General features: G+C 34.3%; 63 protein-coding genes, 2 pseudogenes and 2 CRISPR repeat arrays (1 of these 67 only partly in view). Of the genes and pseudogenes, 27 read left to right on the top strand and 38 right to left on the bottom strand.

Annotated features, from left to right (window positions below):
* Window positions 1–1,242: a CRISPR direct-repeat array (repeat unit 33 nt; unit sequence GTTTCAATCCCCTAGATCGGGGAAATTTGTATC) (it extends 97 nt beyond the left edge of the window).
* Window positions 1,243–1,373: 131 nt separating this feature from the next.
* The 3 genes and pseudogenes from G6W42_RS07040 to cas6 (G6W42_RS07030) form a co-directional block, all read right to left on the bottom strand.
* Window positions 1,374–2,018 (bottom strand): annotated as a pseudogene (locus G6W42_RS07040) (reverse transcriptase domain-containing protein); the annotation flags it as partial.
* A 126-nt stretch (window positions 2,019–2,144) separates the two neighbouring features.
* Window positions 2,145–2,330, bottom strand: a complete 186-nt coding sequence (locus G6W42_RS07035) for a hypothetical protein (protein ID WP_194173470.1) — start codon at window positions 2,328–2,330, stop codon at window positions 2,145–2,147.
* A 62-nt stretch (window positions 2,331–2,392) separates the two neighbouring features.
* Window positions 2,393–3,205 carry a CRISPR system precrRNA processing endoribonuclease RAMP protein Cas6 gene (cas6, locus tag G6W42_RS07030; RefSeq protein ID WP_194173469.1) on the bottom strand — a complete coding sequence of 271 codons (813 nt, stop codon included), beginning with the start codon at window positions 3,203–3,205 and terminating at the stop codon, window positions 2,393–2,395.
* Between the two features lie 151 nt (window positions 3,206–3,356).
* On the opposite strand from cas6 (G6W42_RS07030), the gene G6W42_RS10675 reads away from it, so the two are divergent.
* The 10 genes from G6W42_RS10675 to G6W42_RS06985 all read left to right on the top strand — a co-directional run bounded on the left by G6W42_RS10675 (window position 3,357) and on the right by G6W42_RS06985 (window position 14,147).
* A complete protein-coding gene (locus G6W42_RS10675; RefSeq protein ID WP_275944654.1) occupies window positions 3,357–3,485 on the top strand; it encodes a hypothetical protein in 129 nt (42 codons plus the stop codon).
* Window positions 3,486–3,559: 74 nt separating this feature from the next.
* Entirely contained in the window at window positions 3,560–4,159 is a 600-nt protein-coding gene (locus G6W42_RS07025) for a hypothetical protein (RefSeq protein WP_194173468.1), read from the top strand.
* Between the two features lie 94 nt (window positions 4,160–4,253).
* Window positions 4,254–4,640, top strand: a complete 387-nt coding sequence (locus tag G6W42_RS07020; RefSeq protein ID WP_194173467.1) for a hypothetical protein — start codon at window positions 4,254–4,256, stop codon at window positions 4,638–4,640.
* A gap of 122 nt (window positions 4,641–4,762) precedes the next feature.
* Complete coding sequence (locus tag G6W42_RS10750; protein WP_194173466.1) at window positions 4,763–6,211, top strand: dynamin family protein; 1,449 nt, start codon at window positions 4,763–4,765, stop codon at window positions 6,209–6,211.
* Between the two features lies 1 nt (window position 6,212).
* Complete coding sequence (locus G6W42_RS07010) at window positions 6,213–8,513, top strand: dynamin family protein (RefSeq protein WP_194173465.1); 2,301 nt, start codon at window positions 6,213–6,215, stop codon at window positions 8,511–8,513.
* A 10-nt stretch (window positions 8,514–8,523) separates the two neighbouring features.
* Complete coding sequence (locus G6W42_RS07005) at window positions 8,524–8,937, top strand: hypothetical protein (RefSeq protein WP_194173464.1); 414 nt, start codon at window positions 8,524–8,526, stop codon at window positions 8,935–8,937.
* A gap of 15 nt (window positions 8,938–8,952) precedes the next feature.
* Complete coding sequence (locus G6W42_RS07000; protein WP_194173463.1) at window positions 8,953–12,027, top strand: ATP-binding protein; 3,075 nt, start codon at window positions 8,953–8,955, stop codon at window positions 12,025–12,027.
* Window positions 12,027–12,590, top strand: a complete 564-nt coding sequence (locus G6W42_RS06995; protein ID WP_103575581.1) for an HNH/ENDO VII family nuclease — start codon at window positions 12,027–12,029, stop codon at window positions 12,588–12,590. Before G6W42_RS07000 ends, G6W42_RS06995 begins: the two co-directional genes overlap by 1 nt.
* 12 nt (window positions 12,591–12,602) lie before the next feature.
* A complete protein-coding gene (locus G6W42_RS06990) occupies window positions 12,603–12,992 on the top strand; it encodes an SMI1/KNR4 family protein (RefSeq protein WP_103575582.1) in 390 nt (129 codons plus the stop codon).
* 63 nt (window positions 12,993–13,055) lie between these two features.
* Window positions 13,056–14,147: an HP0729 family protein gene (locus tag G6W42_RS06985; protein WP_194173462.1), complete on the top strand. Its 1,092-nt coding sequence runs from the start codon at window positions 13,056–13,058 to the stop codon at window positions 14,145–14,147.
* Here the strand turns inward: G6W42_RS06985 and G6W42_RS06980 are convergent.
* Window positions 14,144–14,746: a hypothetical protein gene (locus G6W42_RS06980; RefSeq protein ID WP_194173461.1), complete on the bottom strand. Its 603-nt coding sequence runs from the start codon at window positions 14,744–14,746 to the stop codon at window positions 14,144–14,146. The genes G6W42_RS06985 and G6W42_RS06980 overlap by 4 nt on opposite strands.
* A 105-nt stretch (window positions 14,747–14,851) precedes the next feature.
* On the opposite strand from G6W42_RS06980, the gene G6W42_RS06975 reads away from it, so the two are divergent.
* From G6W42_RS06975 to G6W42_RS06955, 6 genes are all read left to right on the top strand, one after another.
* Window positions 14,852–15,724 carry a WYL domain-containing protein gene (locus tag G6W42_RS06975; RefSeq protein WP_194173460.1) on the top strand — a complete coding sequence of 291 codons (873 nt, stop codon included), beginning with the start codon at window positions 14,852–14,854 and terminating at the stop codon, window positions 15,722–15,724.
* A gap of 537 nt (window positions 15,725–16,261) precedes the next feature.
* On the top strand, window positions 16,262–16,564 hold the full coding sequence (locus G6W42_RS06970; protein WP_194173459.1) for a hypothetical protein: 303 nt from the start codon (window positions 16,262–16,264) through the stop codon (window positions 16,562–16,564).
* On the top strand, window positions 16,542–17,087 hold the full coding sequence (locus G6W42_RS06965) for a hypothetical protein (protein ID WP_194173458.1): 546 nt from the start codon (window positions 16,542–16,544) through the stop codon (window positions 17,085–17,087). Before G6W42_RS06970 ends, G6W42_RS06965 begins: the two co-directional genes overlap by 23 nt.
* A gap of 152 nt (window positions 17,088–17,239) precedes the next feature.
* On the top strand, window positions 17,240–17,602 hold the full coding sequence (gene mobC, locus G6W42_RS06960; protein ID WP_194173457.1) for a plasmid mobilization relaxosome protein MobC: 363 nt from the start codon (window positions 17,240–17,242) through the stop codon (window positions 17,600–17,602).
* Window positions 17,592–17,912 (top strand): hypothetical protein, encoded by a 321-nt coding sequence (locus tag G6W42_RS10560; protein ID WP_242042714.1) that lies wholly within the window; start codon window positions 17,592–17,594, stop codon window positions 17,910–17,912. Before mobC ends, G6W42_RS10560 begins: the two co-directional genes overlap by 11 nt.
* Before the next feature lie 309 nt (window positions 17,913–18,221).
* Window positions 18,222–20,042 carry an aminotransferase gene (locus G6W42_RS06955; RefSeq protein ID WP_242042713.1) on the top strand — a complete coding sequence of 607 codons (1,821 nt, stop codon included), beginning with the start codon at window positions 18,222–18,224 and terminating at the stop codon, window positions 20,040–20,042.
* Between the two features lie 436 nt (window positions 20,043–20,478).
* Here G6W42_RS06955 and G6W42_RS06950 read toward each other — a convergent pair whose 3' ends face one another.
* From G6W42_RS06950 to G6W42_RS06920, 7 genes are read right to left on the bottom strand one after another with little or no spacing between them, the layout of a single operon-like run.
* Entirely contained in the window at window positions 20,479–21,516 is a 1,038-nt protein-coding gene (locus tag G6W42_RS06950) for an RAMP superfamily CRISPR-associated protein (RefSeq protein WP_194173456.1), read from the bottom strand.
* On the bottom strand, window positions 21,506–22,393 hold the full coding sequence (csm4, locus tag G6W42_RS06945) for a type III-A CRISPR-associated RAMP protein Csm4 (protein ID WP_194173455.1): 888 nt from the start codon (window positions 22,391–22,393) through the stop codon (window positions 21,506–21,508). The genes G6W42_RS06950 and csm4 overlap by 11 nt, the downstream gene beginning before the upstream one ends.
* Window positions 22,393–23,031, bottom strand: coding sequence for a type III-A CRISPR-associated RAMP protein Csm3 (gene csm3 / locus G6W42_RS06940; protein WP_103588909.1), 639 nt, complete (start codon window positions 23,029–23,031; stop codon window positions 22,393–22,395). Before csm3 ends, csm4 begins: the two co-directional genes overlap by 1 nt.
* A 9-nt stretch (window positions 23,032–23,040) precedes the next feature.
* Window positions 23,041–23,451: a type III-A CRISPR-associated protein Csm2 gene (gene csm2, locus G6W42_RS06935; protein ID WP_103641905.1), complete on the bottom strand. Its 411-nt coding sequence runs from the start codon at window positions 23,449–23,451 to the stop codon at window positions 23,041–23,043.
* On the bottom strand, window positions 23,448–24,956 hold the full coding sequence (cas10, locus tag G6W42_RS06930) for a type III-A CRISPR-associated protein Cas10/Csm1 (RefSeq protein ID WP_194173454.1): 1,509 nt from the start codon (window positions 24,954–24,956) through the stop codon (window positions 23,448–23,450). The genes csm2 and cas10 overlap by 4 nt, the downstream gene beginning before the upstream one ends.
* Window positions 24,943–25,779 (bottom strand): CRISPR system precrRNA processing endoribonuclease RAMP protein Cas6, encoded by an 837-nt coding sequence (cas6, locus tag G6W42_RS06925; RefSeq protein ID WP_194173453.1) that lies wholly within the window; start codon window positions 25,777–25,779, stop codon window positions 24,943–24,945. Before cas6 (G6W42_RS06925) ends, cas10 begins: the two co-directional genes overlap by 14 nt.
* Window positions 25,760–25,969 carry a hypothetical protein gene (locus tag G6W42_RS06920; protein WP_149718925.1) on the bottom strand — a complete coding sequence of 70 codons (210 nt, stop codon included), beginning with the start codon at window positions 25,967–25,969 and terminating at the stop codon, window positions 25,760–25,762. The genes cas6 (G6W42_RS06925) and G6W42_RS06920 overlap by 20 nt, the downstream gene beginning before the upstream one ends.
* 421 nt (window positions 25,970–26,390) lie before the next feature.
* Here G6W42_RS06920 and cas1 point away from each other — a divergent pair, with 421 nt between their 5' ends.
* From cas1 to G6W42_RS06905, 3 genes are all read left to right on the top strand, one after another.
* Entirely contained in the window at window positions 26,391–28,625 is a 2,235-nt protein-coding gene (cas1, locus tag G6W42_RS06915) for a CRISPR-associated endonuclease Cas1 (protein WP_194173452.1), read from the top strand.
* Window positions 28,625–28,900: a CRISPR-associated endonuclease Cas2 gene (gene cas2 / locus G6W42_RS06910; protein ID WP_087578414.1), complete on the top strand. Its 276-nt coding sequence runs from the start codon at window positions 28,625–28,627 to the stop codon at window positions 28,898–28,900. Before cas1 ends, cas2 begins: the two co-directional genes overlap by 1 nt.
* A 444-nt stretch (window positions 28,901–29,344) precedes the next feature.
* Window positions 29,345–30,806: a CRISPR direct-repeat array (repeat unit 37 nt; unit sequence ATTTAAACAAATTTGACCCGATCAAGGGGATTGAAAC).
* A 729-nt stretch (window positions 30,807–31,535) separates the two neighbouring features.
* Window positions 31,536–32,495, top strand: coding sequence for a helix-turn-helix transcriptional regulator (locus G6W42_RS06905; protein ID WP_194173451.1), 960 nt, complete (start codon window positions 31,536–31,538; stop codon window positions 32,493–32,495).
* On the opposite strand, the gene G6W42_RS06900 is transcribed toward G6W42_RS06905, so the two are convergent.
* The 5 genes from G6W42_RS06900 to csx20 all read right to left on the bottom strand — a co-directional run bounded on the left by G6W42_RS06900 (window position 32,492) and on the right by csx20 (window position 35,670).
* Entirely contained in the window at window positions 32,492–33,175 is a 684-nt protein-coding gene (locus G6W42_RS06900; protein WP_194173450.1) for a macro domain-containing protein, read from the bottom strand. The genes G6W42_RS06905 and G6W42_RS06900 overlap by 4 nt on opposite strands.
* Before the next feature lie 9 nt (window positions 33,176–33,184).
* On the bottom strand, window positions 33,185–33,805 hold the full coding sequence (locus G6W42_RS06895) for a DUF4433 domain-containing protein (protein ID WP_194173449.1): 621 nt from the start codon (window positions 33,803–33,805) through the stop codon (window positions 33,185–33,187).
* Between the two features lie 75 nt (window positions 33,806–33,880).
* Window positions 33,881–34,213 (bottom strand): hypothetical protein, encoded by a 333-nt coding sequence (locus G6W42_RS06890; protein WP_194173448.1) that lies wholly within the window; start codon window positions 34,211–34,213, stop codon window positions 33,881–33,883.
* On the bottom strand, window positions 34,189–35,202 hold the full coding sequence (locus G6W42_RS06885; protein ID WP_194173447.1) for a CRISPR-associated DxTHG motif protein: 1,014 nt from the start codon (window positions 35,200–35,202) through the stop codon (window positions 34,189–34,191). Before G6W42_RS06885 ends, G6W42_RS06890 begins: the two co-directional genes overlap by 25 nt.
* Before the next feature lie 93 nt (window positions 35,203–35,295).
* Window positions 35,296–35,670, bottom strand: a complete 375-nt coding sequence (csx20, locus tag G6W42_RS06880) for a CRISPR-associated protein Csx20 (protein WP_194173446.1) — start codon at window positions 35,668–35,670, stop codon at window positions 35,296–35,298.
* Window positions 35,671–35,836: 166 nt separating this feature from the next.
* Between csx20 and G6W42_RS06875 the strand changes: the two genes are divergently transcribed.
* Window positions 35,837–35,974 carry a hypothetical protein gene (locus tag G6W42_RS06875; RefSeq protein WP_194173445.1) on the top strand — a complete coding sequence of 46 codons (138 nt, stop codon included), beginning with the start codon at window positions 35,837–35,839 and terminating at the stop codon, window positions 35,972–35,974.
* Between the two features lie 241 nt (window positions 35,975–36,215).
* Here the strand turns inward: G6W42_RS06875 and G6W42_RS06870 are convergent, their stop codons facing one another.
* The 6 genes and pseudogenes from G6W42_RS06870 to G6W42_RS10660 all read right to left on the bottom strand — a co-directional run bounded on the left by G6W42_RS06870 (window position 36,216) and on the right by G6W42_RS10660 (window position 40,112).
* On the bottom strand, window positions 36,216–37,415 hold the full coding sequence (locus G6W42_RS06870) for an ATP-binding protein (protein WP_194173444.1): 1,200 nt from the start codon (window positions 37,413–37,415) through the stop codon (window positions 36,216–36,218).
* A 138-nt stretch (window positions 37,416–37,553) separates the two neighbouring features.
* Window positions 37,554–38,369: a tyrosine-type recombinase/integrase gene (locus G6W42_RS06865; RefSeq protein ID WP_242042712.1), complete on the bottom strand. Its 816-nt coding sequence runs from the start codon at window positions 38,367–38,369 to the stop codon at window positions 37,554–37,556.
* Between the two features lie 8 nt (window positions 38,370–38,377).
* A complete protein-coding gene (locus G6W42_RS06860; protein ID WP_242042711.1) occupies window positions 38,378–38,737 on the bottom strand; it encodes a cysteine peptidase family C39 domain-containing protein in 360 nt (119 codons plus the stop codon).
* Window positions 38,722–39,156: pseudogene (locus G6W42_RS10555) on the bottom strand (TolC family protein); the annotation flags it as partial. The pseudogene G6W42_RS10555 and the gene G6W42_RS06860, both read right to left, overlap by 16 nt.
* Before the next feature lie 60 nt (window positions 39,157–39,216).
* The gene (locus tag G6W42_RS10665; protein ID WP_346010467.1) at window positions 39,217–39,873 is read right to left on the bottom strand and encodes a TolC family protein; all 657 of its coding nucleotides are present in this window, start codon (window positions 39,871–39,873) and stop codon (window positions 39,217–39,219) included.
* Between the two features lie 17 nt (window positions 39,874–39,890).
* Complete coding sequence (locus G6W42_RS10660; RefSeq protein WP_275944655.1) at window positions 39,891–40,112, bottom strand: TolC family protein; 222 nt, start codon at window positions 40,110–40,112, stop codon at window positions 39,891–39,893.
* 996 nt (window positions 40,113–41,108) lie between these two features.
* Between G6W42_RS10660 and G6W42_RS06850 the strand changes: the two genes are divergently transcribed.
* From G6W42_RS06850 to G6W42_RS06825, 6 genes are all read left to right on the top strand, one after another.
* Window positions 41,109–41,507 carry a hypothetical protein gene (locus tag G6W42_RS06850; protein ID WP_103558703.1) on the top strand — a complete coding sequence of 133 codons (399 nt, stop codon included), beginning with the start codon at window positions 41,109–41,111 and terminating at the stop codon, window positions 41,505–41,507.
* Window positions 41,508–41,526: 19 nt separating this feature from the next.
* Window positions 41,527–42,492 (top strand): hypothetical protein, encoded by a 966-nt coding sequence (locus G6W42_RS06845; RefSeq protein WP_194173443.1) that lies wholly within the window; start codon window positions 41,527–41,529, stop codon window positions 42,490–42,492.
* A 667-nt stretch (window positions 42,493–43,159) separates the two neighbouring features.
* Entirely contained in the window at window positions 43,160–43,597 is a 438-nt protein-coding gene (locus tag G6W42_RS06840) for a hypothetical protein (RefSeq protein WP_194173442.1), read from the top strand.
* Window positions 43,590–43,739 (top strand): hypothetical protein, encoded by a 150-nt coding sequence (locus G6W42_RS06835; protein ID WP_194173441.1) that lies wholly within the window; start codon window positions 43,590–43,592, stop codon window positions 43,737–43,739. The genes G6W42_RS06840 and G6W42_RS06835 overlap by 8 nt, the downstream gene beginning before the upstream one ends.
* Window positions 43,732–44,013, top strand: a complete 282-nt coding sequence (locus G6W42_RS06830) for a hypothetical protein (protein ID WP_194173440.1) — start codon at window positions 43,732–43,734, stop codon at window positions 44,011–44,013. Before G6W42_RS06835 ends, G6W42_RS06830 begins: the two co-directional genes overlap by 8 nt.
* Window positions 44,014–44,021: 8 nt before the next feature.
* Window positions 44,022–44,582 carry a hypothetical protein gene (locus tag G6W42_RS06825; protein WP_194173439.1) on the top strand — a complete coding sequence of 187 codons (561 nt, stop codon included), beginning with the start codon at window positions 44,022–44,024 and terminating at the stop codon, window positions 44,580–44,582.
* A gap of 224 nt (window positions 44,583–44,806) precedes the next feature.
* Here G6W42_RS06825 and G6W42_RS10845 read toward each other — a convergent pair whose 3' ends face one another.
* The 3 genes from G6W42_RS10845 to G6W42_RS06815 form a co-directional block, all read right to left on the bottom strand.
* Window positions 44,807–44,917, bottom strand: coding sequence for a type II toxin-antitoxin system RelE family toxin (locus tag G6W42_RS10845; RefSeq protein ID WP_430640613.1), 111 nt, complete (start codon window positions 44,915–44,917; stop codon window positions 44,807–44,809).
* Entirely contained in the window at window positions 44,907–45,158 is a 252-nt protein-coding gene (locus G6W42_RS06820; protein WP_194173438.1) for a type II toxin-antitoxin system Phd/YefM family antitoxin, read from the bottom strand. Before G6W42_RS06820 ends, G6W42_RS10845 begins: the two co-directional genes overlap by 11 nt.
* A 306-nt stretch (window positions 45,159–45,464) precedes the next feature.
* A complete protein-coding gene (locus G6W42_RS06815; RefSeq protein ID WP_194173437.1) occupies window positions 45,465–46,229 on the bottom strand; it encodes a DUF996 domain-containing protein in 765 nt (254 codons plus the stop codon).
* Window positions 46,230–46,568: 339 nt separating this feature from the next.
* On the opposite strand from G6W42_RS06815, the gene G6W42_RS06810 reads away from it, so the two are divergent.
* On the top strand, window positions 46,569–47,006 hold the full coding sequence (locus G6W42_RS06810) for a hypothetical protein (protein WP_194173436.1): 438 nt from the start codon (window positions 46,569–46,571) through the stop codon (window positions 47,004–47,006).
* Window positions 47,007–47,198: 192 nt separating this feature from the next.
* Here the strand turns inward: G6W42_RS06810 and G6W42_RS06805 are convergent, their stop codons facing one another.
* The 13 genes from G6W42_RS06805 to G6W42_RS06745 form a co-directional block, all read right to left on the bottom strand.
* A complete protein-coding gene (locus tag G6W42_RS06805) occupies window positions 47,199–47,657 on the bottom strand; it encodes a hypothetical protein (RefSeq protein ID WP_194173435.1) in 459 nt (152 codons plus the stop codon).
* A gap of 115 nt (window positions 47,658–47,772) precedes the next feature.
* Entirely contained in the window at window positions 47,773–47,991 is a 219-nt protein-coding gene (locus G6W42_RS06800; protein WP_194173434.1) for a hypothetical protein, read from the bottom strand.
* Window positions 47,992–47,993: 2 nt separating this feature from the next.
* Window positions 47,994–48,284, bottom strand: coding sequence for a hypothetical protein (locus G6W42_RS06795; protein ID WP_194173433.1), 291 nt, complete (start codon window positions 48,282–48,284; stop codon window positions 47,994–47,996).
* Entirely contained in the window at window positions 48,281–48,601 is a 321-nt protein-coding gene (locus tag G6W42_RS06790) for a hypothetical protein (protein WP_194173432.1), read from the bottom strand. The genes G6W42_RS06795 and G6W42_RS06790 overlap by 4 nt, the downstream gene beginning before the upstream one ends.
* Window positions 48,598–48,942 (bottom strand): hypothetical protein, encoded by a 345-nt coding sequence (locus tag G6W42_RS06785; protein ID WP_194173431.1) that lies wholly within the window; start codon window positions 48,940–48,942, stop codon window positions 48,598–48,600. The genes G6W42_RS06790 and G6W42_RS06785 overlap by 4 nt, the downstream gene beginning before the upstream one ends.
* 58 nt (window positions 48,943–49,000) lie before the next feature.
* Entirely contained in the window at window positions 49,001–49,372 is a 372-nt protein-coding gene (locus G6W42_RS06780; protein ID WP_194173430.1) for a hypothetical protein, read from the bottom strand.
* A gap of 15 nt (window positions 49,373–49,387) precedes the next feature.
* Window positions 49,388–49,651, bottom strand: coding sequence for a hypothetical protein (locus G6W42_RS06775; protein WP_194173429.1), 264 nt, complete (start codon window positions 49,649–49,651; stop codon window positions 49,388–49,390).
* Between the two features lie 98 nt (window positions 49,652–49,749).
* Window positions 49,750–50,211 carry a hypothetical protein gene (locus G6W42_RS06770; RefSeq protein WP_242042710.1) on the bottom strand — a complete coding sequence of 154 codons (462 nt, stop codon included), beginning with the start codon at window positions 50,209–50,211 and terminating at the stop codon, window positions 49,750–49,752.
* Window positions 50,212–50,254: 43 nt separating this feature from the next.
* Entirely contained in the window at window positions 50,255–50,776 is a 522-nt protein-coding gene (locus tag G6W42_RS06765; RefSeq protein WP_194173428.1) for a hypothetical protein, read from the bottom strand.
* 82 nt (window positions 50,777–50,858) lie between these two features.
* Window positions 50,859–53,078 (bottom strand): hypothetical protein, encoded by a 2,220-nt coding sequence (locus G6W42_RS06760; protein WP_194173427.1) that lies wholly within the window; start codon window positions 53,076–53,078, stop codon window positions 50,859–50,861.
* A complete protein-coding gene (locus G6W42_RS06755; protein ID WP_194173426.1) occupies window positions 53,075–54,334 on the bottom strand; it encodes a hypothetical protein in 1,260 nt (419 codons plus the stop codon). The genes G6W42_RS06760 and G6W42_RS06755 overlap by 4 nt, the downstream gene beginning before the upstream one ends.
* 4 nt (window positions 54,335–54,338) lie before the next feature.
* The gene (locus G6W42_RS06750) at window positions 54,339–56,177 is read right to left on the bottom strand and encodes a type IV secretory system conjugative DNA transfer family protein (protein WP_194173425.1); all 1,839 of its coding nucleotides are present in this window, start codon (window positions 56,175–56,177) and stop codon (window positions 54,339–54,341) included.
* A gap of 57 nt (window positions 56,178–56,234) precedes the next feature.
* On the bottom strand, window positions 56,235–57,018 hold a 784-nt coding region (locus tag G6W42_RS06745), incomplete at its 5' end, for a hypothetical protein (protein ID WP_194173424.1).

Below are 57,018 nucleotides of genomic sequence, written 5' to 3'. Positions count from 1 at the left end.
GGAAATTTGTATCAGATTTGTTCACTGCGGTGACCCTGACGAAGAGGGACAAATGTTTCAATCCCCTAGATCGGGGAAATTTGTATCTAATAAACCATGGGAACAGAGCTATGGATGGGCGTTGAAGGAGCTGGCTTGTTTCAATCCCCTAGATCGGGGAAATTTGTATCAGATTTGTTCACTGCGGTGACCCTGACGAAGAGGGACAAATGTTTCAATCCCCTAGATCGGGGAAATTTATATCTAATAAACCATGGGAACAGAGCTATGGATGGGCGTTGAAGGAGCTGGCTTGTTTCAATCCCCTAGATCGGGGAAATTTGTATCAGATAGGGAAAAAGATTGGAAAGGAGCTGGTGTGCGCCACTTAAGTTTCAATCCCCTAGATCGGGGAAATTTGTATCTAATATTTTTTTAAAAGGATTAAAAATGAGAACTAGAGCTAAATTGTTTCAATCCCCTAGATCGGGGAAATTTGTATCAGATGTCCCAAAAAGATGCCTTCAGCAGAGCAAACGATATAATGTTTCAATCCCCTAGATCGGGGAAATTTGTATCTAATTGATGAGAATTGGCAACGTTTCGGCGATTGTTAAAGTTTCAATCCCCTAGATCGGGGAAATTTGTATCAGATCTCGTGCTAGTTGATTATTTCTATTTTTTTCCTGCTTTTAGGCTTCAATCCCTTAGACCGGGGAAATTTGTATCAGATTAGAGAGTTTCTTTGATAAACAATCTGAAGAGATAAATACGTTTCAATCCCCTAGATCGGGGAAATTTGTATCAGATCTTTAGGACGCTCAATCAACGGCTTAACCTTCTTTGTGGTTTCAATCCCCTAGATCGGGGAAATTTGTATCGGATTTTTATAAATGCTCCACTAGCACTTATTCAAACGGAGATGTTTCAATCCCCTAGATCAGGGAAATTTGTATCTAATATGAAAACAACTCTTTAACAATTACGACATCAGCTTTGTTTCAATCCCCTAGATCGGGGAAATTTGTATCTAATAAGCTTGCAAGAGCTTGCTTCTTATTTAGTTGCAGAGTCAGCGTTTCAATCCCCTAGATCGGGGAAATTTGTATCTAATCTGATTATTACAGCATGGCTCTCATTGATGAAGAATACTGTTTCAATCCCCTAGATCGGGGAAATTTGTATCTAATAGAAATAGCTTCATCATTACTTGCAGATATTTGTGAGGATGTTTCAATCCCCTAGATCGGGGAAATTTGTATCTAATAGCCCAAAAAACGATTGTAAATTAACAATGAGTTTTAAAAGAACTACTCTTTGCCGGCATTATATCACAAATGGCAAAATGTTCGAAAATGTGGCTAAAAAAATTTTTCAAATTCGCACTCTTTTGCTTATAGATAGCTTAAGATAGCGAATTTAAGGGCATTTATGTTCTCTACGCTTTGGGTGATCTCTGGCTTTTTGGACGAGGCTGTGAGTTTTGCTAAAATGCGTGCAAATTTATCCTCGCCTATGCTTATCTCGTGAGCTTTGAAATTTACGCCAAGAAAGGTGAATTCGCTATCTTTGTCGTGTAAAGACGTTTTGGCTTCGTTTAGGGATAAATTTATGGTCGCTAGAAAGTCTTTTAGTCTGGCAAGCCCTTGCTCACAGGCTTCACGTGAGCCAAAAAAGAGCACAAAATCATCTGCGTATCTTACAAACTCTATACTGCTATGCTCGAGAAATTTATCCATTTGATCAAGGTAGATGTTTGAAAGAAGTGGGCTTAAAACGTCGCCTTGATGGACGCCTTTTGTGTGAGAAGTATAGTCAAAATGCTCGAAGATGCCATTTTTTATCCAAAGCTCGATGAGCCTAATGATGCGTGTGTCTTTGATATTAGAGCGTAGAATTTCAAGCAGTTTTTCGTGGTTTATATTTTCAAAAAAGTCTTTTATGTCGGTTTTTAAGACAAAGTCGTGCGTCAAGCAAAAATCTCTGGCTCGAAAGATGGCGTTTGAGTATGATTTGCCACTTCGGTAGGCGTAGGAGCGGTTTGAAAAGCCCTTGTCAAAATAGCCTTAAAGCTCGCTAATAAGGATATTTTGTGCAAATTTATCTTTTAAAGATGGGATGGCTAGTTTGCGAAGCTCGTCTTTGTTCTCTTTGGGGATGAAAGCTCATTTTAAGGGCTGGGGCGAATAAGAGAGGTTTAAAATTTCATCCTTTAGCTCGGCGTAAAATGCCTCTGAGCAGAGATCATCTATGCTAAGTCCGTCAAGCCCTAAGGCTGTGTGCTTGAGCCTTTTTAATGCGTACTCAAATGAGCTTTTTGTAAAAATATCCTCTAAATTTAGATCAAACATAGGCTATACTTTTAGTGCTTTAGTGCTTGGTGCAAAAGCTAGCCAGTGCCACTTATGAAAGGCTAGATCTGCGTCACATCTATCTTGCCTAGTCCAAAAACGGTGCTTTTGCCAACGCCTGTGATAGTGGCTAGCTGTAAAAGCCCTGCTGAGCGCTCATCAAGGCCATAAACTCGCATCTTGCCTATAACGCCACCAAATTGCATCTTGGTGTGCTGGCGGTTTGAGTAGCGCTCAAGGTCGTAAAAGCTAAGCTCTTGCTCGAAACGCTCAAATTTAACTTCAAATTTATCCATCTGTGTGCCTGAAATGCCATCAAATCGCATGGCGATCTGGCGGATAAATAACCTAAAATCTATCTCACTTTTAACAAGGGTGTTCTTTTGTTTTATGCGAAGTGGGGTTTGAAGGCGGATCTCGTAGTCGCCTGCGGTGAAATTTGGCGTGAAATTTAGAGTTTCTGGCTCGGAGTTTAGTAAAAATTTAGTTTCAACCATTTTGCCATTTAGCGCGAAGTGGCTGAGCTTAAATTTATCTCTACTTGCGCCAAGGCCGATATCTTGCATATTTTTAACCGCTATAACTACATGAGGCAAGTAGCTAGTGGCATGCTCGAAAAGCAGAATTTTAAAGTCAAAGCTCGTTTGGCCAAGCTCGATATCTAGCCTGAAATTTGGCGTATCAGAGATGTTTTCAAAAAATTCATCATAAATACAGCTACCAGAAATGTCGCATGTACCGCACTCTTGACTGACAAAAGGGCAGCTGGCGTACCTTAGTGCGTGTCCGAAGGTGCCTCTAATAGTAGAGCCTATAAATGGGTAGGTGGGCTTTAAATTTGTACCGCAAACGGCTAACTCTAAATACTTTAGCATGGTTGCCTTTGAGATATTTTTTAAAATTATACTCTAAAAGAAGTTTTAGCTAGCTGGGGCACGCAAAATGGGCACTTAAGTGTCAGCATTTGACGCTGCAAATTTGTAGAATTTCGCCTATTTGTTAAAAAATAAATTTAAAGGATAAAAAATGCAAAAGCGAGATCAAAATATATTGTCTCATATAAGGCGAGAAATTTCTCTTTCAACAAGGGTCAAAAAAGATAAAAGTAGGTATAGCAGGAAGCTAAAGCATAAGTGCGCAGTGGGTTTAGGGTAAATTTATCATCTGCGACACAACCTGTCACGCCACTAGGTTAAATTTTCATCATAAATTAAATCAAAGGAGCGTAAATGTTAAGATACATCATAGGCGGCGTGGCGCTTGGGGCTATTGGTTTTGGGCTTGGTAAATATTTTAGTGAGAGTGAGCATTATTGCGATTATTTAAATAAATCCGCACAAAATCCAAATGGTGAGATAGATAAAAGCACCTTGCAAGATAAATTTTTAGAAATTTATGCAGGTATAGAAAATTTACAAAGAGCACTGCCTGCTATACTTGAAGAAAGTGGTCTTAGAAAATTTATAGGTGCTGAAAATGCTAAAGTCATAGAATTTAGCCAAGATGATGAAAAGTATAAATTTGCCCTAATCTGCTTAGTAAATAACAGCAAAAGAGATACTAGCTTTTTAGATAGCCTAAGCAACGTCTTAAGCAATATCTTGCTAAAGATAACGCAAAAAAGGGATGATAAAAAAGATGAGGATAGCTTTTTAAAAGTAGATGCACATCAAGCGGGACTTATATACGCGTTAGTCGAAGCTAATAATAAATTTGTAACCATGCTTCGCCAGATAAATGAGATGAAAGATATTGATGTGGTTTTGGACATTTTGCATGAGTGGATAGAAATTTATGAGAATGACTACTTTAAAAAGGCCTTTGCATGATCGGTTTTAATATCGAGCTCTTTTTTCGCATTTTGCAAGAAATGGCTCAAATCCTTTTAAAAATATCAATAAAAAAGAGGCTAGGGCCTGCAAGATGAGTACTAATGATAAATTTTTAAGAGCAAAAGCTTTTGGTAAGTCTTATGAGCTAGATCAAGCTATAAATGAACTTTCTCTTGTACTTTTTAAAGATGAGTTTATCACAAGAAATATCATTAAATTTAGCGCTCAAGGATTGGATGTTTATAGGTTTGTAAAAACAGATGATGATTTACAAATTTTAAGCGATCTTTCGTTTATGCTTAGATATATGCTCACAAATATGGTTGGAGAGCAGGCCAAAGATAAAGAGGAGCTTAAAGATTTATTTTTTACAGCTAGTATTTTGTTAAAAGGTGCCAGCTCTATACAAGAGCTAGCCTTCACTTTTAAAGATGTAGCTAGGTTTTATAAAAACTACTATGGTGGAAAGAGTGCATAGTGGCAAAAGAGGAAGTCTGGTTGTTTATGAATTTATTACTATTTAATTTTTATTAAACTTTTTGAGTGGTTTGACGATATAGAGAAATATATTTTTAATAAATATATAAACAAGGGGATATAGTGAGTAAAAGATCTTTATGTGATACAGCAAATAGATTAAGTAGTCTTAATTCTTATAAGGATTGTAATCTCTATATAGCCATCACACTTTACAGATTCGCCAAGATTAGAGATATAGCTAATTTTTCCTCATTACCATATAAATATAAAAGCCTTTATTTCAATATGCTTTGTGAATTAACAAAAGAATTTAGTAATACCACTGGGTTTAATGAATATCTATTGGATATAAAATCAAAACTTAAACTTGATAAGGTTAATAGGTCAATAAAAGGCGATAAAACAACCGATAAATTTTGCACAGTGATTGAAAATTTGATGCCTTTATATACTTTAATTTTAGAAAGTGGCTATATTTTATCTCTTACGTATAATTTTAATATATCTAAATGGATAAACTTTACTAGAAAAAAATTTACTTTAGACTTAGAAATTGCCAATCATTTAGAAAAAATATTGTTTTCAATAAAAAATAAAAAAATTGATATATTGCTTGATCTTTATAATTCTGCTGGTAGTTTTAAGTATCTGCAAGAAAGCATAAAATTTGAAGTAATGGCTATTATAAAAATATTAAAACATGAGCTTTTAGGCATAAGACATGTTGCAGTTATATCTACAATGAGTTCTGGCAAATCAACCTTTATAAACGCACTTTTAGGAAATGAAATCCTTCCTGAAACTCAGGCTGCCTGCACGGCGAAGATAACTTCCATATATGACAATGATGATTTTAATGACATTAGTGGAGTTGCATTGTATAAAAATAAAGTCGCAAAGACTAAAATCTCAAGTGATAGAAATACGGCTAAAATATGGAATGATGATAATAATATAGACAGAATAGTTTTTGAAGGAAATTTAAAAAATATTTTTAATCATAATCAAGTTGTAGCTATTCATGATACTCCTGGTACAAATTTTTCATCTGATGAAGAGCACAAAAAAATAACTCTAAATTTTTTAAAAGATACTAAGCTTGATGTAGTTATTTTTCTTATCAATGCTATGTATGCTGAAACCAATGATTTGCTTGATCTTTTAAAACAAATATTTGAAATAACAAAAAACAAAAATATTCAAATACTATTCGTACTAAACAAGATAGATGCCATTGATACACAAAGAGAAAGCCTTGACGAGATTATAAAAAATGCAAAAAAATTTATACAAAACATAGGTTTTGTAGATCCGATATTGATAGCAACATCTACAAAAGCTGCAAGACTATTTAAAATGGCTTTGGACAATACGGCATATAAATTTAGCGAAAATGAAGTTGATGATTTTCTGATATTCCTAAGAAAATTTGCAGAAGAAAAAAATACCCATCTAAAAAATTTCAAAATAAAAATTGATGCAAAGGAATATTTTAAAGAAGAAATATCCAGTGCTTTAAAAAATACAGATTTTCATAGTATAGAAAAAATTATAAATGGAGGTTACTGAAGTGGCAAAAGTATATTTGGAGCATAATCCTTTTTCTGGATGCACAAAATGTGAAATTGACGGAAAGGATGTAAGCAAGAAGGATGATTTTTTAAGGTGTTGGGGTGATCCTGATAAGTCATTTTTACAAGATTGGGTTGGTGACTTTTTCCAAAAATTACATAATGTAGAAAATGACGATGAATATGAAGTCGAGTTTTTTGGTTTACCTTCCGACTATAGAGATCTTGAAAATGTAAAGGATAAATTTTGTGAAGAAAATTCTAGTATTAAGATCAACCTTGTTCAAAAAGATGTCAACGTAAAGTCGTCAGAAGAAAGAGTTAGACAGCTAAGAGCTCTTTTTGACGAAATGCAGAAAAACTCACCATATGAGGAACTAAAAACAAAAGAGCTAAAAGAAAATTTTAGTAATGCACTAGGAGATGAAGAAGAGATAGGCGTGGTAGCCACTATGAGCTCAGGTAAATCAACCTTATTAAACGCCATACTTCACCAAGATCTATTACCTGCCAGAAATGCTGCCACTACCGCAGTAGTAGCCAAAATTTACAACGATAAAACTAAACACGAGTTTAGAGTAAGCGCCTACAATAAAAATGGAAAATTCATATGCAATGATAAAGTTGCTAGTCCTAAAATATTAGATGAGCTAAATAGCAATAGTGATGTAAGTGATCTAAGACTATTTGGCAATATACCAAATATAAAAGAGTATGGTTTAAGAGTGGTTTTAAGTGATACTCCAGGACCAAATAACAGTGCTAATGAGACTCACAAACAACACACTTACAAGCTAATAGGGAAAATTTATAAACCTATGATACTTTACGTGCTAAATGCTACTCAACTTCAAGTAAATGATGATAAAAATTTACTGAGTGACATAGCACAAGAGATGAAAAAATCAGGAATTCAATCAAAAGATAGATTTATATTCGTTTTAAATAGAGTTGATGCTCTGGACACCCAAAAAGGCGAAAATGCATATACGGCTGTTAAAACACTGAGAGAGTATTTGAAAAATTTTGGTATAGACAATCCTAAGATTTTTCCTATATCTGCTTATCTTTCAAGAATCGTTAGATTAAAGAAAGACAGTAATTTTTCGCTTAGCGATGATGAAAATGACTTTTTGGATACAAAAGGAAGACGTTTTATTCAAAATGAAGAAAGGCACCTATACCAATTTGCCCCATTATCAAACGAAGGGAGAAAAATATTAGATACCCTTATAAAAGCCGCTAAAGATAAAAATGATAATTTGACTTTTGCTGATATATGTAGTGGTGTACCAGCTCTTGAGATAGCTATAAATGAATATGTAGAAAAATATGCTATTAGACAAAAGATAAAGTTATCTATCAATACTTTTAAAAATTTTATAGAAGCCAAAGCGATTAAGGCAAAGAGTATAAAAAATATCAGCAAAAACGAAAAAAACAGAGATGAAGTTATAAAAACATTAGAGTTTATCGAACAAAAATTAGAAGACGGGCATAGAGCCAAGGCCATAGAGCAAAATATAAATAAATTTAACTTCACAAAAAGTGCAAATAAATTTTTAGATAAAGAAAGGAAAGACTTTAGTAAAATTATAGGTGAGCTATCTTCTGCGGGAAATGATATGGAGGAAACTGAAGCAAAACTATATCTTAATGCCGTTAAAGATCAGCTTGAACATTTTAGAACGAAATTTATAGCCCAGATAAACGACAATATCAATCTTGGTCTTTTAAAAGATATAGATGAGATGTATGAAGAGTATAAAAATTATGCAAATTCCATTATTTCAGAAAGTTCAAATTTTGGTAAAGCATTTGTGAATGAAATCTCGGTTGAGTCTATAGTAGACATAAACTTAGATATAAACAACACATTTGAATCGCTTAAAAAAACAATCAAAGAAGAGCATACTTATCATACTGGTAATAAAAATAAATCATTGTTTAAACCTTGGACATGGTTTGACGATGAATATAAAATTCATACATATACAACAGAAAAAGATACTTTTAACCCAGAAATTTTTGCAGATGAAGTACTTCAAGATATCTATAAAAACTTTTCTGCGGATATAGATGGTGTTAAAAATACAATCTCAGAAAGTGCAAAAATATTTAAAGATAAATTTCTTGATGACATCAAAAAACTTAAAAAAGCCATAAGAAACAACACCAGAAAGCAAATACATCTTCTAAAAAATAAAGACAAGCTAGAAGAGGCTGTAGTGCTAGAGAATAAAAACATTAAGTGGTTAGATGATTTTAACCGCAAATTAGATCGAATTTTAGAAATTTAAGGAGCACAAAATGGTTTCAAATAGTTTTAAAGAAAGTGTAAAAAATAAAAATATAGGCGAGATAAGAAGTATATTTTTTGTTATATTTTCAAGGAGATCAAGTTCAAAAGATATAACAGAATATTTGGATTATTGTCTATCTAATGGCATAAATAAAGATAGTCTTTTTGTAGACCACGATGGAGAATTACTTTTAGATGATGTAAAAAAATGGGATGCAAACTACTATGCAAGGCAAGTAGGAAAGATAGAAAACAATTTTTCAAAAGAACGGATTACTTTGCTTATGAAAATGTCAGACCATTTATTTACCAAAAAGGATCAAAAACAAGGCAAGATAGAACATAAGAAAAAAGATAATACTCTGATTTATGTAGCAGCTGGCACTATTGCTGTAGTGATAGCATTAATATTCTTTTTTTAAAATAGGAGAAAATAAATGGAAAATTTGGTTAAATATAAAGAAACAGATCTTTTGCAAGCTCTAAATATAGCTGATAATATAGTAAATAAAAAATATCTTACAGTTTTAAATGATTATCCTATAGTGCAAGCTAGGAACAATATAAGTAGTTCCGAAATAAATAAAATTTCGCGTTTTTATAAACTTGAACAATTTGTATTTGATAAAAGTGAAGACACAAGAGACAAGCTTGTAAGTGTATTTCAGTCTGTAGCATCAGTAAATGCTTCTTTGGTGTTTATAATAAATAGTAACAAAGAAAAGATAGATTATTACATCGGTGTAAAAAGCTTTGACAGAAATCCCAGCCAGGCTTCTGAGCTTCTTTATAAGAGTTTAAATGGAAATTTTCCTGGTATTGTTTTTAGTCAATATGAAAACATGAAAGACAAAAATGCCATAGTGCTAAATAAAAAAGACTTAGTCGAGCTTGAAGCAAATATTTTTGAAAGAGGCAAAAATGAGAATACTCAAAAAAGTGTATCAGCTATAACTGGAATAGCAGGATTAAGGGCGGAAAAATCAGCGGAATATAGATTTATCCAGGGTATAGAACGAGTGGCAGATGCTATGCATGGCGAACAATATACGCTAATGATAGTAGCTGATCCTATTTCAAATAACAATCTTTTAAATTTACAAAGAAATTATGAGAATTTATATTCGGCTATAAAACCTTTTGAAACTACTGACCTAACTTTTGGAGAAAATGAAAGCAAAAGTGTGACGCAAAGCTACTCTCAAAGCATATCTGAGGCTATAAATACTAGTATAGCAAATACCTTAAGCACAACAGATACTACGTCAGTAAGTAATTCGGAAACTTCTGGTGGGAATTTAGGCATTGGTTTTTTTGGCGTTAACAAATCGGTTAGCACTAACACTAGTGAAAGCTATAGTCAAACAGAAAGCAAAACTAAAACTACTGGCGAAACTAATACTGTTTCAGACACAAATGGCTTTTCAGATTCAGAAACAAAAGGAACTTCAAAATCTATACAAATAAAATTTGAAAACAAGGCTATAAGCGAAATTCTAAAGAAGATAGACTTGCAACTAGAGCGCTTACAAGCTGCAAATGATGTGGGTATGTGGAACGTAGCAGCATACGCCATAGCTGATAACGAGATAGACTCAAAGACCGTAGCCGCCTCGTATCAATCTATAATAAGAGGTGAGAATTCTGGTATCGAAAGCTCATCTATAACGACTTGGAGAGACGAGAATTTAATAAATGCCAAAGAATACATAAGAAAGCTTTGTCACCCCTTGATAAATTTTGAAGGCAAAGAGGTGCAAAGCTCATCTTTGGTAACTAGTAAAGAGCTTGCTATTCATGCAGGATTTCCGGAAAGAAGCGTAGCTGGCTTTGGTGTAAAAAATTTAGCAAGCTTTGGCAGAGAAGTAATAAGCGAAACAAAAAATACTAGAAATATAAAACTTGGTCAAATTTATCATATGGGTAAAAGCTATGAAAGCCTCGTAAATTTGGATTTAAATAGCCTTAGTGGACATACTTTTATAACTGGATCAACAGGAAGTGGCAAATCAAACACAATCTATAAAATACTAGACGAAGCAAGAGAAAAAAACGTTAAATTTTTAGTTATAGAGTCCGCAAAAGGTGAGTATAAACATGTATTTGGAAATGATAAAGGCGTAAGCGTATATGGGACGAATCCTAATTTAACTCCGCTCTTGCGCATAAATCCTTTTAAATTTACTTCAGAAATACATATATTAGAGCATCTTGATAGGCTTGTGGAGATATTTAACGTATGCTGGCCTATGTATGCGGCAATGCCTGCCGTGCTTAAAAAAGCCATTGAAAAGTCATATGAAAATGCTGGCTGGGATTTATCATTATCCGAAAACAAGATAGACAAAGAGCTTTTTCCAAACTTTATGGATGTTATGCAAAATGTCATTGAAATTATCAATGCCTCAGAATACTCGGATGAAAATAAAGGCAATTATAAAGGCGCGTTGGTAACCAGGCTCGAAAGCCTTACAAATGGACTTAATGGGCTCATTTTTTCAAGTGATGATATAAGCGACGATAGGCTTTTTGACGAAAATGTCATAGTTGATCTAAGCAGAGTTGGCTCAATGGAAACTAAAGCTCTGATAATGGGTATATTGGTAATGAAGCTAAGCGAATATAGAATAGCCAAGGGAGATATAAATTCTGAATTAAAGCACATCTGCGTTTTAGAAGAGGCACATAACTTACTCAAACGAACGTCTACAGAACAATCGTCCGAAAGTTCTAATCTACTTGGTAAATCGGTTGAAATGCTTGCAAACTCAATAGCTGAAATGAGAACATATGGGCAAGGTTTTATCATAGCTGATCAATCCCCAGGACTGCTTGATATGTCAGTAATTCGCAATACAAACACAAAGATCATTATGAGAACGCCAGATTTTAACGATAGAGAACTAATAGGCAAAGCAGCTGGCTTAACCGATGAGCAAATAGTCGATATAGTAAAATTTCCAAAAGGCGTAGCAGCTGTTTATCAAAACGACTGGATAGAAGCAGTACTATGTAAGGTAGATAAATTTGAAGCCAATGAAATAAAATTTCAAAAACCAGAAAGCTTAAAATACTCAAGCGGAATTGACAACGAGTTAAAAAACGAACTCATTAAAGCTCTTTTGTCTAATTTTGTAGACAAAAGAGCTGAATTTGACTTGAGTCATCTGTGGGGCAAGGTGCTTACCTCTCCTCTTAGATCAAGTATTAAAGCTAAGATTTTAACTTTGGCAAAAGAGAACAAGCCGCCAAAAGACCTTAAAGGCGTGCGAACTATCATAACCGAGTTGTTTAAAAACGCAAGCGAGGCAGTAAGAGAAGCTGCGTATGAGACTAAGGATATTAGTAATTTATCTGAAGCTATCGCTACAAATTTATGTTTAGATAGTGAATTAGAAGCTTATCAAACACTAATACTTCAATGCGTGATAAATGAAATAGGTTTAAGGAACAGAGAACTAAATGATTTGCCTTATGTTTGGAATGAATTTATAAGAAAAGGAGGCTTATAATGGCAGTGGAAGCATTGGCGTTAAAAGACATAGGTAAAGAGGTGACAAAACCTGATATTTTAAAAAATGTGGAGGTAGATAAAAGTGTAGATATAGATAAGCCGTTAGTTAGCCAAAGAGATAAACTAACTCCTATGACAGATGAATATAAAGAACAGCTAAAGGCAGAGACTGGTTGGTCTGATGAAATAATAGATGCCATAGGCTCACAAGAAGAGGCTGAGATATATAAAAATGCAGGGCTCATAGAGGCGGAAGTAAATGGTCAAAAATGCCTAATAAGAAATGATATAGATATGGATCAAAAAGATGAATTTGGTAGAACCAATAAAGAACGCATGCAAGAAGGCAAGGCACCTCTTGATAAAGACGGCAAGCCTATAGAGCTTCATCATATTGGCCAGAAGTCCGATGCTCCATTGGCGGAACTCAAGCGGGAAGAACATAGAGGCAAAGGAAACGATGCTATACTTCATGATAAAAACAAAGATAGTGAAATAGATAGAGAGGTATTTGCTACTCAAAGAACTGAACACTGGAAAAGTCGTTCAGATAATGCGTAAAAAGGAAAAATAATGAACATATTAGAAATAGTAAAAAATCTTAAAGACTTAAGATCCTTAGGTGGGGCAAATGAGACTCAAATATTAGAAGCTGAAAGTTTAGTTGGCATAAAATTTGCCGATGAATTTAAAGAGTATGCAAAAGAATATGGAGCCATATCGGCATATGGGCTTGAGCTTTGCGGGGTATGCAATAGTAAAAGGCTAGATGCAGCTAGCGTTACACTGGAGGAAAGAGAGCTAAACAAAAATTTTCCAAACGATATGTATGTGGTAGAAAATTTAGGTATAGACGGTATTTTAATACTGCAAAACGAAAGAGGTGAGGTATTTGAAATATCTCCAAATACTAAGCCTAAAAAAATATATAATAGCTTGGCTGATTATCTTTTAAATAGATAGATTTTTATATTGCGTTATGATTTTAGTTTATAACGCAATAATTTTTATATAAGACTTTAATTGATGAATAATGTATTAATCCTCTACAATCCATACTACCAAAGCGATGTTATCGAGCAGCATCTTAAAATTTTAAATGACAAGGGCAAGGTTGCCTTTGGCAAGATAAAGAGCATTCGACGAGATATGATAAATCCTTTTGAGGAGCAAATAGAGCAGTTTGCTCAAGAGTTAAGCTCAAGCGTCGATGCCAAATTTTTGCAGCTCTTTTTAACTGACTATTCAAATTTATTTGTAGCAAAGGTCACCTCTATCACAAGCGATGATATGAGCGAGATCGCACCGAGCTATTATAAAGAGAAAGGATTAGATGTAGAGAAGTGGTTTGTGATAAGTGACATAATGGAGCTAGCTAGAAACGACTTTGAGTGTGTTAGAGATAACTACCTAGCAAATTTCACGGTAAATGGTCACACATACGCAGTCTATGGCAACGCCTACGTCTATCCACTCATTATAGATACTAAACAAGGCATGAGCTATTTTGATGACGAGAGCAAATTCTATCCTGATGTTTATAAGAGTGATGAGTTTTTAGAGATCAAGAAAAATTTGACACGCTACTGCTTTGGGCAAAATTTGATAAATCTAATGCATCCAGACAGCATAGAAAATATCATCTCAGCCGAGATAGAGTATCTTGACAACATCTCTAACCCACTCTATGACTTTAGCTCGGTCGTAGTCAAATACTCAAAGACTATGGAGCAAGAAATTTATGCTTTTGCCAAAGCGCTTTTAAAAAAGCTCACAGATAAAAACCCAGCCATTCTAAAGATAGCCTATGAAGTTCAAGGGTCTAAATTTACGGTTGCTGATATGTTTAACAATAAACCGAATTTAGGAACCTATAAATTTCTTTTTAAAAACTATCTTGTCCAAGACGCACTAGAGGAAAATGTGCTTCAAGCCTATGTAACTAAAACCCTACCAAAAGTCATAACATCACTCCAGGACTTGAGAAATGAAACAGTCCACGCCAAGGCTCCTAGTCATGCAGACGTGACAAAACTAAGAGCTAAGATAATAGGTGTAGGAGAAGGCAGCGTACTAGCTAAACTAATAAAAGCTAGAGCTGAGGCAAATAAAATTTAGCCTACGCCTCTTGAGATCATAGCAAGTATGGTTATTTTGGCAGTGCATGTGTTTTTAACATCACTTGTAGTTCCAAAGACTATGTCACTATCTGGCTCAAGATGCTGTTCTATGATATTTATAGCCTCTGTTAAATCTGAAAATTCCATACTCTCCTCTATCTCAAACCAAGCTACCACAGATCTAACCGATACATCTGATGAAAAAAGTTTTTGCATGGCTTGTTTAGTAGCATTTTGGATAGCATTTTGCCCACTAGAAATGCCTCTAACGATCGCTGGCATGCCATTATTAGCCATAGTGCTTTTAATGTCGGATATGTCTAACCCTATGCTCGCAGAGTGGCCATTAAACTCTTTTATAAACATAGCACTACTAGCTATATCAACTAGGTCTTTGTCTATATCTTTTAAATTTTGCTCATACGAAGTAAAACCTTGAAAATTTGAAAGCTTTAGCTCATTTATATGATGATTTTCATCATTTATTATCTTTTCAAATGCACTAAACCTCTCTTTGTAGTAGCGCACTTTATTTCTATCTGCCTCATTTATTTTTACATTACTTGTTGCTTGATCTATGATCTCGGCTAAGCTCATATCCTCTCCTTTTTAAATTTGACAAAAATTTACACCATTACTCTGACAGGTTGTGTCGCGATCTGCTTTTAGGATAAAATAGCAAAAATTTTAAAAGGATTTAAGGTGCACTCTCACGACAAGATAGCCTTTAGGCTCGCTCAAATTTTAATAAAGCTAAATGACGGAGTAAAACTTAGCATAGATGAGCTCACAGAGGAATTTAGTGTCAATAAAAGAACCATTCTAAGGGACTTTGAGCGGCTAAATATACTGCCCATAGAAAAAGCAAATGGCAAATATTTTTTGGCTGATTACGCACTTGGCAAGCTTAGCTATAAAGATATCCAGGCATTTGCCATACTTAGTGGAGTGAAGTCCTTGTTTCCAGATCTAGACGATAAATTTATAAGCGATATCTTAAATGAGAAGCTAAACAAGGCCTATCTCATCAAAAATCAAGGCTTTGAAGACCTGCAAATCTCAAGAGAAGAGTTTGAAGCGATAAGCGCTGCTATCATTAAAAATAAGATAGTTGAGTGCTCCTATAACGCCAAATTTAGATCTCTAAAACCATATAAACTGATAAACAATAACGGCATCTGGTATCTGCTGGCAGATGATAGTGGCAAGCTTAAAAATTTCACTCTTTCAAAGCTTGAAAATGTAAAGATAAAAGATAGTACGTTTGAGCCAAATGAAGAATTTACAAACCGAATAAAGCAAAACGATACAAACTGGTTTTCGGACGTAAAATTTGAAGTAATTCTGGAGATAAAAAGTGAGGCCATGAGCTACTTTAAAAGAAAGAAATTCTTGCCAAATTTTAAAATAATAAGCGAGGATAAAGATAGGATCATCCTAAGCACAGAGGTAGCCTATGACGATGAGGTCCTGCGCGTGGTCAAATACTGGTTGCCATTTATCAAGATAAAAGAGCCTGAATATCTAAGGGTGAAATTTGAGAAATTGCTTGAAGAGTATCTAGAATGCAGTTGATAATTATGTAATATTTTTCGTTTATCTTTTTAAAGAAATACATGTTATTAATAAAACATTTTTATCTTTCTGATTAAAAATAAGGTCATTCATGGTCTATAATTTTAAGATATTTGTTTCGATTTCTAATATAGATACTAGCATTAAGTAATTTATAAGTATTACTATGTTATAGAACTAGAAATACCCTGATATATCGTGCTTCTGAAATAAAAGTCAAAAATTATTTACCACTTTAAACAACCTAGCCACCAAAATATCTTATAATACACGCAAATTTAAAAAATTTTAACTTAAAGGAGGTTAAGATGACTAAAATCAATTAAGAGTAAGGATTTCTTTTAAGTGTTTGAAAAAGATAACCCTTACGATATTGTTGGGACTTCTATTGTAATCGTTATCTACTTTCAAACTTCTTAAATAAAAAACCTTATAAGTAACTACCATATCGAAATAAAAGGCACACTATAGGTATGCCCATTTGGTGAGATAGCTATTGCTGTCTTTGTAAAATTTAAAAAGCTATAGGAGAAAAATATGGCTACCAAAAGAACACTTTTAAAGGACTTAAAAGTCATTAGAAAAAACGAGAAAAAAGAGGAGATTAAACAAGCATGTATTGAGGTCTTGTTTCCACAACAAGCAACACTCAAAGAGTGCAAGTTACTAATCGAAAAAAGTTTTAGCGTAAAGCTATCAAATAAGGAGTTTTCCAAATGGAGGAAAGAGTATGAGGCAACAAATGCCAATCAACCCTCTGATGCATGTCATATTCTCGTACCCAAAGAAGACAAAAAAGAAAGTGAGGAGCTAAGCAATGGCACTAACAATCAAGAGTAGCGATACAGCAGTTGCGGCAAATGCCGTAATTGCTCTACAAGAGCATATCGAAATGGGCAATAAGGCTAGTGAAAATATTAGAAATAATATTGAGCTTTTTAATAAAACTGCGGATAGTTTTAATGGAGATTTTAAAGAAAAAATAGAGCTAATAAAGCAAGGAAGTGCCGAACTTATAAGTGCAACAAAAGAGATTCAAAACAACTTTAAAAATACTCTAAAAGGTGCAGACAAAACTATATCGAAGATCAACTCATCTTTTAGCTCTTTGATGAAGAAGATAGTATCTGCATTAATTGCCTTTGTATTTATAGAAGCAATCTTCTTTTTTGGCTACTTGTTTTATGATAGTCATAAGACTAATGAAACCAAATCTGCACTACAAAGCAATCTAGATAAGGCACTTTATGATGTGTCTAGTCTTAAAGACTTTATCATCCATATCTACAACCAAGATAGCCAAAAAGCTAGTGAAGATTTTACTAAATGGCTAAACAAAAATGGTGACAGCAATATTTGGTAGTAAGCAAATTTTTCTAATAGCAAGACACATACAATGTATGACACTTCGTTTTCATACCTTGTATAATCTTGCTCTGCCGAGGTCTACAATGCGAGATATAAGAAGCGTTAAAACGCTTCATCTCGCTATCACATTTTATGAAAGGATATCATATGTCAAAAAATGTCAAGGATAAGGTGCTCTCCGCAAGGATCACTTATCAACAATACGATAAGCTATCTAAAATAGCTCTAGAGTTAGATATGTCAAGATCAGAAATCATTTCCTATCTTATAGATAATGGCACTGTAAATTCTGAATCTATAAAGAAGAAAGAGCTAGATTCGGCAATCATTACATATTTTGCTAGACCTTTTAATAACATTAATCAAATAGCAAAGAGACTAAATATAGCTTATAAGACTAGTGGTAATATAGCTTTAGAAGTGATACTACGAGCACAAGAAGATTTGTACAAAATTCAATCAGTCCTAACTGAAATTTTAAGCCTAATAAGGAGTAGCTATGATAGTTAAGATCTCAAAGGGAGAAAAAGGCGTAGCTGATTATTTAAAAACTGGTAAGAAAAGAGATTCAAAGCTAACTAGAGATGAAAAAGATGATAGATTGCCACTGGCTGGAAATTTAGATCTTATCGAGATGTCTGAAAGGCACCAGAGCAAGAAAAAGAATAAGAAACATAACTACTATCATATATCCTTGTCATTTACTTCAGAGGAGTGGAGCAGACTATATGAAAGTGGCAATATAGATGAGTTTATAATGGACTTTTTAAGGCTAACTTTCCCAAATCACGACATAGATGAGCTACTTTTTTATGCTTAAGCTCATCTGCCTATAATCAAAGAAGAGCCATATATTCCTCGTCCAGAAGGGGCGCTAGAAAACAGAGTATTAAATAAAAAACATAAAAATGGTGAACCGCTAAAAAGAGAGCCTCATATTCATCTGATAGTCTCTTTTGAAAATATGAAATTTACTCATAGCGTAAAAACTGGTGGAGTAATATATACAAAAGGTGCATCCAAGCAACAAGTAAAAGCTATTATGGCTAAATCAGCAGAGAAATTTAAAAGAGTAGTTAATGACATCTTATCTAACAAGTATGGATTGAATAATATAGAGCCTTTAAGCATGGATGAAGACCAACTAAAAAAGCAATATGAAAGCTTTAAAAGTGCAGCACAAAAGGTTAAGAAAGGCAAAGAAAAAGATACACAGATGAAGATAGAAACAAATGTGGTGATCGAGCCAAAAGCCAATACAAAAGAGCAAAATATAAGTGTTGAAGAGTTACTAGCTGATGCTAGAAATTCTACAACTGATTATCTATTAAGAATGATAGAAGAAGATGAGAGTTTCAAAAAAGACTATTATGATAGAGCAAAGAGGCTTAATGCAGTGGATATAAGAGAATTTTTGCCTATGATCAATGCAAAATTTAACATCACCGCAAAACCTGAAATGGTAAATGACAAATATAAAGTAAGAGTGGATGGGTTTAAAGGAACTTATAATCTAACTGATCTAATGTGTAAGATAGTCTATAATGGCAGAAAAGGAGCGTTATTTCACGTAGTTAATGAGCTAGAGCAAATGCTTATAGAGCTTCAAGCCAATAAAAATGAGCCAAAAATAACATTAAGTGTAAGCAGTGACTTTAGTACGCCAAATAAAGATCCAAAAGCTCAAGTGCTAAATAGCTGGGAAACGATACAAATAGAGCCATACAATCTAAAATCAATACTTAAAAACTATTCAGCTATATCAGTGGCAAGTTTTAAAGATAAAAACGAAGAAGATAGCAGTATTGATAGCATAACTCCTACGCTTATATATGATATAGATAACTCTAAATTTACTGCAAATGATGCTCAAAATTTACTGCAAAGCAAAGGGATAAAAGGCTTCATATACCCAACCACCTATCAAGCGCCAGATACAAAAGTAGAGAAATTTAAACTCATCATACCCACAACAAGGGCTCCAAGCTTAAATGAATATGATGAATACATAAAAGAGATAACAAGAGAGCTTGGATTATATAACATAGTAAATAACTCCAGCTTACATCCTAGTAAATTTCACTACACTCCAGTGCCAGGATCTGAACTTGTAAGCATTAGTGGAAAAACTTTTGATAATACAAGAGCCATTGAAGATGCCAGCCTAAAAACAGATATTAATAATATGGATATTAAAGCCATATATGAAGTTTTACAAAATCTAAGAAAATATGAGCTTAGCTGTGAGCCAAAAGATAACAACTTGCATATTAAAAGAGCAAGCTACCAAGCTATTTCATCAAAGATTCCAATAAAAGAGTTAATAGAATACTTTGACGAGAGCACTGTGTTTAAAAAATATAAAAATCATCAAATACTTTCTGGCAATAGCGGCAGATATCTATACTTGTCAGAAGAAAATACAGCCTATTCTTTTAGCCAAAATAGACACTATACTCCATATATCTACATTAGAGATAAATTTTATGAGGCAGCCAGAAAGATAAAAACTGGGCTTTTTAATGATGACGTCATTAAAAAGATAGGACTTAAACAAAATGAATATGAAGGATTCGTAAAAGTTATCGATGACCATCTAGATATAAATAGATACTATTTAGCTTTTATAAATAGAACTGAAAACTTTAAAAAATATCTATCGGATATAGCTAAGATTAACTATAAAGGCTTAATTTATAATATAAAAACATATATGAAAGATTGGCAAGATATGCAAGGCTTTAATAAGCTAAAGGAGCGTTATAAAACAGATAAGATATCTCTAGCAAATGATCATATATCGTTTGGCTCACTAAAAATAACAAAGCAAGAGCTATACGATCAAGGACTTGATAAGAACTTTGGAATCGAGCAATCAACACAACAATCAAGTGAGATAAAAGCTATAGAGCAAAATGTAAAGTCAGGATATGATGGTTTGGAGATGTAGACTATTATGAGCTGTTATAGAAGCCAAATTATTAGCATTGCATCTTCTTAGCTGTCTCTAATCCATAAAACCATGGCAAAGCAAACATATCATCATCTAGTTTTACAGCCCTGTCTTCAGTGTAATAACACCTTTGCATGAAGACTTTTCAAACTCTTGCACTGATGAAAATTGCAGCAGATGTGCCAGCACGTCTGTGCCAGTGGCAAAAATTTTTAGGTATCTTTATGAGCCTTTTTAGAGCGTTGTTAAAATATAGACCAAATCAGAGATATTTTGTTTCTCTGAGCTTATCGATGGTCTATATCATCACTTAAAATATCTATCAAATTTTCATCGCTATGGTTTAACTCTTTTTGAGAAAGTAGATATAACTCTACTCAAAATTTTTTAGTTCCAACTGCATTAAAAACTAGGTTGCATTGTTTTTAAAAGATCAATCCTCTTCTAAAATTTCACAAAGTAGCCATCCAAACGGCTGTTTATTGATAAGCCAAGCTGTGGTCTCCTCCTCTTGGATAGATGGTTTTCCCCTGCCTCTCATTATTTTTATCCTTCTCGCGCCATCTACCGTAACGGCTCTTGCACCACTATGCTTTCCAACTCTCAATAAAAATTGATTATCCGTAAGTTTTAAATGCTCGTATTTCTCAATAAATTTATCAGATAGTCCTTCGCGTGTAAATTCGTCCGTTTCATAGCTAAACTGAGAGGCAAATATCGGCATATAGTGAGAGTTGCAAGCTTTTATTAGCTCGTCTATGCCAAATTTATTATTTTTTATCGTAAATGTTGTTTTAAATTCACTTTTTGAATTTATTGCCTCATATCTTACTGGTATGCCTTGACTTGCATTTTGGTCTCTTGATGCCCTATTTCTTTTTATATTTGTAGCAACAGAAGCAAAAGTATGTGACTCTATCACCTCACTATCAGCCACTAGAAAATCACCAAAATACTCTTTTGTATCATAGCTTTTACTCTTTTTATAAAGCATTTCACCAAAAGCTGTAGCTATAGCGCCTTTTAGTGAGCTTCCTGGGATTATGGCTTTTTTTAAATTTGGAGATATAAGTGTCTTTTCGACCACTAGTTGGTTTATGACTTTTTTGCCACCACCTTCTCTTTGAACTACCTTGCCTATTTTGTCATTATAGTCTTCTGCGATGTTTTTTAGTGCCTGCATTTTGTAGTAAGAGACCTTTTTTGCCAAAGAACTCTTCTCTTTTATAAATTTTTGCAGCTTCAATATGCCATCACCAGTAGTGTCTGAGGCTATTTTCATAAATTCATCTTTAGACTTCTCGTCAAGTTTTTTAAAAAACTCAAATTCATCAAAAACATACATATAGTATTTATCGTCCGCGTCTCTATCTATGACGTAATTCATGGGCTCATAGGCCTCTCCAGTACCTATATGTATAGGACTTATAGGTTTTAGTTTGATTTTATAATTTTTAGTTTCATTGTGCATTTTTTATCTCCGTAGCTATTAGTATGCTATATCCTTGGTGCACTGTGTTTGCGTTTGTAGAGTGTCCGCTTATAGCCTTTCCTATATACTCTTTTTCGCAAATTTCTTCATATATCACCACGCTACCGCTATCTGCCATTAGGAGTGGGCTTTTAAAAGGATTTGTACTTGCAAGCCCTCCACCATGTTTGCCAAATCTAGTAAATGGCTCATAGTAAAATTCTTTTAAATTTTCATCATCTATCACGACTGGACTAAGCGTCATGAAGGCATTTGAGCTCTTTTTTACGGACACCTTCTCAAACGCTCTGTACTCAAATGCCCCTTTGCCTATGCTAGCTCTCTTACCATATCCACTTTTAGATACAACTTCAAGCGCTTTTTCTAGTTCGTCAAGTTTAAATTTATCATCTAGTAAAAAGTAGATATCTTGCTTGCTAAATTTTATCTCCATTAAAGCATAAGGCGCAAATTTACCGCTCTCATCGGTCGTAAACGTATGGTAGTTTATGGAGTTTTTGATCGTTGCATTCTTTGTTAGTTCATAGCCAGCCTCGCCACTTGTTTTAGCATTTTTGAAATTTCCGCTTTGCAGATCCTCCATGCTAAGCCAAATTTTCTTTCTATTTTCTTTTTTTAGCTCCAAATTTTCGCCCAAAAGATGACTTGGCATGCTAGGCTTTGGCAGATATCCGCTAGCAAAGCCATCTGATACTATCAAAAATGGCTTTTTGTCATAGTCACTTAGTAGCTCATTTAGCCTATCTTCTCCAAGCCTATATCTGATCGCCCAGCAAATTTGTCCAAACAAAGTATCACCCTTTAGTGGCGTTGTGAAATTTGACTTGGGTGTTATGGTAGTTTTATAAAGTGTCATTATTCCCACCTTAAATTTGTAAATTCAACCCTTCCGTAACCTCTTGAGCCGCTACCGCCTAGATAGTCGTTTTGTATTAGCTTAAGTCCGCTCTCAACCATCTCTTTTAGCTCGTTTTCATTGTCATTATAAGGCTCTTTTTCATCAAAAACTTTTAGTCTAATAACAAGGTCAAATTTCACTCCAGCTGGCACACGCTCGATCTGGCGAGGATGCTCGGCAGTTCCACTTTCTCTGTTGATCACGTTTTCATATTTTGCTTCGCTTAGTTTTAGCCCTTCACTCTCGCTAGACAACAAACAATCCCCAACGCTTATCCTAGTAATGCCAAATTTATTCTCTTTATCGCCAAAAATTTTTAGTAAATTTTGTGCCGCTTTTTTATCTGGCTCTGGTACTTTTTCTAAAATTTTAGAGTTAAATACTTCTCCTTCACCATATCCAACCAGCCTATTATTCCACTCTAGCAAGCTTCTCATTTTACCTTTTAGCGAGCTTCCAGGGATGTAAGGCTTACTTGTGTTTATATCTTTTATCACCTGCGAGTCTATGCCACCTATCTTCATAGTATCATCGCCGCCACCTATATGAAGTCCGCTTAAAAGCTCTATTTGTCCCTTTAAAGTTAAAATTTTCATATTCTCTCCTTATTTTTTAGCAAAGCCTATAACGGCCTCAAAAAAGAGTTTAAATACCCTTAGATCATCTTTTGTCTTTACCTGAGCTACACATTTATTTATCATCTCGACAAATTCATCACTTGAGCATTTTCTTGACTTAGAGTAAGCCGCTTTTGAATTTAGCATCTTTACAAATGGCAAAACTTCGCTGAAGTCTTCACTATTTGACTTTTGCTCTAGCTCGATTATATAGTCATAAAATGCTCTTATCTGAGTAGCTTTTGTTCTAGCAGAGACTAGATCAGCGACGCTCTTTGCTGTTTCGTCAAACAAATTTGGATTTTTCTTGTAGTCCAAAACTATCGGCGGTAAAAAGTCAGCTTGCGGTTTATTGCCGGCATTATAGTTGCCACCGCCACTTCTATTGTATCCACTCATCGTTCTCTCCTTTTATATATGTATTCACAAATAGCCATCTTACTCTCCTTTGGATTGTTTTCTATCACATTATTTAGCATAAGAAGTAGCTCGTTCATCTCACCACCACTTTGCATATTTCTAGTAAAGCTATAGCTTAGCTTTGACTTCCACATCGTATTTTTCACATCCTCGCATACTTTTTTGCTCATCTCGCAAAGCTCAAGTAGCCTATATAAAAACGCTGTATTGTCTATATTAAATTTAGTAAATTCATCTAAAATTTGACTTCTGACATTTAGATAGCTATCCCACTTAGCAGTCTCTCCAAAGATAGTGATCGCATCTTTTCCACTCATCTCTTTTGAGCTCTCTAGCCACTTTTCGCTAGTTTGCGCAAGAAAGCTTATAGGCGTAGATGGTTTTGCTAAAACGATGCCAAAAGAAATGCTTAGATCCTTTGCCTTTATAAATTTCATAAACTCTTGCCTTACAAAAACAGCAAGCTCTATCATCTGATCGTAGCTACCAACTATCAGCAGATCATCTCCTCCTGCAAAGACCGTGTAGCTATTTTCAAATTTCTCTTTCATCTTTCTTGGCACATATAAAGAGAAAAAATTATTTATCCCCTTTGAAAATGTGTCAAAATTTGCAAAGTTTTGCGTAACATCGCTATGTTTTATGAAATTTCCCATATTATCCACGTCAGCTTTTATCACGGCGATCGCATTATCTCCGCGCGATTTTTTAGCCAGATCTTCAAAATCCACTATGCTGCCCGCATTTTTAGCGACGTATGATCTTATATTTTCACTTATCTCAAGATCTACATCCATAAAGTCTATGCCTATATCTTTGCTATTTATCTTCTTACTATCGCCAGCTAGCTTTTCGCCAAGACGTACAAAGGCGGCACAAATTTCGCATTTATCTTTGTCGTGAGCTATCTTTCTTATATTGCAGATCCTGCAAAGAGTTTGATTTGTTATGCCCTTGTCGTATGAAAGCACCGGTTCTTGCTCTTTTAAATTTAACTTTTTAAATTTCTCTAGCTCCACAGCCTTGCTGATCTTATCCCTTAGCTCTTTATATCGCTTGGGCTCCGTAAAGTCAGCCCTTTCGCACTCTACGCAAGATAGGCTAACACCGCTAACGCCAAAGAAATTTTTTATAAAATAAGCATTTATAACGCCTTTTATCTCTTTAAAAGCAGCTTCATCAAATTTAGGGGATAGTATCTCAAATTTACCAGCCGTGCATGATAAGATACATTTTTCATCTATGCCCAGTTTTTGGCAGATAAATTTAGCCAAGACCATCATGAAAAGCTCGCAGAATGCAGACTTTGCCCTTAGTACCTTAGCCGCGTTTTTTGAGCCTAGGTTGTCAAATATAAATTTTTGTATCCCGTAAAAGTCTCCGCCTATTAAAAACATCCTATCTTGCAATATCTCATCTATGCTCTTAGATCCTTGCTCCAAAGAGACAAACTCATCATTAAAATAACTGCTAAATTTGCTCATTTATATCCTCCGTTTCTATTTTCCCTAGTCCAAAAACAGTCTGCTTGCCTACGCCTATTATCTCGCCTAGCTTTAGTAGCTCCATACACTCTTTGCTAACGCCCCTCATCTCTAAAGACCCCGTCAAGCCGCCAAAATTCATAGTAGTGTTTTGTCTATTGCTACGCCTAGTTAGCTCCACGTATTTTAGGTCTTTTTTGGTTATCTCGCCCCTTATCTCGCACTCTAGCGCCTCGTGAGTTTGTCCAAAGAGGCCAAGCCTTCTTTGGTAAATGGAGTTTAGTATCTCTTTTAGACTTATATTGTCATTTTTTAAAAAAACATTATCTTTTTTTATCCTAAGCGGAGTTATAAATTTGACCCTGACATCGCCCACGTCACCATCAAAGCTAAATTCTCTTATATACTCTTTAGGCAGGCTTATTTTATCCTCCGCCAAGCACGCCTCACCATTTACAAACATATCAAATTTCTCATACCTAACCCTATCTTTACCAAGTCCATATCTCTTTAGCATCATATATGCCGCAGAGGCGATATATGGTAGTTTTTCACACGCACTCTCTAGTAAAACTATGCCAAAGTCATACACTTTAGCCCCTAACTTAAAGTCCAGCCTATATCTATGGTAGCTATTTTTCTTCTCATAAAAGTCGTAGTATAAACAGCTCTCATTTGCAAAGCACTCATCGCACTTATGGGCGTGATTTATACAGCTTACACTTTTTAGCGCATACCCAAAGGCTCCTCGCACCTGCGAGCCGATAAAAAATGGCGGCTTTTGTGACGGCTCAAATTTCACTCTAAGCTCGGCATACCTCATCTAAACTCCTTATCTTCACATAGTCTAAAACCGCACCCACCATGCTCTTTTTTAGAGCATTTTTTCTATTTATTTTAAGTTTGGGGATAAATTTATTAAGCTCTGGTAGTTTTATCAGCATGTCAAGACTATCTCTTGTCGCCCTTATATCGCTAGAAAAGGTCAAAATCATATTAGTTTCATTATTCACTTTAATGCTCAATTTTAAAATTATCTTATTATATATGATTTAAAGACAAATGTTTATATTTTTTAGATTTTTATTTAAAAATTATTATTTTTTATATATTTGTGCATACCTTCATCGCTCTTGTTTTTAGTTTAAATTTCCATCTTTTTGGCTAAAATTTCAAAAATTTGTGATTTTAAAGATATTTAAAATAGGTTCTTTTACTTATCATTGTTAAATTTGACCTGACTAAGGGGATTGAAACTTAACCTGCAACTCGCAGGAGGCTCACTCTGTCAGCATTTAAACAAATTTGACCCGATCAAGGGGATTGAAACGCATCGTAGTGAAACATACTCTCGTTAAAGTCATTATTTAAACAACTCTGACCCGCTCCAGGGGATATGGCGACCCATACCACACTTAAAAAGGTAAATTCAAAATGTTTACTAAAAACCTAGAACACATATTTACAAAAGCTACTTTAAGCTCCGCATTTGACGAAATTTATGCAAATTCTTTGGGTTTAGACGAGATCTCATATACTGATTTTAAAAAGAACTTCGACGAAAACGTAGACCATCTCATACGTTCATTATTAAATGGCACCTACACACCAGAGCCGCTAAGAAAGATAAACATCCCAAAAGAAAATCGCAATGGCGTAAGACCCATAGGCATATCCTCTATAAAAGACAAACTAGTTCAAAAAGTCCTATACTCAGAGCTTAGTCCATACTTCGACGAGACATTTTTATCAAATTCCTACGCCTACCGCCCACACAAATCCACCTACAAAGCCATAAACAGAGCCAGTAGCTTCATAAACGAAAATGACTGCTGGGTATTAAAAGCCGACGTAAAAGACTTTTTCGAGTCGGTAAACCACTTAAAGCTACTGCAAATTTTACAAAAACATATAAAAGACACAAAGATCATAAACCTTATCTCGCTCTTTTTAAAAACCGGTGGATTTTTAAAGCGCGACTTTAAAGAGCACAAAGTCGGGGTAAACCAAGGCGATATACTATCTCCAATGCTATCAAACATCTATCTTGATTTAATGGATAGATTCATAAACAAGACTACTGATAAATTTATAAGATACGCAGATGACTTTATCGTATGCTTTGCAGAACAAGACGAAGCTTTAGAATTTGAGCAAAAGCTAGATGACTTTTTAAAACTACTAAATTTATCTCTCAACAAAGAAAAAACAAAAGTCGTAAACATAAACGACGGTTTTGTCTTCTTAGGCGTTCGTTTCTTTGGTAAAAACCGCTGCGTAGATAACGACAAAATTCAAAAGATCATCTCAAATTTACACTCCGCAAGCAAAGAAAAGTCAAATTTCATAGACTATATCGATGAGATAAACGCTATCTTGCTTACGCTTAAAAATTACTATCTAAAGATCATACCGCCAAACTCACCGCAGATAACGCAGATAAAAGAGCACCTCATAGACTCTTTAGCCCAAAAGATCGCCCTATACAAACAAAACAAAAGTATAAATTCAAAAAAAGAGTTCACCCTCTATCTTGAAAAGATCGACTTTGGAGTATTGTTTGGTCAAAACGAGATAAAAGACAAGATAACACTAGCCATAACAAAAGGCTATGACAAATACCTATCTCAAAAAAGCTACGAAAACGAGCCCCGCAAGATAAACCAAAAGAGAAATTTCTACGCCACCAAGATCGCCTCGGATTCTACGCTTCATATCAACCAAATAGGTGTCTATCTAGGCCTTAGCAAAAATAAATTTACCATAAAGCAATACGGCAAAATTTATAAAGAATTTCCCATCTCTAAAATTTCCCGCATCATCGTTGATGGCGAGCATATCTCACTATCTTCTGCAGTGATATGGCGCTGCGCAAGAGAAAAGATCCACATCGATTTCATAGACAAGCACTACGTCCCATACGCTACCTTACTAGCCTACAATAGCACCTCTACACAGACAGCACACAAACAAGCCATGCTCCTCAACACACCAGCCCAGCTATATCTCGCCACATCTTTTGTCGAGGCAAAGATAAGAAACCAAACCAACTATCTAAAATACCTAAACAAATACCATAAATTTCTAACTCCAAACATCCTAAAACTAGAAAATATCCTAGAAAGAAAGCTAAAATACGTCAAAAACACAAACGAGCTCATGGGATTTGAGGGCTCGGCTGCTGCTATTTACTGGGACGGCATAAAGAGTATATTACCGCTAGAATTTGAAAAACGCATAACATTTGGCGCCAAAGATATCGTAAATTCCTCACTAAATTACGCCTACGCCATACTTTACTCCAAGGTTCAAGAGTGCCTATATCTAGCAGGCCTTAGCCTACATATCTCATTTTTACATGCGCTTGACAGCACAAAGCCGACCCTAGTCTTTGACATGATAGAGCAGTTTAGGACATTTATGGTAGATAGAGTCATAGTCTCGATGCTAAACAAAGATGAGCCCATCTCACTAAACAAAGAAGGACTTCTCACCGACGCTTCTAAAAAGCTCATAGCGCAAAATATGAAAGAAAAACTCGGTAGCTACACTATGTGGAAAAAGGAGTCATGCAAATGCGAAAACATAATCATGCAAGAGTGCTACGACCTAGCTCGCTTTATAAACGGCGAGAGCAAAAGCTATAGACCTTTTGTAGGGAAATTCTAATGAAATTTGTAATAGCCTACGACATACAAAGCGATAAAAATCGCAAAAAGCTCTCAGACATCCTTGAAGGCATCGGCTACCGCGTAAATTTTAGCGTCTTTGAGTGTGAGCTCAATGAAGCCAAGCTCAAAAAACTGATAAAGTCCGCCAAAGCTTTGCTAAATGTCAAAACAGATAGCCTTAGATTTTACAGACTATGCGAAAACTGCGTGGGAAAAAGCTTTGAGCTATGCGATAAAAAAGGTATCTTTGAGATGCAAGAGCTCTTTGTCTAGCTTATGTTGTTCTTAAATTTCTTTTGGATTTTTGATTTGCGAACTTTTTTAGCTGAAATTTGACCCTTTTTAGCTAAAATCTCACGAAATAGGTTCGCAAATCTAGTTTTTTCAAAATATCTCTCATACATTTGCGAACTTTTAGTTATGCCTAAGTTTAGGATAGCCTATTTTAGGACCTTGCGAAACTTATATACCGCTTAAAGTTCGCAAACCTATAAAATTTGAAATTTTGAAAAGAGATTTGCGAACTTTTTTGAGATGACAAATGCCTAAATTTATGGGTTCTTTCACTTATCATTGTTAATTTTATGGAGTTAGTATTTTTAAATACCTATACATTTGCGAACTTTTTTGAGATTTTCACGAATTTTAGGTATCTTTAAAGCCAGTTTCTTAAATAATTTTGCTAATTTTTCCTTTGCAAAAATAGTCTTTTAGGCTATTTAAACAAATTTGACCCGATCAAGGGGATTGAAACGAGCTAGCAACTTATTTTCAATGCCCTCAGCTTCTTCAAAATTTAAACAAATTTGACCCGATCAAGGGGATTGAAACATGAGTGTCATACTGTAATAATTAGCATTCTCCTCATTAAATTTAAACAAATTTGACCCGATCAAGGGGATTGAAACACCTTGTGCACTAACTTCGGTTCTGACATCATTATATTTAAACAAATTTGACCCGATCAAGGGGATTGAAACAGAAACTCATAAGTGCTTCCTTACCAGTTCCTTGAGCATTTAAACAAATTTGACCCGATCAAGGGGATTGAAACTAGACGTTGATTGGGCACCCAATGTATACCATTGCCCCATTTAAACAAATTTGACCCGATCAAGGGGATTGAAACATGCAGACGCATCGTTACCGCAGAATTTAACTGCGGATTTAAACAAATTTGACCCGATCAAGGGGATTGAAACGAGCTAGCAACTTTGTTTCAATCTCCTCCATGTCCTCGAATTTAAACAAATTTGACCCGATCAAGGGGATTGAAACTGAGTTGGGTGAGCATGAACATCTCCACTAAAAGCTAAATTTAAACAAATTTGACCCGATCAAGGGGATTGAAACAAATTAGACATTGTAATCTCCTTGTAAAAAATAAAATTATTTAAACAAATTTGAACCGATCAAGGGGATTGAAACGTCTAGCAAATTTGAATTTTCATTTTTTTCATTTTACTCATTTAAACAAATTTGACCCGATCAAGGTGATTGAAACTTTTTATATATTGTTTATCATCAGGAAGATTTTTTAAAATTTAAACAAATTTGACCCGATCAAGGGGATTGAAACACTGTAATAATCAGCTTCGCTCTCGTCTATTTCATTTAAACAAATTTGACCCGATCAAGGGGATTGAAACAATTTGGTTTTTACCTTTAATTAAAAAATCACCTGGGCATTTAAACAAATTTGACCCGATCAAGGGGATTGAAACCACCTGAAGACATGAAAGAGAGGTTAAATTCCTTAACCTCCATTTAAACAAATTTGACCCGATAAAGGGGATTGAAACGACCACTAGGTACCTTAATGTAGCAGTGTTCGATACCTTTATTTAAACAAATTTGACCCGATAAAGGGGATTGAAACAACACTAGTGTCAATAAGATGTACTTAATGTACATAGGATTTAAACAAATTTGACCCGATTAAGGGGATTGAAACATCTAATGTCATGTACTTGACATTTTCGCAATGTCCACTTATTTAAACAAATTTGACCCGATTAAGGGGATTGAAACTCAGTTGCGCCTTCTTCTAGACATTCTTGCTTAGATTTAAACAAATTTGACCCGATTAAGGGGATTGAAACCATTTTCTTGCTCTTAGAAAAATCACGATAGGGCATAAAAATTTAAACAAATTTGACCCGATCAAGGGGACTAATGAAATTTGGTAAAGTTTTAGGTAGTGGCTTATATTGTTATTTGTAAAAATAAATGAGTGGTGCTTATATGCGTTTATTGGATAAATTTGGATAAGAACAGATTGGCTTAGATTTATGAAAAACTACAATAAAGATAGGTTTTTGTGATTTGCGTAGATAAATAAAAGCTACGAAAACGAGCCATGAATTTTGCTTCATGGCTGCATGGGCCAACTATTTAGAAGTTGGCTTCATGCGAAATGTGCCCTTAGTCGTTTGGACTTTGGTATAGCCACCAAAGCTTTGACCCACTTTTTGGTGAGCACGAGCAGATGAGTAAGACCTGCTTGAAGACGATGAAGAAGACTTTGAATAAGAACGTGAATAGCATTTTGCCATTTTAACCCCTTTGTGTTGAATTATTTTGTTTTTACATAGACTACTTCAAATGAGCCATGAATTTTGCTTCATGGCTGCATGGGCCAACTATTTAGAAGTTGGCTTCATGCGAAATGTGCCCTTAGTCGTTTGGACTTTGGTATAGCCACCAAAGCTTTGACCCACTTTTTGACTAGCACGAGCAGATGAGTAAGATCTGCTTGAAGATGATGAAGAATAAGAACGTGAATAACCTTTTGCCATTTTGGCCCCCTTGTGTTGAATTATTTTGTTTTGTTGGGAGAATTATAAAAGAGTGTATGGACATATTGTGTATAATTCATAAAAAACTTTAGAATATAAAGGATAAAGTAATGGACGCTCAAACTAGGATACTATGGCTACTTAAAAAGCTAAATCGTGGCGAAATAATCGACACTGCACAAGACGAGCTGTGGGTAAATGAAAAAGATGATACTCCGAGGCTAAACTATAAAACAATAAGACGAGACTTTGATGCTATAAAAAGTGTATTTGGTGAGATAGAGATAAAGCGAACAGATCCTGGCTGCTACCAGGCTATCAATACAAATTTACTTGATGATTTGCTCGATGAGAGAAAGAGAAATGTCCTAAAGATAATCTACACGATGCTTGCCAAAAACTCTCAAAAATTTAACGAAACCAGCAAGAAAACGGCTATATCTCAAGCTATAAACGAGTCTTTGGGCGTTTATGACTTTATCACAAGTCCGATCGAGACAGAGCTAGATAAAAGCGTCATCAAAACGCTAGAAGATGCGATACGCTACCGCAAAAAACTCGCGATAGAATATACCCCGACAAATAGGTCTGATAGCAAAGAATTTAAGGAGGTAAAGCCATATAAAATTTTGCTAATCAATGAAAATTTATATCTAGCAAATAGCAACAACGAGTATGATTTTTCACTTTTTAGGATAGCTGGGATAGTAAATTTAGAGGTTATCAAAGGCGAAACGTTTAATCACGACTACAACATCGATGATTTTATAAAAAACATCCAGACGCCATTTGCTGTTTTTTCGCATGAGTGGAGAAGCTCGCTTATAGAAGTACGGCTCGAGATCAGCCCACAAAAGGCCTTTTTGTTTGAGAGAAAAAACTTTTTTCGCTCACAAAAGATAATAGAGCGAAAACCAGACGGGGCGATCGTAGTTAGCTATCATTTTACGGATCTTAAAGAGATAGAGTTTTTCATAATGGAATTTTTAGGATACGTCAAAATTTTAGCCCCAATGGAGCTAAAACAAAAGATCATAAAAAAGATAGAAGAAGGTAAAAATTTACTCTAAAATAGCCTTTGAGGCATACTTTTAACCAGTCTAAAACATGCCTCAAGTGACTTATCTCCTATGCCAGGAGCTTTTAGTAGAGAGCTTAGCGAGTGATATAGTCCGCTATCTATCGCATCTTTGATAGCTTGAAATCTTATATTTTTTACACCTAGGGCTTTGGTTTGCCTTTTTAGCTCGTTGATATCAAAATTTAGCGCAAAGTCATCATACAAATCATCACTTGCATTTTCATCAAATTCCCAAATTTCGCACTCTATTTCTAGAGGCTCCAGAAATTCCATCATCAAATTTATAACTTCGTCTTTATCAAGTCCGCCATTTGCAGCGCCAAGAAGCGGAAATGCGACACTATCGATGTTTTTGCTAGCATAAGTGTTTATAAATTTTTCAAGACCAGCTTTGATATAGCTCATTTTAGATGGGTCTTTCCAGTGCTTTTTAGTAGGGAAATTTAGCACTTGTCGTCCATCATTTGCTTTATATAGCCATAGCTTGCCTATATCTATTTTATTTGGGTTGTCCTCACTACAAAGCTCGGCATATCGCACAAACATCTCAGGATAGCGCAGCCTAAACTCATAGGCTATACCAGCACCCATGACGCCTACGCAGTTAATGGTATTTACGATAGTGCCTGCCTTGGTGTTAAATATATTTCCATTTTTTAGAGTTACCATTTTTTATCCTTAGAAAAATTTAGCTGGATCAACTATGACGTTGATATTATACATTTTAAGATCGCCAGCTAGTTGCTCTTCGATAGCTTTTTTACTAATTTGATCTTTAACATATATAGAGCGTATATAGCGGCTATAAACTACATCATTGATCAAAATTTCTGCCATCATTTTTTGCTTGATATCATCATATCTAATGCCATTATTGCACCATCTTTGAGAAAAAACCTCATTGAAATTTATGAAATTTGTATTTTGCAAGTCTGGCAAGTATTTACTAAATTTGGCATCATCTGCAGACGCATTACGATTTGATATCAAAAAATCATCTTGGTGATCTTTAATAACTCTAACATCAAATCCTAAAATGATAACACGGGCATTGTTTCTATTTTTATAAAGCATAGCATTGCGAGGATTAAAATAAAATGGGACATAGTCGTGAATTTTATGTCCATATATGTGCTCAATCTTTTCACGTCTTGCATTAACCTCTTGGTTGCTAATATCTACTTGTCTGTAGGTGTTGTAATGATTTTGCAAGCCACGTAGTAAAATATTTTTCAAGTTGTTAGAGTCTGTCATATGAAAAATTTCGCTCATGCCGTCTAAGAAAGTTTGGTTGCTCATTATAACCTCCGTTATTTTTTCGGAGATTATAAGAGGCATTATAGACATATAGTGTCTATAAAAAATATTAAATGGCTAACTATCTTGTATTTTTATAAAGTCTTGATATTTATCAAATAGCTTTTTTATCTCTTGTTTGATATGGCTAAATTCTTCTTCGCTGATATTGCCATGTGCAAAGTCGTTGCGTAGGTCGTCTAACTGCTTGTGATATTTTGCCAGTTCATTGCTAGAGCCAAATTTTGTATTTATAATCCGTCTAATCTCTTTTATATCTTCTTTTGAAAGTTCAAGATACTTTAAATTTTTCATAGTCCTGCCAACAAAGTCATCATCAGTTTCATAAGCTCTAGTTTTTAACGACTGAATAAAGAAATTGCTTATCAGATAATTTTTTCTAACGCCCATAGTATAGAGCATTCATCTAAAATTTTCTTATACACGATAGGGATATTTCTTTCAAAAACTCCAACTATGTAACTATTCACACTTTCAAACAGCAGCACCAACGACTGCAGCAAATAACCCTTTTTAAACATATCTTTGGCTAATTTATATCTAAAAATATATGCGCTATCGCTCCAGTCACATATTTTATTTAGCCTATCTCTTAGATCCTTGGCTCTTGATATCAGTGCGATATCATCTATCTTGTCAAGTTCTTTGATCAACTCGTTATGCGAGCTTTTTAACTTTGCAATATTTAGGCTTAGTATATTATTTGAAAAATCGTTTAAAGCATTTACTAGCGACTCAAATTTCTTTGCTCTTATGTGTTGAGCCAAAGTATAGTTTTGAGAAAAAGCCGCGATCAAAAAGGCGATGTTGGCGATATCTAGGTATTGTCTTAGGTCAATTATCTCGTATAGCTTGGACTTTTCTATCTCTTTTGCAAATAAAATTTGATCTATTTGGGAGACGTTTGAGAAGTTTTGTATGAGCAGATCGACTAGTGCCAGCAAAGGCAGATGACGAAAACCATGCGTCACGTCAAAGACGATCTTGTCAACACCACTTTTAACTAGGTCGTCTACAGCTCTTTCAAATATCTCAAATATAGCTTCAAAATTTTTCTCATCTGTGATCTTGTAGATATCGTTAAAATTTATCTTGAAATTTGCATAGTGCGCCATCACTGCTTCGTTAAACCCTCTAGCATCCGCAGTATATATAGGTGCTATATTTTCAGCACCAAATTTATCTGCTAGAAGAGGCAAGGTGTTAAAAAATTCTTGCGAGTTATCAGGGCTCTCGCCAGCAAAATAGTACTTAGCACAGCCTTTGATTTTAATGTTTTCTTTTTGACCTTGTATGCCAAGGATGGTGATAACGGCTGTTTTGTTATTGGTCTCTTCATTCTGAGGCGAATTTGCTTTTTTGACTATAGTTAGTGGCATTTGCTTCCTTTAAATTTAACAGCTTATATTTTTGAAGTGTAGGAGATTATCTCGTTTTGCAACTTGTGTTTTACTTAATAAAAAAGGTAGGTTTTATAAATACTCCCTAAATTTTTCATGCTTAAATTCACGCCTAGTTACCAATTTACCATCTATAGCAAGCTCTTTAACGATGCGTTTAGTAGTAGCATAGATGGTTTTTATCCCGATATTTTTAGCAAAATTTATCATGTTGTAAGTAGCACCAAAGTCACCTTGTACAAGCAAAATATCACCAGCTTTAGCTTCAAGCATTAACTCCTTTTTGTATGCGTTTAAAGCATATAATATATTTTCATCTGCTGGGTTGATATTTGACCACGTATCGTCGGTAATGTTTATCATAGAGTCGATATCAAATGATTTTATAGCTTGATCTTTTTGCTCTTGTGTTAACTCATGGTTTATTAGAACAAACATTTTTTTCATTGTTATCCCTTTTTTAAATAAATAATATGAGATAGTATCTAGCAAGTTGGACACATTGTGGCAAAAAGAAGCAAAATAGCAAAATTGCTTAGTTTTAAATTTTTATAACATATCCTGTCGTTTTTATACCCTATAATTATTGTACTTCTATAAGACAAGGATAAAAATGAAAACAAAAGCAAGAGACGCGGCTATAGTAGCGTCTATCAAAGGAAGCATCAGCCTGCATGTAAGAGTCGTGAGATCTAAAAAGACCTACACAAGAAAGCAAAAGCACCCAAAGGATGTTAGAAGGCCAACATAGTAGATTTATATAAATGCAAATCGCTCAAAAACTATTGCACAAAATTTACATCTAGCCTATATCCAGCAGCATTTGCATAGGCATTTAAAGTGGAGCCAGTTTTTCTTCGTTAAACCAGTTTTTCAAATATTTTGAAATTTTAGACACTATCCAATTTTTGTTTTTCTCATTCTGCAAAGATATACCTCTATCCTTTAGGCAACTCTTGTTCTATTTGGTTTATCTTGCCCATAAATAAATCCTAATACAAAAACCCAAACAGCCAAAGTGGAATTTTATTTCCAGCCCCTACTTCAATATCATCTGCCGCTATAAATGAATTTGGCATATCCTTAATCTGCTCAAAGCTCTTTTTTGCTCCGCCTATTTCAAAGGTAAATTTATTGCCAATCATAAAGTCGCCATTTTTGCCTGAGTAAATTTCGGTGATATTTCCAAGCTGATTGGCAAAGAATGTCTCTCTCACATTTCCTATATCAGGGCTGTTTATATACATTAAATTTGTATTTTCAAGGTAAATTTTATCCGCCTTATCCATATTTTTTATAGCTAGTTCGTTTTTCATTAAAAGCCTTATAAGTCCAGTACTATCAAGCATAGCAAGATACTCTTTTAGCGTCCTATCGTCTCTTATATCAACAAGCGATTTTAGGCTTGAGTAGTTTGGTTGATATGGGACGTTTGTGCTTATAGCATGAGTTAAGATCTTTAGCTTTCTTGCCGTATTGCCGTTTAAATTTGAATATATACTTAAAAGATCGCTATCTATCGTAGCTTCTATACTTTGTTTAAGAGTCTGATAAAAGGCGGTATCATTTGGCATATCATTATAGTATGGGTAGTAACCTACCTTTAGATACTCTCTAAAAAGTTTAATAACTGCTAGATCTTTTAGCTTTAAGACGTTATTGATATTAACAGCTATTTCCTGATGGTTTTCAAGTAAATTTTCAAGCTCAATAGCTTCTAAATTTATACCATACCTTAGCCCTAGATACTCCCTAAAACTCATTCCACTCATCTTATATACTATCGCTCTTCTGCTTAGATCATGAGAGCTTTTTAGCACTTCAAGAGCAGACGAGCCGGTAGCTACTATGTTTAACTCTTTAAAATTATCATAGGCAAATTTTAATACGGCCGATATATCTTTACTCTTATGAATTTCATCTAGATATAGATACTTGCCGCCATTTAGCACAAATTCTCTTATGATCAAGGTTATATCGTTTGATATCTCTATGTCATCTAGGCTTAGGTAAAGACTATCTTTGTTTTTACTAGCTAGCTGAGCTAACGTAGTTGTTTTACCTATTCCTCTTTGTCCCAGGATAACGATAAGTCTATGAGATAAATCCTTGGAGTCTATAAAATATCTTTTAAATTTATGATTGTTTAACCTTATAAGGTCATTGCTCTTTAAAAAAAGTTGATCCAGCATAGCTTATCCTTTAAATATGTAATGCAATACAATTATATCATAAAAATATATGGGATAGACTACAAATATGGTTGATCTTAAAAAGCATAAATCCTTCTTTATTATAAATGGCTATATACATTTATAATTAAAAAGCACTCACTCTTCCCCTCCTTGATAAAAATTTACCTCTTCAACTAGATTCTTTAGAATTTTTGGAGTTACTGGTTCGCCATAAGTATTCATGGTGATCTTGTATTGTTGTTCATGTCCTACAAGGGCAGCTATATGCTCAACCCTTTGGCCGCTTTGGATGAGTTTGTTTATAAAAGTGTGTCTAAATGAGTGAAATGTCCTTGTCTTATCACCATCTTTTATAACTTGAGTATTGATCTTCTTTCTAAAATACTCAGAGAAGTCTTTATTGTCACAGCTAAATAACCTAACTGCTTTGCCACATTTCCTAGCTAGCTTCTTTTTATTCTCTATAAATTCAAGCAGCCCAATGCTATTTAGCTTAGAGTGGATAGGAACAATCCTTGCAGAGTTTCTGGTCTTTAAAGTCTTACTCTTACCAGTTTTTACATCTATTTTTGTATTTAAACTAAAGCATACTATGTTATATTTTTCAACTATATCATCTGTGTTTAGCTGGATTATCTCATTTAGTCTCATGCCAGAGTAAGCTGCTATATGAGTAACAAAAAATAGCTCATCTTTGCTAATTCTTTGACTTTTAGTATCACCACTTGATCTAATCTTACTAACAATATCCAAAAGTGCGTTTACGTCACTATCTTCATAAGGATTTTTATTTGTAACATCATCTTGGTTTATATTTATTTGCAGATCTATAGCTGGGTTCTTATCTATATAGTCGCTATCGTAGCAGTATTTAAAAAACTCACTAACTCTAACAATATACTTCTTGATGGTTGATTTAGAAATTTTTGGTCTATCTTTTGCTAAAGCCATGATCTCACCTAAGCTTTTATCTTTTTGAGATTTGGATTTAGGATATTAAGCAGCTCTTCAAATTTGATAGCGTAAGGTTCGTTTTTGTCTTTAAAGATTAAGACTTCGTTTTTAGAGGTATCGACTTTTAGGATATTAAAATAAACTCCGTTTTTATCCCTAACTATGCAGGGTAGCGGGTAGGAGACTAAATTTTTAACGGTTAAATGTTTAATCTTAGCCTTAAAGCCCTTGTCTTTTGCTATTCTTATAAGCTCTTCAAAGCTTGGGGTAGTGTTTAAAGCGTAGTCTCTTATGATGGCTCTGCTATCTATCCTAATGTTATTTAGAGCTCCAACTATCTCTAGGCTTCTTAAAGCGCTTTGCAATCTACGCTCTTTTCGTTTATTAAAAAGCGTTTTACCACAAGCATATTTGCTTGTAGCAACGCCTCTTCGTTTTTGATGAGATTTTCGTTAAATTTAACCTTGCTTTCAAGTACGCTTAGTTTATCGGCCTGCGAGTTTAAATTTAGCCTTTCTTGCATATCTAAAAGCTCTTTGGAATAAGAGGTTAGCTCCGAAGTAGTTTTTAGCTTTTCTAAATTTGAATGCAAATCATCGTTTATATTTCTAGTCTCTTTTTCGTACCGCCTTTTTGCTTCGTTAAACTGCTCTTTGGCTAAAAGCAGTTCAATAAAGGCGCTTTGTATGCCTGCTTCTCTATTAAAGCCGTCGAAGAGATTATAAACCATACTAAGGCCTATCCTGTACCCGTTTCGTTGCGTATCGTCCCAAGAGCGGTGAAAGTTATCTCTATCGTCTCCGTAAAAGTCGTACTTAGCGTATAGATAAAATGCTGGATAATACTATTTCTTTTTTGATTCAAGAGCGCTTTGTTTAGAGAGAATTAGGGCGTTTAACTCTTTAGCCTCGGAGGTTTGCTCAAAGGAAGGTAGGGGGTGAGAAATTAATCTATCTGAACTTAAATTTTTAGGCAAAATGCTAGGAACCTGACTTAAAGAGTTGGTTTGACTAGCTTGATCTATTATGCCAGTTTGACCAATATCCTCGCTACTAAAAGGCATTATCTCATCTTCTATATAGATATCCTCTCCGCTTAAATTTGATATCTCGCTAAGTAGGTTTTTTATCTGCTTATTTAGGCTTGCTATATTGTCTTCTATCTCGACCAGTCTTATGGCGCTATTTGTCATTGCCGTTTTTGTATGGTCTCCGTTTTCATAGAGGCGTTTGGATGTTTCGTAGATTTCTTTATTAATTTGTTTTAGGTTATTGTGGGAATTTAGTTTATTTTTGCTATCTAGTAGATTATAATATAGTTCAAGCAGTCTTAGTTTAGCCTCATTTAGCGTTACACACTCTTTATAGCTTAGGCTTTGTTTTTTATAACTGGCCGTATCTATGTTTAAGGCATTTGCTCCAAATTTATATAACTCGTAGTTTAGCTTTAAAGATACCGAGCTTGCAAATCCGGTAGAACTTACAAAGTTTTCATCATTTATATAGTAGCTTCTGGTATCTATATATTTTTAGTATACTCACTATTAGCGCTTAAAGTAAGCTTTGGATATAGATTCGATTTAGCAGAATTTATTTCCTCATTTGCCAATAGAGTTTGAAGCCTAGAATATATAATAGATGGATTTGTAGATTCTATATTTTTAGATAAAGATGTAAATGATACGGATTTAGCATATAAGGAAATACTAAACACGCATGTTATAAAAAACAAAAAAACCATCTCTCGCAAAATGCACTTCCTATACTACCCTAAAATTTAGATTTAAATTTAATCACAACGGCTCTTAATAAAGCATTAAAAAATATCTAATAACCAATAATATTTTTAAACAATATACTTATTACAACTTAAATATAGTTTAAGAGTATTGTGGGTAAAATGCGTAAATTAAAATTTAATAGGGGCAGCCGATGAACCTAGAGGCGATTAAAGGTAAAATCAAAAATTAATATTTATATATTGATTAAAAAACATGACACAAAAAGAGGTATTTGACTACTTTAAAAGTAATAATTTTAAATATCAAACAAATTTGGTAAATAAAAGTTTTTCTGAACTTAATGGTGTTATATACAGAAATTTATAAAAAGTTATCTTAAATTTAGAAGATGGAGAATTGATTTATACATATGAAAAATACAAAAAAGAAAAGCCTGAAACTTGCTACAAAGATATGCCCAATGAAAAAAAGATGGTAATAAGAAATATTTATGAGAAGGTCGAAATTAAAATAAAGCATTTTTTTAATCCAAGTATGACAGTGAAGTTTCATAAGTAAATGATATAGACTTTAATATAATTAAGCTATCCACAACAATAGCTTGTATAGGTTTTTAACACTTATGCAAAGTAGGAATAGATCTACTAAGGATTAATTTTTAAATTTTAAATATTTGCGACTAAGATGTAAATTTAGATAGCAAATATTTTAAAAATTTTTAGTGGAAATTTTCTTGAATGGTTAACATTTTTGATGAATGCCTTACTATATGAGATTTTTATATTTGGGATATTAGGTATGCTTGTAGGCTTAACTTTAATAACATTTTTTAGGATAAAATATGACGACAGATTAGGACTGATCGTAAGTACGATTTTAAGAATATTTTTTTAGGAGAAGATTATGGATAGCGGCGCAACGAAAAGTAGCGAGAATTTAGAAACGATAACGCGGAAAACGATAGTCTAAGTGGTGGTATGAAAACAGGAAGGTATATGAGCTATTACATACAGTGTGATTGCGGTAAAAAACTTACCAAAAAGCCGATGAAAACGCTAAGATGCCCAAGATGCGGCAGTGTGTATAAAAAGTCAAAAAAATTTTTATGCACTATCCATATTTGTTCATTTTTGATAATACTTTTTGGTTTTCTTTTATACTTAGATGCCGATCTTGGTACAAAATTATTGTGCGGAGTTTCTATGTATTTAGTTTTAGCTCTTGCGACAGATATTGATATATTGGATATCGCAATATTGCTCTGCGGATTTTTTATATTTTACTATCTTTCGCAAAGATATGATGAGCCGTTGATTACCGGAGCTATAGCCATTTTATTTTGCGTAGGTGTGGCAGCTATTTTTGTAATTTTTTTTCCGTACAGAAAACAATAAACATGACAAGGATAAAATAATGGAAAACAAAAGTCTTTTTATTGATATAATTAAGAATATCAAAGATTTTGGGAATGGTGCTTTTGATACTTTAGTAAAAGCACCATATGCGATAGGCGATTTTATTGCAAGAGCTTCTGGCATGAGGGATTTGCAACTCGGCACCGAAAACTATTATCGTATGCAAGCAAAAAATGAAGTAAATTTAATATTGAATATGCTTGGTAATCCCAAAACTGCTAAACTTGTAGGAAAAAGTCTCTTAAAAGAATTTAAAGAACAACCGTTGTATTTTATAGGAGGTATTTTTGGTAAGAATATTCAGGGCAATATATTCGACTCCCTTACTATTGGTACAGCCAAAGTAGATTCTAAAGTACATGAGTTATTAGAAACAAAAGGAATTAAAGAAATTTATGACATGCTTCAAAAGCTAGAGGAGACAGGTAAATTTGATATTATTGGAAATTCTTGGGATAAAATTTTAGACTTTTATGGAAACTACGATGATGTAGTAAAATACTATTCGCAAACCGCATTATCGCAAATTTGGGGTGATACCAAAGACTATTTTAGCGCTTGGAAAAAATTATTAGGCGAAACCCGTGAATTTTATAAAAGCTACATTGCCCCCTCTACATCTATCTCCATCTACGACCCCCTCGCCCTTGATCTCAACGGGGACGGCAAGATCGGTATCAGCCCTGCACCTAACGGCGGAGCCTACTTCGATCATAACGGTGACGGAGTATCTCACAAATCATCTTGGGTCAGCAAAGAGGATGGAATTTTAGTCTACGATCGTAACGGCAACGGCAAGATAGACGACGGCGGCGAACTGTTTGGAAATTTTACTCAGATAAAAGATAAAGATGGCAATCAAAGACTGGCCAAACACGGCTACGAAGCCTTAGCCAATCTAGATAGCAATAAAGACGGAATAATAGATATAAATGATAAAGACTTTAATAAACTAAGAATTTAGCAAGATATAAATAAAGACGGCGTATCCCAAATAAACGAACTAAGAACGCTAGACGAATTAAATATAAAAAGCTTAAATTTAAACTATAACGAAGTAAACCAAGACCTGGGAGATAATAATACCCTAACCCTAAAAGGAAGCTATACTAAAACAAACGGCACCGCACAGGCCATGGATATCTCGCAGACCACCAAAAAGCTAATAAAAGAGACTATATGGACTACTTCCATCGCTCGCATGCTTGGATGACGAGCTTTGGACCGTACGACAAACCGCAATACGCCGCAACCGTGCTCGTAGAACACGGCGGCGGAAGCGGAAGCGGCAGGTCCCGCAATAAGAAAAGCTCGCCCGGATGGGCTATATCGACGCCAATGCAACGACTAGTAAAGATACCGTAAAGAAAACGAAGTAGATTTGAAATTTAACACAGTTCGGTAACGTTGACTTTCAAAATTCTACCTAGCAATGGGCTTGAAATTTGGAAAGGCTAAATAATTTTTAAATTTTAATATATGCCAAGAATAAAAAGATAGAATGCAGTCGAATATTTTTTTCAAAAATGGGAAAATTTTATGAGAGGTTATGATAAGGAACCGATAGTAGCTACTGAGAAGTATAAGATTATTTCAAAAGCTATAAATTTTAGAATCAAGGAAAAATTTATATGCATAACATATTTTTTAAGTCTCTTATAAACTCTATTTATTTTGTAATTTTAATGATCTCAATTTTTTGTTTATTCTATATCACACTTGAGTTAAATTTAGATATTTCTTTTAAGGACGATGTTGCTGAAAATGATGCTGCGTTAGCATTCCCTTTTTTTACTATTTCAGTCTTAGTGTTATTTTATTTGTTTTTATTCTTTTTTATATTAAATTATTTAATTTATCGCTTTGCTGAAATAAAACGATATGATAATTTTATTTTCATTATAAAATGGATTTCTATATATATGTTTGCTATACCGATATTTAGTGCTCATTTAATTTTATTATCATCGGTTATAAGCAAATTCGGAGTATCATTATTGTTAAATATTTATGCTTTAATAGCAAATCTTTTTGTTCTAAGAAAATATAAAGGAGAAAATCATGAGTAAAATTGATAAACAGTTTTCGGGTCCAATCCCTATTACAGAAAAAGACGGAAAAGCACCATTAGATATTGAGGCTCACATAAAAGAAACTAGAGAATACGCACAAACAGTTAGAAACTTCTATTGGGGCTTCATAAATGAATGATGTAGCCTTTAATATAATTAAGCTATCCGCGGCAATAGCCTGTATAGGTTTTTTAACACTTATGCAAAGTGGGAATAGATCTATTAAGGATCAATTTTTAAATTTTAGGGATTTGCGACGAAGTATAGCAAATTTGAACACCAAATATTTTAAAAATTTTTGGTGGAAATTTGTTGGATGGTTAATAGTTTTGATGAATGCCTTGCTATATGGGGCTTTTTATATTGGAATATTAGGCGTGCTTGTAGGCTTAATTTTAATAACATTTTCATAGGATAAAACATGACGACAGAAACACTTAGAGATATGGCAAACTATGCACAATTTGCAATAGGTATAATGCCAAAAGATAGGATAAAATACTTAACCGAGTTTTTAGCTGCAAAAGGAGCCATGACAGCTGATTTTGCCGTTGTAGTTGAAAAAATTCACAATGGAACAGATACATGGAGGGATTATGCATATCTAAGTAGTGATGGCTTTATTGCATTGGGTTCTCTTTTGAGTGTAACTGGCGATAAAAGAACTTATATAATAGGGCAATCTCTGGTTAAATTTGGAAAAGCAATTAATGTAATTGCGGGAGTTTCAGGCTGGAAAGAAATGATAACAAGCATGCTTGACCAACCAATACCGACCATAAACGACCTCCGCGATATGTTAGTAGACGACCCAAACGGCGGCATCAGCCAAGACTTAGCAGACTATATATTACAAACTAACCGATATAACGATAGCATATCTATCCAAATCTACGACCCCCTAATCCTAGACCTAAACGGAAATGGAAAAATAGACCTTACCTCTGGCTCGATAGGTTCAAACTATCGTAACGTATTTTGAACTTAAAAAAATACCCAAAGAAAGCCCTATAAAATTTTAAAAGAACTAAGCAAGGAAACATATAGGATAACAATAAACATAAAATCCGCGTAAAGAATTTAAATGCGACTTGTATTTTTTATATTTACTTGTTTTTTGCTATGTTTATTAATCTTTACGCATGGATAAATATATAAAATATAAGACTTTTTAATCCTTATGCAAAATGGAAATATTTTTAAATTTTAGAGATTTGTGACGTAGTTGTAAATTTGAATAGTAAATATTTTAAATTTTTTGTCAAGCTTTTGCCACTCTTTTAAAGCACTTGGCAAGAACTCTAACTCATAGCTCATCTAGACTTACTTTTACTGGTTTTTCACCACTTACTAGAGCAGTATCTACTGCTTTGCTTAGATGATACTCTTCTATTATCTCTGTCATCTTTTCATAGACAGCGCTAGGTACTAGATATGCGCTAGGGACATTGTGATTTAGTATAGCTACGACATTATCTCCGGCTTGTTTTAAAATTTGAGCTGGAGACTTTTTTAGCTCGCTTATGCTAGCTGTAAAATTTGCTTGTATAGTTTGCATTTTTATCCTTTATTTAATACCTAAGATAATACTAAATAAGATATAAGAATAGTCTTAAAACTCATGCTTTAAAATTTACTCCTATTCATTATCATACGATACCATCTCTACTTTTTTAACCTTTAGTGCATTAGCGTTAATAGGTTTAGCATAAGTGTTTAGCAAATTTTATACTGCAAACTTACTATACACAAGGCACCATCCCTTAGTGTTAGTTTTACTAATATCAATTAAATACGAGTTTTGTGTTGCATAAAGAAAGAAAATCGGACCAGAAAATTCTTGTCCGATTTATGATTGAAGTTTTTAAGCTGCTTTAACCTCTTGCAATCTATACCATGCGATGATTTGTAAAACAAATGCCACAATCAACAATATATAACCAATAAATATGAATAAAGTAATAGTACCAACAACCGAACCTATAAAATAGTAGAGGAAAAATTTATCGCCAGATATGTTTGAAAGCTCGTTATAGACTTGAAATTCTTTGAAAAATGCATAAATCATACCTACAACGCCCGCTAAGCCTAAAATGACGCCAAAAATAGCGCCTGTCCCACCAGCATTTGCATAGCCAGAACCCATACCAGCAAAGCCTAATGCTCCAGTTATCGCGCCGATTGAGATCAGGATAGTCGATGCTACCGCGACAACTAGATATAAGATATAGTTTTTCTTTAGTGTAGGACTACCGACTTTATCTGATAGCTTAAATATAGCAAACAACATACATAAAAATCCAGCGATAAAAAAGATAAATCCGATGAAAGGGATAATACCCAAAATAGGTAAAGCTGAACCTGCTAATCCCAGCGTTCTAATGGTAGATAAATCATTGCTTTTAATATCAAAATTTATGTTATCTAAATTTAGATTCATGGATTTTGCTTTTGTGAGATAGATTTGTTTTGCAGTTTGTCCATCTGCGATAAAATCAACCTCATCGCCTTGTTTTAAAACTATGGCATCTCCGTCTTTTGCCACAGACGCCACGTCTTCTTGTAGATAAGTAAAACGCTGATCATCAGCATTTAATATTATGCCAGGAGCTAATACGGTTCCTTTCATGTCTATTCCTTTAAGATTAAGATAAAAAGGCTTATTATAAATTTCTTAAACAAAACGTTGGCTTAAGTTTATAAAGTACAAAAGACAATTTATAAAAATATGCACTAATTACGCTTCAAGGCTAGCGAAGGTATAATGCGCGAAATTTAAAAATTTATATATGGTAGCCGAATGAATCTAAGCACAATCAAAGAAAAAATCAAAAATTCATATCTATACGTAGTTTTTATAAAAAGGGGATTTTACGGCAATGGTTCTATTTTAAGAAGTATCTTTTCAGCTTTTTTAATGGCCATAGTTGGTTTGTGCCTTACTTTGATAATATTTACCATTAAGGATATGATCTTTTATAGCGATTTTAAACCACTAAACGAACTCACGAAAAACGTAGGGACAATAGAATCTGCAAACTACAATCTAAAAGGCGACGGAAAGCTAAGACTAAGGTTAGACGACGGCAGTGTAATGTCGTACTACATAGATAGTAGAGACGACGATAAATATAGACCGCTCATAAGAAAAAGAGCGGTTATATATAGCAAGGTAATCCCATTAGGTAACGATATCTTGCAGTTAGAAGACGATATGGGCAAGGTTTACGTTAAATATAGCTATGAAAATGAACTACAAATACCGCAGAGACGTATGGATTCGATCTATGCATTTCTAAAAATAGCTGCCTTTTTTCTATTTATAGTATGGTTTTTAAATAGAAAAGATCTCGCAAAAGAGAAGCCAAAAAACAACAAAAACAAATTTTCTAAGGAAAAATCATGAGCAAAAATATTAATGTAACTTTAGATCCTATACATAAATTAATAAACGAATTTGCTAAGACATTGACAGGATACACCAAATACAAACACTCATTATCTAAAAATCTGCATCTAGCGTATTAAAATAGGTCTTAAAGATATTCTTAGTTTATTTTTAACTTAAAATTTTTCAATCTATATTTAAAGGACAAACTTACTGCTTTCTAATTTTTACGTTGTTGTCAGTATTTTTTGTATCACTTTTGTCTTCTAGTGAAGTTTTGGAATTTTTATTTTCCATTTTTTCATCAACTTTTTCTAAGTGATTTATGTTATCCATCCGCTTATCAAGATTTATAATGTCCTTGCCATCCTCATGCAAATACGAGAGAGATTTTAGATTTTTTACCTCCTGCTCATTGAAAGAAGGGGTAAGATTAGGATACATAAGGTTTAATTCAAGTGCAACATCTGCAAGACTTTTTTTTGTGGTTTCATCACGAAAAAAGGTTATAGCAGTTGCCACCGCCCTGCTCTCATCGTTATAAGTACCGTATGGATATTTTTTTTCGGCAGCTAGCTTATGCTTTTCTAGATTTTCTCTAAGTTTTTTTGTTTCTTCAATGTCCTGAATAAAGTCGTCCATTTCACTACTTAATATATTTTCATTCATTCTTTCTAACTCCTTAAAATGGATAAAACTGCGCTAGGTTATTGTTTTTTTAGCCTTAAAAAAATTAAAATTATTATATCATCATAAAAATTAAGTTTTGTTTTATTCTAAAAAACTAATTTTTTTTATTAATAAGTTCCCTTAATAATCTATTCTCTAACTGAAGTATTCGAAAATCCTTTAAAATTTTAAGGAAATTTATATGCCAAGTGGCTATTTCTTCATCATCTTTTACATTCGTTAGACTACGTGTCTTTCGTCCTGCTAGTTTGAAAAAATCAGCCTGCGTCATACCTATATTTCTTAATTCAATAATAAAATCTTTTTTAGTCATTTTTATTGTATCTTTGTAATACTTTCCAGCATAAACGAAATTTCCCTCTTTTGCTCAGCATTTTGCATATAAGCTATTAATAGTTTTTTTAACTCTTCATTTTGTTTTTTAATGTCATCAATGTTTCTTTCAAGGGCTGGTATTAAACCGCTTTCTATTTCAGTTGTTGCCTGATCGATAGTAGTTACAATGTGAGTTTTTGAACTAGTAAAACCGCTTATAATATCTGCAGCACATACACAAGCATACAAGCTTCCGACTGCTACAAAAAATATTAGTACTATCTTTTTCATCTTGTTGCCTCGTTATCTAAAATTGCTTTGAGTTTTAAAACGACACTATTAGCGTTTTGCCTCTCCACGCTCTCTACTTTTAATAACTCCCTATGGTTGGTTAAAAACTGTTGTTTAAGCTCATCGTTTTTAACAACTTTTTCGGCTTGTGGCTTAATTGAGCCATTATACTTTTCAATAACTTTTTGATTAAGCTCTTTTACTTTTTGATTGTACTCTTGAAAAGCCTGGTTTATTCCATCTTCACCGCTGCTGCTCCAAACTGAAGCAAAAGCAAAATCAAATACTAGCATAAAAAAAATAAATATTTTTTTCATTTTTCAAAACCCCTCACTGCATCTTTACTATTTATAATATCTTGAAGTTTTGTAATAACGCTTTGATTATAGGTTATTTCACGTTGTATAAGTGCTTGCAACGCTGCTAGCTTTTGATTTTGTATCAAGATATCTCTATTTTTAACTTCTAAATCCTGGTGCGCTTTATTAATGAGCCTGATTATCTCATTGATTTTTTCTGACGTTTGTTGATCAAGTTGGTTAAAAAGCATCTTTGACTGTTCTCCTAGTTGCTGTCCCAACCCCTCATCTCTACAACCACCACATCCAGCAAAGGCATAAAGGGCACTAAAAACCAAAATAAAAACTATTTTTTTCAAAATCCACTCCTATATTTTTTATTTTTCATATCATTAAAAACTTGTTTAGCTATTAAAATCATCGTATATTCTTTTGTTTGATTTTTTTAGCTGAGTTAAAATCCAAATTTTCACGTAGTTTCTTATTTATGCGTCTCATAAAGTCAGACACCGCCTTAAAAATAAAAATTCGATTTTGTTGTCCATCCTTTGTATAGTTAAAAAAAGCACGATAATAGATAATCATAAAAACTATATAACAAGTTGCAATGATATCTAAGGTGGCATATTTAAAATATGTAGCTAAAAATACCATTATTAACGCTATAAAATTTGCTCGCGTACCAAGCAGATAAGGAATTCCTAATTTCAATCGATACTGCTCTTTAAATAAAATGTTATAAACTTTATGTTTTTCTATCAACTCTTTATCATTTAAATTAACATTCATAATCTTCCCTTTTTATCATTTACTTTTAACAAATTCTTTTTCTGCATTGATCAAAAATCCATTAAACAAAAGTATCTTATATCTATTTAGTTCATATATATAATTTGCAGAATTTACCAAAAGGTCTTTACTAAGCTCTTTTTTATTGATAATAGTTTGATATTGCTTTGCATGAGTTGGAAAAACTAGTTTATGCTCCAACGTAAGTTGTTTGAGTGTAGTTGGAGAATTTGCAAAAAGTCCGCTCATACATACCAAAACTAAAATTACTTTTTTCATTTTTAAAACTCCTATTTACATATACCTTGTTGTATTTTTATTAAAATTTTGTTCCGCTTACTCATTATTATTAGACTTTTTAATAGTATTGCAGATCATCACTTATCTGCCTTTCTTCTATCAGCCTTACTTTTTATCTCTTCTGCTGCTTCAAGTTTTAGCTGCGCTTCTTTTAGATCTTTATGAGCTTTTTTGACACGGCGAGAGTTTTCTACGCTGATATCCTTGGCATAGGCCTTTTCTGCTTCTTCAAGCTCAAATTTTTTATTGTCATAGGTCATTTGAGAGGTTTTTAAATTTATCGTTTCTTGGTCCGCTTCAGCCAGCTTAGCTTTTGATATGGACTCATCAGTAGCTGGATTTTCACCTATAGTGCCATCAAGGCTACGTTTGGCTCTCTCTGCAGAGCTACGATTTACAAAACACTCTTTTTCTCCACCTATTAGCATACCGCCGATTAAACGAGGTAGATTTTTTGGATCGCTGCAGTCAATGGCTGCAAAGCTAGTAGATGAGAGCAGGCCAAGTAGCAAGATATGTGACAATGTTTTATTTTTCATATTTATTGCCTTTTTATAACCTACTCTCATCATAGTGGTACTCTTACCTATCTGTGTTTCTTCTATCGTCTTTTGCTTTTATCTCTTCTGCTGCTTCAAGGTCAAGCTGCGCTTTTTTAAAGGCTTTACGTGCTTTTTCTAAGCGGTTAGAGTTTTTGACACTTGGGTTATCAGCATAGGCTTTTTCTGCCTCTTCAAGTTCAAATTCCCTTTTACCATAGTTCTTTTGAGCTTTTTCAAGGTTGTTTGTAGCTTTATTGCCACCTAGTAGCTTTGCCTTTGAGGTTACTTTACCAGTGACTGGGTTTCTACCGATAGTTAAGTCTAGGTCACGTTTGGCTCTAGCAGCGGTTCCGCGATTAACAAAACACTCTTCTTTTCCACCAATTAATCTTCCACCTATATCAAGCGGTAAATTTTTTGGATCATCACAATCAACCACTTCTTCTTTAGCTTCTCCTCTTAAGTGTTTATTAAAAACATCAGAAGATCCATAGTAGGCATTTAAATTTATACAACCAACAAATCCTACAACAAATGCTGTAATTAATGCTTTATTTTTCATTCTCATTCTCCTCTCTTTCTTCTTGTTTGGTTTAAGGTTTTTGTACTCATCTCTTATCCTTTCTAGTAATATTTCATATTTGTTACATGTGGAAGGTATATTTCTCTAGGTTGCGTGCTAGCTCTTGAGAAGCAAAGCTTGCTCCACTATCACTTATACCTACCATCTTTAAAACCCATGTTGGTGCATGAAGTATGATCTTCCAAAGCATATAAGCACCACCTATTGCGCCTATGATATGTAGCAGTGCCATAAATATATGAAGCATAATTGTTAAGAAGAACTGGCTTTGAAGCTCATACATCATATTCATCTGCTCTTCGGCATAGAGTAAGAATATATCTTTAAATATACCATAGACAAATAGACCAAAGTAGATAAATATAACTATCAAGATAGGTTTAAAGAATATAGATAGTGCCCCTACTAAGAAGTCAACTATCTTGTTTGTTTTACCCATAGTGACAGCAAAAGCTGTAACAAATGGTGAGATGTAGTAAAACTTAGCTAGTTCTATAACATAGCTTATAAAGGCTAGTGCTCCAGCTACTATACCAACCGTAAAAGGCATATAGTCTAGAACTATCTTATATAGGTATGATGCACTTACGTAGCCGATAAGACCTGAGATACCTCGTGAGCTTCTCTCTGTTTTTTCGCTTACAAATAGGTCTTTTACCTTGGCTAGTTTGCCAATAGCCGTACTTTTAAAAAGATCTAAGACTAAGTTTATAGTTCCATCTGTCATACTCTCTATAGCCTTAGCTACATCTCCAGCTCCTGGCAACATAAGATATGGTGTTAGACTTAAGGCAGCTCCTGATAGATCAGCTGCGGCTTGCTTTGTTCTGTCCCAGCCACTGCCTATTATGTTGCTATTTCTTTCACTGATATTTTGAGAAGATTTATCCTCGCTTGCCTCTTCTGCAAGGCTTTTGTTGCTATTTAGGATTTTATTTGCTACGTCGTTATCAGCTAGTTCTGAGATGTTAGAGATTAAAACCGAGGTTCCAGCCATTAGTGTTGAACTAACCCAGCCAAGTTCATTAGAGCGTTTATTTACACTCTCATTTACCTGTCTTAGTGTTGCTACAAGCTCTTGGTTATCTAAATTCTTTTTAACTGCTTCAAGCATAACTGTATTGTTCTTTTTAAGTGCATTATATGCGATAAATTTTTTCTCGATCTCTCTACAACCACTAAAGGTATATTTTTCATTTTGTTTATTTAAGTTCAAGCCAGCACTGCTAGTATTTTGTGTTAAAAAGCTTGTAACATCTGGGAATCTCTCTCTGCACTCTTCCAAACCAGCCGAGTAAGCTTTGATGATATTAGGATAGTTTAGATCATTTTCTTTGTAGAGCTTCTCTCCACTTAAACTCATACCACCAACTGAGCTAAATAGCTTTTGTGAGTAGCTTTGCGCTCCTATAGCTGCTGCGCGGTCAGCAAAGTCGTTACTCCAAGCAGCGCCAGCCCTCATTATCTTTTGAACCGGGGTTGCTGTCATCTTTGCCTCTTCTGGGATAGGTACGAAAAAGGTAGCCACTGTAAGGACTGGGATTAAAAGAGTGTTTAGCACCTTTTGCTTTGAGGTAGCATTTTCTAACTTTTCATTTGAGTTTTTAATGGCTAGTACTATAAAAAACCAACCACCGATAATAACTAAAAGAGCATATTGCAAGGCTGTATAAATTTTAGTCATATTTGAGTATAAATTTGCATAGTAGGCTAGGTTAGACTTGTTTAAAAGCTCTGAGCTAGTGATGGCTACATTATCTTTTTTTAAGCTATTAGTTCCATAGATGACGGTAGGATTTTTTAGGTGTAAGATGCCAGTACTTTTAGTCGTTTCAAAATTTATCATATTTGGATCAAGTGTTAAAACTCCACTTAGAAATTTTGAAAAGGTAAGCTGGTCTGGGTTGTACTCGATCTTGGCTATGTTATCAAATGCCTTAGTGTTTGAACTTGTTAGGCTATTTACATTTATCTCTTGGTTTGTCTCTTTTATACAAGTTGAGTTTATGGTATCAGCCTTTATGGATAGAGACTGCTCTAGGTTGTTACTAGTTACTATAACGCACTCTGTGACACCACTTTTTGGATTAAAACCGATAACTAAAGGTATATACTCACCTGATAGCTTTCTACACTGAGGCTTGCACTCTCCACTTATCTCTTTTGGTCCTGCAAAGAGGTCACGTTCATTTATAGTAGCTTGAGAGGTTACCTCTGCAGCACTTACTGCAGATATCACAGCAAAAGCTAGTAAAAGGCCTTTAAAAATTCTACTTATCATCTTATCAGTGCCTCCACTTCAGCTTTGGCTGCTTGCATGTCAAATTTCTCATTCATGATGACAGCTTTTTGAGTGGTCAAAAAGATAAGATCTTTCTTTCTTTGATACTCTCTAGCAACCTCTGCTTTTATCTCGCTTGCGATTCTTACTTGATTATCTATCTTTTGCACAGTCTCTATCTTTATATCATCACGTAAAACATCTATATACTCTTTTGTAGGGAGGCTCAAAAATCCCTCTTTCTTAAATACATCTGCTATTTTTACCTTATAAACCTCACCAGCCTCTGCATCTAGCAGGTCAGCAACCTTTTTAGCCTCACTCATAGCACCAGTTGGGCTTAAGGTGCCAGTTCTTAACTTTCCATGAATTTTATCATTAAAATTATACGGAGTATAGTCTATAGACTGCCTTACTAAGGTCTCTTGTGAAATGTCAACAAATTTATTAAATTCATTTATATCTTTTGGCGCAGTTGCTACTACATCTTCGATCGTAACCTCGCTTGCATCTTTTTTCATTATTTCACCGACGTGATTAATTTTTTCTTGTTTGGCTTGGTCAAAGGCTTTAAATGCAGCATTTTTAGCACTGCCAGTCTTTAAAGTATTTTGAAGCGATCCACCCTGCCCTGCTGACTTATAACTAGGCTTTTCCTCTTTTCCAGCCTCTTTGGTTTTGTTAAAGACATCGACCTCTTCAATGTCAGTGCCACCAAGACCGCTATACTTCTCTCTATCTTGGCAGTAAAGACCTAGGTTTTCGTTATTTATGACGCCTATTATGTTTGACTTTTTCTTAAGACCTGATATCTCAGGTGCTATAGTACATACATCTAGATTGACCTCTATTTTTGGTATCAAGGCACATACATCTAAGCTTACATCCTTTGTAACGTAACAAAGTCCGATGGTGTTATCTTGTACGTCATTTATGATCTTTGTAAGTCTGCTTAAGTTGCTATTTACTGAATATACAAAGCCTCCGATGGCGCTGCCGATATTGTGAATGGCGCTGCCGATGTTACCTAAATTCTCACCGATATTGCCTCCATTCATGATATTACCGATAGAACTGCCGATCTCTCCCGCACTTGTGCCGATCTCGCTAGCTGCATTACCAGCGCTGTTTATCACTCTTCCGGCTCCATCTTGAGCTTCAGGGATAAAGCTACCTATGCTCTCACTAACTTTTTCTATCGGATTTGCTAGCAATAAACTTGCGCTTGCTAAACTTAAAAATATAGCTCTTTTCATTTTCTTAACCTCCAATTTCTTGCATTTGTTTATAAATTCTATAACTCTCTTTGAAAAAATCTCGCTTTGAGATGTATTGAGTAAGCGGGATAGGACTATCCATAAGCTTAAGCTCAAATGAGATCTTTTTACCACAAAGTGCCAAACTTTCTTCCGTAGCGGCTGCTGCTCGATACATTTTTCCGTCATTAAAGACCATCATCTCACCGCTGTTCATACCTACTACTTCATCGTGCTTAATAGCTGCTTCTTTTTCAACTTTATATCTGTTTTCTACTCCTATTTGTCCTTTAATACCATCTTTTTTATCAGAATACTCTTTGTCGATATATCTTTGTTCTTTAACAAGCTTTGCATACTCTTCAGTTACGGCTGGGTTGATATTTTTCATCAAAATATGCGTTCCAGTTGTATCAAAAATTTCGCTACGCTCAACGCTTGCGCTACCAACTATTTTTCCGGTGCCATCTATTTGAGATTGTGACTGAAAAATAGGTATGATAGAGATACCAAGTGCGCGAGACTTACTCATCAATCTACCAAAACCCTCAACTATATATGAACCTACCTCATCGAGTAAGCAAACGTAAGGGATTTTAGGCTCTGCTGCCTTTTCAGCTTTTTCAGCTGCAACACCTTTGATAAGCCCTAAAAGTAGCTTTCCAAGCTGCTTAGGTGTGGTATCGCTTGCCATGGTAGGAAGGGTTACAAAGATACACTTGTTCTTTTGTACCGCCTCATATAGTGATATGGTAGGTGTTTGTGTATTAAACACACGTCCGTAGTCACTCTTTAGACTTGTGATAATGCCTATCCAAGCTTGAGCTGACATAGAAGCATCATAAGTGCCTTGCTCGCCACTACTTTGAGCCTCTTGTAGCCTTTTTTTAATAGCTTCAGGTGATGCCTCAAGAAAATCTTTAAAAGGCATTGAGATAGCTGTTGCTACATATGTCACAAAGTCATCAATAGCGGTGCTAGCATGTACTTTCTCACGATACTCTATACCAGCGTCTATAAGATCAGATAGGGTTAAGTACCTAGCTAAAACACTAAAATCTAGTTGTAAATTTTCTTTATCTCTGCGATACACAAGTAGTTTAAGTATATTTCTCATATACTCTTTTTGCTTTGCTTTCCACTCGTTTTCTTCGCCCTCAAGCAAAGAGGTCAAAATTTCAAACAGAGCGTCAGCGCTTCCGCTTAATAGTGGATTTATAGTATGAGTGTTATCCATATCAAGAAAATTTATATGGATAAAGTCATCTTCACGCCCAAGTGCCACAAAAAGACCATATACTTCTTTAGCAAATTCAAGCGTTCCCTTTCCATCTACACAGAAAAATGCTGCATCATCAAGAAGTAGTTGCTCCATAATTCCTTTCATAAATACCGACTTACCAGCACCTATGGTAGCCATAATGAGAATATGACGTTTAAGCTGCTCTGCATCTAGTAGTAGTGGTCTTAAGATATTATTAGGTGCTTTTAGGGTTTTGTTAGCATTGCCATAAAATTTATCTACTTGAAAACCTAAATTTATTAAATAGTTCTTTTCAACCTTATTTTCAGTAACGCTTTCATTTTTAGCTTTTACGTTTTTATCTCTATCAGTTAGCATGACTAAATATAACATCAAGCTACCCCAAAAACTACTTTGAGCTAAAAAGTTAGCACTATCGCCACCAATACCTGCTGCCATTAAGGCGCTAGATACAATACAAAGCCCATTAAGTGCATAAATGCTATATCTTAAAAATCCGTCTTTTAATACAAGAGATTTTAAATTTTCTCTATCAGGTCTAAAAAGACGCTCTTTTACATACTCAACTTCTGTTGCCATATTCAAGCTCTCTTACATATTTTTCTATTTTTTTTATCTTAATGTTAAAATTTTGCATTAGTCATCCCCGCCAGACGATGAAGAGCTATCTTCTTGATAATAGTCAGATGTTGAATGATTGTCCTCTTGATAATCATATCTATCATATAAATCTTCATCTGCTGCATTCATTCTTTCATATTCTCTTAGTCTATCCTCAATATCTTGCATTAACTCTTCTCTTTTTCGTTTAGCCTCAAGCTCCCTATCAACCTCTTCTGTAAGATCTCTAAGAATTGCATTTTTAAACAATACATATTTTTGATAATGTTTTTCGCCATATCTTCTAATAGCATCAGAATAAGATTTACCATAAGGATTTTGTTCTTTATAATCAGGCATTGCACCTAAAGCCCTTGCCTCTTCTGTGGCTGCATTTTTCTCTTCATACTCTCTTATTTTTTCATTGTTTTTGCGTATTCGCTCAGCACTTTCATGTTTAGCCTCAAATTCCTTATCAACCTCTTCAATAATCTCATTAGGAATTAAATTTTTAAACAATGCATATTTAAAATAGAGACTTGAGCCATGTCTTTTTACTGAATTTAAATCTGCATTATCAAGAGCGCCTATTAGCTCCTGTTGTGTAAAATTCTGAGCTAAAACTATTAAATTTGCTGTGCCGATATTTACTCTTTTTGTAAATCTACACCATATATCAATTAAAAAATATTCAACTATATGGTCGTTTTCTTCTAAAATTTCTTCAAAATTTATATTATGCTCTGCCTCATCAGTAAATTCCTTAATTTTATTAAAAATTTTACTATAAAGTCTTATGTTATTAATCTCATCAACACTC

This window comes from Campylobacter concisus, from assembly GCF_015230015.1.
Classification (GTDB): domain Bacteria; phylum Campylobacterota; class Campylobacteria; order Campylobacterales; family Campylobacteraceae; genus Campylobacter_A; species Campylobacter_A concisus_AF.
Note: the sequence above shows the minus strand (reverse complement) of the source record. Positions and strands in the feature narration are given on the sequence as shown.

Bases quoted from the DNA above. Each gene is read 5' to 3' on its own strand.
- G6W42_RS06890 (WP_194173448.1), bottom strand. From the start codon at position 34,213: ATGGGCGTTAGAAAAAATTATCTGATAAGCAATTTCTTTATTCAGTCG.
- cas10 (WP_194173454.1), bottom strand. From the start codon at position 24,956: ATGAGCAAATTTAGCAGTTATTTTAATGATGAGTTTGTCTCTTTGGAG.
- G6W42_RS06795 (WP_194173433.1), bottom strand. From the start codon at position 48,284: ATGAAAAAGATAGTACTAATATTTTTTGTAGCAGTCGGAAGCTTGTAT.
- G6W42_RS06965 (WP_194173458.1), top strand. From the start codon at position 16,542: ATGGCACTAACAATCAAGAGTAGCGATACAGCAGTTGCGGCAAATGCC.
- G6W42_RS07025 (WP_194173468.1), top strand. From the start codon at position 3,560: ATGTTAAGATACATCATAGGCGGCGTGGCGCTTGGGGCTATTGGTTTT.
- cas6 (WP_194173453.1), bottom strand. From the start codon at position 25,779: ATGAGGTATGCCGAGCTTAGAGTGAAATTTGAGCCGTCACAAAAGCCG.
- G6W42_RS10560 (WP_242042714.1), top strand. From the start codon at position 17,592: ATGATAGTTAAGATCTCAAAGGGAGAAAAAGGCGTAGCTGATTATTTA.
- G6W42_RS06810 (WP_194173436.1), top strand. From the start codon at position 46,569: ATGATCTTTTATAGCGATTTTAAACCACTAAACGAACTCACGAAAAAC.
- G6W42_RS06885 (WP_194173447.1), bottom strand. From the start codon at position 35,202: ATGCCACTAACTATAGTCAAAAAAGCAAATTCGCCTCAGAATGAAGAG.
- cas2 (WP_087578414.1), top strand. From the start codon at position 28,625: ATGAAATTTGTAATAGCCTACGACATACAAAGCGATAAAAATCGCAAA.
- G6W42_RS06835 (WP_194173441.1), top strand. From the start codon at position 43,590: ATGAGTAAAATTGATAAACAGTTTTCGGGTCCAATCCCTATTACAGAA.
- mobC (WP_194173457.1), top strand. From the start codon at position 17,240: ATGTCAAAAAATGTCAAGGATAAGGTGCTCTCCGCAAGGATCACTTAT.
- G6W42_RS07000 (WP_194173463.1), top strand. From the start codon at position 8,953: ATGGAAAATTTGGTTAAATATAAAGAAACAGATCTTTTGCAAGCTCTA.
- G6W42_RS06845 (WP_194173443.1), top strand. From the start codon at position 41,527: ATGGAAAACAAAAGTCTTTTTATTGATATAATTAAGAATATCAAAGAT.
- csm2 (WP_103641905.1), bottom strand. From the start codon at position 23,451: ATGAGTGGATACAATAGAAGTGGCGGTGGCAACTATAATGCCGGCAAT.
- G6W42_RS10675 (WP_275944654.1), top strand. From the start codon at position 3,357: ATGCAAAAGCGAGATCAAAATATATTGTCTCATATAAGGCGAGAAATT.
- G6W42_RS06895 (WP_194173449.1), bottom strand. From the start codon at position 33,805: ATGAGCAACCAAACTTTCTTAGACGGCATGAGCGAAATTTTTCATATG.
- G6W42_RS06995 (WP_103575581.1), top strand. From the start codon at position 12,027: ATGGCAGTGGAAGCATTGGCGTTAAAAGACATAGGTAAAGAGGTGACA.
- G6W42_RS06970 (WP_194173459.1), top strand. From the start codon at position 16,262: ATGGCTACCAAAAGAACACTTTTAAAGGACTTAAAAGTCATTAGAAAA.
- G6W42_RS07035 (WP_194173470.1), bottom strand. From the start codon at position 2,330: ATGTTTGATCTAAATTTAGAGGATATTTTTACAAAAAGCTCATTTGAG.
- G6W42_RS07020 (WP_194173467.1), top strand. From the start codon at position 4,254: ATGAGTACTAATGATAAATTTTTAAGAGCAAAAGCTTTTGGTAAGTCT.
- G6W42_RS06905 (WP_194173451.1), top strand. From the start codon at position 31,536: ATGGACGCTCAAACTAGGATACTATGGCTACTTAAAAAGCTAAATCGT.
- G6W42_RS06870 (WP_194173444.1), bottom strand. From the start codon at position 37,415: ATGCTGGATCAACTTTTTTTAAAGAGCAATGACCTTATAAGGTTAAAC.
- G6W42_RS06770 (WP_242042710.1), bottom strand. From the start codon at position 50,211: ATGAAAAATAAAACATTGTCACATATCTTGCTACTTGGCCTGCTCTCA.
- G6W42_RS06815 (WP_194173437.1), bottom strand. From the start codon at position 46,229: ATGAAAGGAACCGTATTAGCTCCTGGCATAATATTAAATGCTGATGAT.
- G6W42_RS06865 (WP_242042712.1), bottom strand. From the start codon at position 38,369: ATGGCTTTAGCAAAAGATAGACCAAAAATTTCTAAATCAACCATCAAG.
- csm4 (WP_194173455.1), bottom strand. From the start codon at position 22,393: ATGACACTTTATAAAACTACCATAACACCCAAGTCAAATTTCACAACG.
- G6W42_RS06990 (WP_103575582.1), top strand. From the start codon at position 12,603: ATGAACATATTAGAAATAGTAAAAAATCTTAAAGACTTAAGATCCTTA.
- G6W42_RS10660 (WP_275944655.1), bottom strand. From the start codon at position 40,112: ATGGTTTTTTTGTTTTTTATAACATGCGTGTTTAGTATTTCCTTATAT.
- G6W42_RS06950 (WP_194173456.1), bottom strand. From the start codon at position 21,516: ATGCACAATGAAACTAAAAATTATAAAATCAAACTAAAACCTATAAGT.
- G6W42_RS06765 (WP_194173428.1), bottom strand. From the start codon at position 50,776: ATGAAAAATAAAGCATTAATTACAGCATTTGTTGTAGGATTTGTTGGT.
- G6W42_RS06760 (WP_194173427.1), bottom strand. From the start codon at position 53,078: ATGATAAGTAGAATTTTTAAAGGCCTTTTACTAGCTTTTGCTGTGATA.
- G6W42_RS10845 (WP_430640613.1), bottom strand. From the start codon at position 44,917: ATGAGCTATGAGTTAGAGTTCTTGCCAAGTGCTTTAAAAGAGTGGCAA.
- G6W42_RS06825 (WP_194173439.1), top strand. From the start codon at position 44,022: ATGACGACAGAAACACTTAGAGATATGGCAAACTATGCACAATTTGCA.
- G6W42_RS06790 (WP_194173432.1), bottom strand. From the start codon at position 48,601: ATGAAAAAAATATTTATTTTTTTTATGCTAGTATTTGATTTTGCTTTT.
- G6W42_RS06900 (WP_194173450.1), bottom strand. From the start codon at position 33,175: ATGGTAACTCTAAAAAATGGAAATATATTTAACACCAAGGCAGGCACT.
- G6W42_RS06775 (WP_194173429.1), bottom strand. From the start codon at position 49,651: ATGAAAAAAGTAATTTTAGTTTTGGTATGTATGAGCGGACTTTTTGCA.
- cas6 (WP_194173469.1), bottom strand. From the start codon at position 3,205: ATGCTAAAGTATTTAGAGTTAGCCGTTTGCGGTACAAATTTAAAGCCC.
- G6W42_RS06800 (WP_194173434.1), bottom strand. From the start codon at position 47,991: ATGACTAAAAAAGATTTTATTATTGAATTAAGAAATATAGGTATGACG.
- G6W42_RS07005 (WP_194173464.1), top strand. From the start codon at position 8,524: ATGGTTTCAAATAGTTTTAAAGAAAGTGTAAAAAATAAAAATATAGGC.
- G6W42_RS06955 (WP_242042713.1), top strand. From the start codon at position 18,222: ATGGATGAAGACCAACTAAAAAAGCAATATGAAAGCTTTAAAAGTGCA.
- G6W42_RS06755 (WP_194173426.1), bottom strand. From the start codon at position 54,334: ATGAAAAGAGCTATATTTTTAAGTTTAGCAAGCGCAAGTTTATTGCTA.
- G6W42_RS06780 (WP_194173430.1), bottom strand. From the start codon at position 49,372: ATGAATGTTAATTTAAATGATAAAGAGTTGATAGAAAAACATAAAGTT.
- G6W42_RS06875 (WP_194173445.1), top strand. From the start codon at position 35,837: ATGAAAACAAAAGCAAGAGACGCGGCTATAGTAGCGTCTATCAAAGGA.
- G6W42_RS06985 (WP_194173462.1), top strand. From the start codon at position 13,056: ATGAATAATGTATTAATCCTCTACAATCCATACTACCAAAGCGATGTT.
- G6W42_RS06980 (WP_194173461.1), bottom strand. From the start codon at position 14,746: ATGAGCTTAGCCGAGATCATAGATCAAGCAACAAGTAATGTAAAAATA.
- G6W42_RS06850 (WP_103558703.1), top strand. From the start codon at position 41,109: ATGAGCTATTACATACAGTGTGATTGCGGTAAAAAACTTACCAAAAAG.
- G6W42_RS06840 (WP_194173442.1), top strand. From the start codon at position 43,160: ATGCATAACATATTTTTTAAGTCTCTTATAAACTCTATTTATTTTGTA.
- csx20 (WP_194173446.1), bottom strand. From the start codon at position 35,670: ATGAAAAAAATGTTTGTTCTAATAAACCATGAGTTAACACAAGAGCAA.
- G6W42_RS06830 (WP_194173440.1), top strand. From the start codon at position 43,732: ATGAATGATGTAGCCTTTAATATAATTAAGCTATCCGCGGCAATAGCC.
- csm3 (WP_103588909.1), bottom strand. From the start codon at position 23,031: ATGAAAATTTTAACTTTAAAGGGACAAATAGAGCTTTTAAGCGGACTT.
- G6W42_RS06805 (WP_194173435.1), bottom strand. From the start codon at position 47,657: ATGAATGAAAATATATTAAGTAGTGAAATGGACGACTTTATTCAGGAC.
- cas1 (WP_194173452.1), top strand. From the start codon at position 26,391: ATGTTTACTAAAAACCTAGAACACATATTTACAAAAGCTACTTTAAGC.
- G6W42_RS06750 (WP_194173425.1), bottom strand. From the start codon at position 56,177: ATGGCAACAGAAGTTGAGTATGTAAAAGAGCGTCTTTTTAGACCTGAT.
- G6W42_RS06820 (WP_194173438.1), bottom strand. From the start codon at position 45,158: ATGCAAACTATACAAGCAAATTTTACAGCTAGCATAAGCGAGCTAAAA.